55 protein-coding genes and 1 tRNA gene (2 of these 56 cut by a window edge) are annotated in these 55,469 nt (G+C 69.0%); 24 read left to right on the top strand and 32 right to left on the bottom strand.

The features are described from left to right. Positions 1-1,621, bottom strand: the 5' portion of a protein-coding gene (locus VH569_RS11365) for a hypothetical protein (RefSeq protein ID WP_423315434.1). It extends 185 nt beyond the left edge of the window; only the first 1,621 of its 1,806 coding nucleotides appear in the window; it begins with the start codon at positions 1,619-1,621; the stop codon falls past the left edge of the window. A 118-nt stretch (positions 1,622-1,739) separates the two neighbouring features. After that, entirely contained in the window at positions 1,740-1,880 is a 141-nt protein-coding gene (locus VH569_RS11370; RefSeq protein ID WP_167393297.1) for a hypothetical protein, read from the bottom strand. A 308-nt stretch (positions 1,881-2,188) separates the two neighbouring features. Between VH569_RS11370 and VH569_RS11375 the strand changes: the two genes are divergently transcribed. The 5 genes from VH569_RS11375 (at position 2,189) to VH569_RS11395 (ending at position 6,162) form a co-directional block, all read left to right on the top strand. Beyond that, a complete protein-coding gene (locus tag VH569_RS11375; RefSeq protein WP_423315435.1) occupies positions 2,189-2,965 on the top strand; it encodes a shikimate kinase in 777 nt (258 codons plus the stop codon). A gap of 51 nt (positions 2,966-3,016) precedes the next feature. After that, complete coding sequence (gene aroB / locus VH569_RS11380) at positions 3,017-4,162, top strand: 3-dehydroquinate synthase (protein WP_423315436.1); 1,146 nt, start codon at positions 3,017-3,019, stop codon at positions 4,160-4,162. Positions 4,163-4,280: 118 nt separating this feature from the next. Beyond that, complete coding sequence (locus VH569_RS11385; protein ID WP_423315437.1) at positions 4,281-4,772, top strand: SRPBCC family protein; 492 nt, start codon at positions 4,281-4,283, stop codon at positions 4,770-4,772. A gap of 178 nt (positions 4,773-4,950) precedes the next feature. Continuing rightward, positions 4,951-5,412, top strand: coding sequence for a CBS domain-containing protein (locus tag VH569_RS11390; protein WP_423315438.1), 462 nt, complete (start codon positions 4,951-4,953; stop codon positions 5,410-5,412). Positions 5,413-5,526: 114 nt separating this feature from the next. Further along, complete coding sequence (locus tag VH569_RS11395) at positions 5,527-6,162, top strand: DUF2889 domain-containing protein (protein WP_395458818.1); 636 nt, start codon at positions 5,527-5,529, stop codon at positions 6,160-6,162. Positions 6,163-6,222: 60 nt separating this feature from the next. On the opposite strand, the gene VH569_RS11400 is transcribed toward VH569_RS11395, so the two are convergent. Together VH569_RS11400 and VH569_RS11405 are read right to left on the bottom strand one after the other, a co-directional pair. Beyond that, positions 6,223-6,702: a ribbon-helix-helix domain-containing protein gene (locus VH569_RS11400; protein WP_423315439.1), complete on the bottom strand. Its 480-nt coding sequence runs from the start codon at positions 6,700-6,702 to the stop codon at positions 6,223-6,225. A gap of 302 nt (positions 6,703-7,004) precedes the next feature. Further along, positions 7,005-7,280, bottom strand: coding sequence for a BolA family protein (locus VH569_RS11405; RefSeq protein ID WP_423315440.1), 276 nt, complete (start codon positions 7,278-7,280; stop codon positions 7,005-7,007). A 150-nt stretch (positions 7,281-7,430) separates the two neighbouring features. On the opposite strand from VH569_RS11405, the gene VH569_RS11410 reads away from it, so the two are divergent. The 4 genes from VH569_RS11410 (at position 7,431) to cobT (ending at position 11,610) form a co-directional block, all read left to right on the top strand. Then, the gene (locus VH569_RS11410) at positions 7,431-8,075 is read left to right on the top strand and encodes a J domain-containing protein (protein ID WP_423315441.1); all 645 of its coding nucleotides are present in this window, start codon (positions 7,431-7,433) and stop codon (positions 8,073-8,075) included. A 74-nt stretch (positions 8,076-8,149) separates the two neighbouring features. Further along, a complete protein-coding gene (gene cobS / locus VH569_RS11415; RefSeq protein ID WP_109490458.1) occupies positions 8,150-9,154 on the top strand; it encodes a cobaltochelatase subunit CobS in 1,005 nt (334 codons plus the stop codon). A gap of 107 nt (positions 9,155-9,261) precedes the next feature. Beyond that, positions 9,262-9,657: a GxxExxY protein gene (locus tag VH569_RS11420; RefSeq protein WP_423315442.1), complete on the top strand. Its 396-nt coding sequence runs from the start codon at positions 9,262-9,264 to the stop codon at positions 9,655-9,657. A gap of 81 nt (positions 9,658-9,738) precedes the next feature. Then, complete coding sequence (gene cobT / locus VH569_RS11425; RefSeq protein WP_423315443.1) at positions 9,739-11,610, top strand: cobaltochelatase subunit CobT; 1,872 nt, start codon at positions 9,739-9,741, stop codon at positions 11,608-11,610. A 188-nt stretch (positions 11,611-11,798) separates the two neighbouring features. On the opposite strand, the gene VH569_RS11430 is transcribed toward cobT, so the two are convergent. Next, positions 11,799-13,802: an adenylate/guanylate cyclase domain-containing protein gene (locus VH569_RS11430; RefSeq protein WP_423315445.1), complete on the bottom strand. Its 2,004-nt coding sequence runs from the start codon at positions 13,800-13,802 to the stop codon at positions 11,799-11,801. A gap of 165 nt (positions 13,803-13,967) precedes the next feature. Further along, complete coding sequence (locus tag VH569_RS11435) at positions 13,968-15,443, bottom strand: M48 family metalloprotease (protein ID WP_423315446.1); 1,476 nt, start codon at positions 15,441-15,443, stop codon at positions 13,968-13,970. 52 nt (positions 15,444-15,495) lie between these two features. On the opposite strand from VH569_RS11435, the gene VH569_RS11440 reads away from it, so the two are divergent. Next, a complete protein-coding gene (locus VH569_RS11440; protein WP_423315447.1) occupies positions 15,496-16,377 on the top strand; it encodes a thermonuclease family protein in 882 nt (293 codons plus the stop codon). Next, positions 16,374-17,249 carry a c-type cytochrome gene (locus VH569_RS11445; RefSeq protein ID WP_423315449.1) on the top strand — a complete coding sequence of 292 codons (876 nt, stop codon included), beginning with the start codon at positions 16,374-16,376 and terminating at the stop codon, positions 17,247-17,249. Before VH569_RS11440 ends, VH569_RS11445 begins: the two co-directional genes overlap by 4 nt. A 36-nt stretch (positions 17,250-17,285) precedes the next feature. Here VH569_RS11445 and ptsP read toward each other — a convergent pair whose 3' ends face one another. The 8 genes from ptsP to VH569_RS11485 all read right to left on the bottom strand — a co-directional run bounded on the left by ptsP (position 17,286) and on the right by VH569_RS11485 (position 24,687). Further along, entirely contained in the window at positions 17,286-19,169 is a 1,884-nt protein-coding gene (gene ptsP / locus VH569_RS11450) for a phosphoenolpyruvate--protein phosphotransferase (RefSeq protein WP_423315450.1), read from the bottom strand. Continuing rightward, positions 19,159-19,461 (bottom strand): HPr family phosphocarrier protein, encoded by a 303-nt coding sequence (locus VH569_RS11455; RefSeq protein ID WP_109052306.1) that lies wholly within the window; start codon positions 19,459-19,461, stop codon positions 19,159-19,161. Before VH569_RS11455 ends, ptsP begins: the two co-directional genes overlap by 11 nt. 9 nt (positions 19,462-19,470) lie before the next feature. Next, entirely contained in the window at positions 19,471-19,869 is a 399-nt protein-coding gene (locus tag VH569_RS11460) for a PTS sugar transporter subunit IIA (RefSeq protein ID WP_042690507.1), read from the bottom strand. A gap of 122 nt (positions 19,870-19,991) precedes the next feature. Further along, positions 19,992-20,984 carry an RNase adapter RapZ gene (gene rapZ, locus VH569_RS11465; protein ID WP_423315582.1) on the bottom strand — a complete coding sequence of 331 codons (993 nt, stop codon included), beginning with the start codon at positions 20,982-20,984 and terminating at the stop codon, positions 19,992-19,994. A 17-nt stretch (positions 20,985-21,001) separates the two neighbouring features. Next, positions 21,002-21,460, bottom strand: coding sequence for an HPr kinase/phosphorylase (locus tag VH569_RS11470; RefSeq protein WP_109052304.1), 459 nt, complete (start codon positions 21,458-21,460; stop codon positions 21,002-21,004). A gap of 198 nt (positions 21,461-21,658) precedes the next feature. Next, a complete protein-coding gene (locus VH569_RS11475) occupies positions 21,659-22,051 on the bottom strand; it encodes a hypothetical protein (protein ID WP_423315451.1) in 393 nt (130 codons plus the stop codon). Between the two features lie 226 nt (positions 22,052-22,277). Continuing rightward, a complete protein-coding gene (locus tag VH569_RS11480; RefSeq protein ID WP_423315452.1) occupies positions 22,278-23,987 on the bottom strand; it encodes a stimulus-sensing domain-containing protein in 1,710 nt (569 codons plus the stop codon). 4 nt (positions 23,988-23,991) lie between these two features. After that, complete coding sequence (locus VH569_RS11485; RefSeq protein ID WP_423315454.1) at positions 23,992-24,687, bottom strand: response regulator transcription factor; 696 nt, start codon at positions 24,685-24,687, stop codon at positions 23,992-23,994. Positions 24,688-25,017: 330 nt separating this feature from the next. Here VH569_RS11485 and VH569_RS11490 point away from each other — a divergent pair, with 330 nt between their 5' ends. The 3 genes from VH569_RS11490 to VH569_RS11500 all read left to right on the top strand — a co-directional run bounded on the left by VH569_RS11490 (position 25,018) and on the right by VH569_RS11500 (position 29,255). Beyond that, positions 25,018-25,872 (top strand): HugZ family protein, encoded by an 855-nt coding sequence (locus VH569_RS11490; protein ID WP_423315455.1) that lies wholly within the window; start codon positions 25,018-25,020, stop codon positions 25,870-25,872. Between the two features lie 481 nt (positions 25,873-26,353). Continuing rightward, positions 26,354-28,177 carry a phosphoenolpyruvate carboxykinase (GTP) gene (locus VH569_RS11495; RefSeq protein WP_423315456.1) on the top strand — a complete coding sequence of 608 codons (1,824 nt, stop codon included), beginning with the start codon at positions 26,354-26,356 and terminating at the stop codon, positions 28,175-28,177. A 295-nt stretch (positions 28,178-28,472) separates the two neighbouring features. Beyond that, on the top strand, positions 28,473-29,255 hold the full coding sequence (locus VH569_RS11500; protein WP_423315458.1) for a DUF1003 domain-containing protein: 783 nt from the start codon (positions 28,473-28,475) through the stop codon (positions 29,253-29,255). A gap of 30 nt (positions 29,256-29,285) precedes the next feature. On the opposite strand, the gene VH569_RS11505 is transcribed toward VH569_RS11500, so the two are convergent. The 9 genes from VH569_RS11505 to VH569_RS11545 form a co-directional block, all read right to left on the bottom strand. Beyond that, positions 29,286-31,103, bottom strand: coding sequence for a hypothetical protein (locus VH569_RS11505; protein ID WP_423315459.1), 1,818 nt, complete (start codon positions 31,101-31,103; stop codon positions 29,286-29,288). Between the two features lie 168 nt (positions 31,104-31,271). Further along, positions 31,272-31,511, bottom strand: coding sequence for a hypothetical protein (locus VH569_RS11510; RefSeq protein WP_423315460.1), 240 nt, complete (start codon positions 31,509-31,511; stop codon positions 31,272-31,274). Between the two features lie 151 nt (positions 31,512-31,662). Next, the gene (locus VH569_RS11515; RefSeq protein ID WP_377808230.1) at positions 31,663-32,106 is read right to left on the bottom strand and encodes a PA2169 family four-helix-bundle protein; all 444 of its coding nucleotides are present in this window, start codon (positions 32,104-32,106) and stop codon (positions 31,663-31,665) included. Between the two features lie 134 nt (positions 32,107-32,240). Continuing rightward, on the bottom strand, positions 32,241-32,831 hold the full coding sequence (locus VH569_RS11520; RefSeq protein ID WP_423315461.1) for a YgjV family protein: 591 nt from the start codon (positions 32,829-32,831) through the stop codon (positions 32,241-32,243). A gap of 656 nt (positions 32,832-33,487) precedes the next feature. Further along, positions 33,488-33,736, bottom strand: coding sequence for a hypothetical protein (locus tag VH569_RS11525; RefSeq protein WP_109052293.1), 249 nt, complete (start codon positions 33,734-33,736; stop codon positions 33,488-33,490). 201 nt (positions 33,737-33,937) lie between these two features. Continuing rightward, a tRNA-Gly gene (locus VH569_RS11530) sits at positions 33,938-34,011 on the bottom strand. A gap of 47 nt (positions 34,012-34,058) precedes the next feature. After that, positions 34,059-34,922 carry a lysophospholipid acyltransferase family protein gene (locus tag VH569_RS11535; protein ID WP_423315462.1) on the bottom strand — a complete coding sequence of 288 codons (864 nt, stop codon included), beginning with the start codon at positions 34,920-34,922 and terminating at the stop codon, positions 34,059-34,061. Positions 34,923-34,929: 7 nt separating this feature from the next. Next, positions 34,930-35,820, bottom strand: coding sequence for a GNAT family N-acetyltransferase (locus tag VH569_RS11540; protein WP_423315463.1), 891 nt, complete (start codon positions 35,818-35,820; stop codon positions 34,930-34,932). A 435-nt stretch (positions 35,821-36,255) separates the two neighbouring features. Beyond that, the gene (locus VH569_RS11545) at positions 36,256-36,669 is read right to left on the bottom strand and encodes a MucR family transcriptional regulator (protein WP_014249126.1); all 414 of its coding nucleotides are present in this window, start codon (positions 36,667-36,669) and stop codon (positions 36,256-36,258) included. A gap of 89 nt (positions 36,670-36,758) precedes the next feature. On the opposite strand from VH569_RS11545, the gene VH569_RS11550 reads away from it, so the two are divergent. Then, complete coding sequence (locus VH569_RS11550; RefSeq protein WP_098740857.1) at positions 36,759-37,013, top strand: sulfurtransferase TusA family protein; 255 nt, start codon at positions 36,759-36,761, stop codon at positions 37,011-37,013. Positions 37,014-37,016: 3 nt separating this feature from the next. Here VH569_RS11550 and VH569_RS11555 read toward each other — a convergent pair whose 3' ends face one another. Beyond that, the gene (locus VH569_RS11555) at positions 37,017-37,487 is read right to left on the bottom strand and encodes a GNAT family N-acetyltransferase (protein WP_423315464.1); all 471 of its coding nucleotides are present in this window, start codon (positions 37,485-37,487) and stop codon (positions 37,017-37,019) included. Continuing rightward, complete coding sequence (gene tsaB, locus VH569_RS11560; protein WP_423315465.1) at positions 37,484-38,269, bottom strand: tRNA (adenosine(37)-N6)-threonylcarbamoyltransferase complex dimerization subunit type 1 TsaB; 786 nt, start codon at positions 38,267-38,269, stop codon at positions 37,484-37,486. Before tsaB ends, VH569_RS11555 begins: the two co-directional genes overlap by 4 nt. Before the next feature lie 205 nt (positions 38,270-38,474). On the opposite strand from tsaB, the gene ddpX reads away from it, so the two are divergent. The 3 genes from ddpX to VH569_RS11575 all read left to right on the top strand — a co-directional run bounded on the left by ddpX (position 38,475) and on the right by VH569_RS11575 (position 41,012). Then, complete coding sequence (gene ddpX / locus VH569_RS11565) at positions 38,475-39,023, top strand: D-alanyl-D-alanine dipeptidase (protein ID WP_376959786.1); 549 nt, start codon at positions 38,475-38,477, stop codon at positions 39,021-39,023. A gap of 227 nt (positions 39,024-39,250) precedes the next feature. Further along, positions 39,251-40,303, top strand: coding sequence for a polysaccharide deacetylase family protein (locus VH569_RS11570; RefSeq protein ID WP_109096003.1), 1,053 nt, complete (start codon positions 39,251-39,253; stop codon positions 40,301-40,303). A 178-nt stretch (positions 40,304-40,481) separates the two neighbouring features. Then, positions 40,482-41,012 (top strand): hypothetical protein, encoded by a 531-nt coding sequence (locus VH569_RS11575; protein WP_423315466.1) that lies wholly within the window; start codon positions 40,482-40,484, stop codon positions 41,010-41,012. 112 nt (positions 41,013-41,124) lie between these two features. On the opposite strand, the gene VH569_RS11580 is transcribed toward VH569_RS11575, so the two are convergent. Next, on the bottom strand, positions 41,125-41,328 hold the full coding sequence (locus tag VH569_RS11580) for a hypothetical protein (RefSeq protein WP_098740861.1): 204 nt from the start codon (positions 41,326-41,328) through the stop codon (positions 41,125-41,127). A 634-nt stretch (positions 41,329-41,962) separates the two neighbouring features. Here VH569_RS11580 and dnaK point away from each other — a divergent pair. The 3 genes from dnaK (at position 41,963) to VH569_RS11595 (ending at position 46,598) form a co-directional block, all read left to right on the top strand. Next, the gene (gene dnaK / locus VH569_RS11585; RefSeq protein ID WP_109052287.1) at positions 41,963-43,879 is read left to right on the top strand and encodes a molecular chaperone DnaK; all 1,917 of its coding nucleotides are present in this window, start codon (positions 41,963-41,965) and stop codon (positions 43,877-43,879) included. A 151-nt stretch (positions 43,880-44,030) separates the two neighbouring features. After that, positions 44,031-45,179, top strand: coding sequence for a molecular chaperone DnaJ (dnaJ, locus tag VH569_RS11590; protein WP_423315467.1), 1,149 nt, complete (start codon positions 44,031-44,033; stop codon positions 45,177-45,179). Between the two features lie 225 nt (positions 45,180-45,404). Then, positions 45,405-46,598 carry a diguanylate cyclase gene (locus VH569_RS11595; protein WP_423315468.1) on the top strand — a complete coding sequence of 398 codons (1,194 nt, stop codon included), beginning with the start codon at positions 45,405-45,407 and terminating at the stop codon, positions 46,596-46,598. A gap of 6 nt (positions 46,599-46,604) precedes the next feature. On the opposite strand, the gene thpR is transcribed toward VH569_RS11595, so the two are convergent. The 4 genes from thpR to VH569_RS11615 all read right to left on the bottom strand — a co-directional run bounded on the left by thpR (position 46,605) and on the right by VH569_RS11615 (position 50,113). Next, the gene (gene thpR / locus VH569_RS11600) at positions 46,605-47,156 is read right to left on the bottom strand and encodes an RNA 2',3'-cyclic phosphodiesterase (RefSeq protein WP_423315469.1); all 552 of its coding nucleotides are present in this window, start codon (positions 47,154-47,156) and stop codon (positions 46,605-46,607) included. A 79-nt stretch (positions 47,157-47,235) separates the two neighbouring features. Next, positions 47,236-48,291 carry an NADP(H)-dependent aldo-keto reductase gene (locus VH569_RS11605; RefSeq protein ID WP_395458855.1) on the bottom strand — a complete coding sequence of 352 codons (1,056 nt, stop codon included), beginning with the start codon at positions 48,289-48,291 and terminating at the stop codon, positions 47,236-47,238. Between the two features lie 28 nt (positions 48,292-48,319). Next, the gene (locus tag VH569_RS11610; protein ID WP_423315470.1) at positions 48,320-49,486 is read right to left on the bottom strand and encodes an FIST signal transduction protein; all 1,167 of its coding nucleotides are present in this window, start codon (positions 49,484-49,486) and stop codon (positions 48,320-48,322) included. Between the two features lie 6 nt (positions 49,487-49,492). Beyond that, the gene (locus VH569_RS11615; RefSeq protein ID WP_109052282.1) at positions 49,493-50,113 is read right to left on the bottom strand and encodes an arylesterase; all 621 of its coding nucleotides are present in this window, start codon (positions 50,111-50,113) and stop codon (positions 49,493-49,495) included. Between the two features lie 124 nt (positions 50,114-50,237). On the opposite strand from VH569_RS11615, the gene VH569_RS11620 reads away from it, so the two are divergent. From VH569_RS11620 to VH569_RS11630, 3 genes are all read left to right on the top strand, one after another. Beyond that, the gene (locus VH569_RS11620) at positions 50,238-51,005 is read left to right on the top strand and encodes an ABC transporter ATP-binding protein (RefSeq protein ID WP_377808244.1); all 768 of its coding nucleotides are present in this window, start codon (positions 50,238-50,240) and stop codon (positions 51,003-51,005) included. A 5-nt stretch (positions 51,006-51,010) separates the two neighbouring features. Continuing rightward, the gene (locus tag VH569_RS11625) at positions 51,011-53,551 is read left to right on the top strand and encodes an ABC transporter permease (protein WP_423315471.1); all 2,541 of its coding nucleotides are present in this window, start codon (positions 51,011-51,013) and stop codon (positions 53,549-53,551) included. 146 nt (positions 53,552-53,697) lie between these two features. Then, positions 53,698-54,423 (top strand): Bax inhibitor-1/YccA family protein, encoded by a 726-nt coding sequence (locus VH569_RS11630; RefSeq protein ID WP_063635611.1) that lies wholly within the window; start codon positions 53,698-53,700, stop codon positions 54,421-54,423. Between the two features lie 118 nt (positions 54,424-54,541). Here VH569_RS11630 and VH569_RS11635 read toward each other — a convergent pair whose 3' ends face one another. Further along, positions 54,542-55,270 carry an SAM hydrolase/SAM-dependent halogenase family protein gene (locus tag VH569_RS11635; RefSeq protein ID WP_423315584.1) on the bottom strand — a complete coding sequence of 243 codons (729 nt, stop codon included), beginning with the start codon at positions 55,268-55,270 and terminating at the stop codon, positions 54,542-54,544. 87 nt (positions 55,271-55,357) lie between these two features. Next, positions 55,358-55,469: the 3' end of a phosphate regulon transcriptional regulator PhoB gene (gene phoB, locus VH569_RS11640; RefSeq protein ID WP_098741185.1), read on the bottom strand. It continues 593 nt past the right edge of the window; the window shows 112 of its 705 coding nt (coding positions 594-705); its start codon lies off the right edge, out of view — the gene reads right to left on this strand; the stop codon is at positions 55,358-55,360.

Genomic DNA, 55,469 nt, shown 5'->3' on the forward strand with positions numbered 1-55,469 from the left:
CCGTCTCGCCGATGCGCCCGCCGGCCGCGGCGTCGCCCAGCCGCTGCCACAATGCGGGATCGACGCCGGCCTCGCTGCCGCTGGGCGGGCCGGCGCCATCGGTAACGGTCATCCAGGCCTCGTCCGGGATGGCGACCCCAGTGGCCTGGAGCAGCGCCAGCTGGCCGGCGACGCGGTTGCGGGCGGGGGTGTCGGCGCCGCGCAGCGCCTCGTCCAGCCACGCGCCCAGCGCAGCCGGATCGCCGCCGCCCTGGCTGCGTCCTTGGCCCGTCGCCACCACCGCCAGCGGCCACAGCCAGGCGGTGTCGGCGCTCCGGCCGCTGCGCAGCGCCAGATCGTGCCAGCGCCGCGCCTGATCGAGCCGCCCCTGCGCGTAATAGAGCCGGGCCGCCGCCGGGGCCAGCGCCGCGGCGTCGCCGGTCGGCGACACGCCGTCGAGCAGCCCGGCGGCGGCACCGCCGACCGGCCCGGCGCGCAGGCGCGGATCGACCAGCTCCACCGCCAGCGCGGCCAGCGCGACGCGCCGACGCCCGTCCATCGCCGCCGCCATCGCCTGATGGACCAGCGCGCGGGTGCGGGCGCCGCGGTCGCGCCGGGCGATGTCGCGGACCCGCAGCAGCTCATCCCCCACCGCCGGCACCTGGGCGTAGAGATCCTGGAGCTGCCGGGCATCGAGGAACAGGGCGGCTGCCGCCCGTTCGCCGGCGGCGGCGCGGGTGGTGGGATCGGTGGCGGGGTTGGTGGCGATGGCGGCCAGCGCCGGCAGGGTCTCCAGCGGCAGCCGGTCGGGCGGCACGCCGATCCGCGCCGTGCGCATGGCGGCAAGCAGCAGCGCCAGCCCGTCCGCATCGGCTTGCAGCGACAGCGAGCGGGCCGGCGGCGGGGCGGCACCGGCCAGCGCCTCGGCAACCGGCAGGAAGGGGTCGGACCGGCGGCTGTCGCGCAAGACCGCCAGCGCCTCGTCCGTGCCGGCCCGGTCGCCGGAGCGGGCGCGGCAGAACAGGCCCAGCTTGGCCCAATAGGCGGAGGCGAAGCTCTTGCCGCGGGCCAGCGCACGCGGGCAATCCAGCCCGCCGCGCACCAGCTCCGCATCGGTCAGCGCCCTGGCCGCCGGCTCGTCCGCCGCCAGCGCCGCCGGCAGACGCCCGGCCAGTTCGGCTGCCCCGGCGGGATCGCCGAGCCGCGCCAGCTTTTCGATGCGCAGGGCGCCGAGGCGGCGGGGCGGCGGGGCTTCCCCGGTCGCGACAGCCGGAGAGCCGGCGCTCAGCAGCAGGCGGCGTTCCAGCGCCTTGACGGTGGGAGACGGGGTGTCGACCGGCAGGGCGGCGATCAGGGGAAGAAGCTCCGCCCGGCCAAGACCGCGCCAGGGGTCGCCGCCCAGCCCCTGCAAACCGTCGAGGAGGCCGGCGCCGTCCGGATCGGGCGCCCCCAGCGGCTCGCGCGCGACCGGCGCCGGCCGCGCCACCACCGGCGAGACGGCGGGCGGCGGCGCGACCGCGGGCGGATAGGCCGGCACGATGACAGGAGCGGGTGCGGAGGGCCGGGACGGGGCAGGGGTTTCCACCGCGGCGTCGGGCGTCAGCCGGACCGGCGGGCCGAAGGCCTGGGCTGCGGCGGCCATGGACCAGCCAGCCGCCAGCAGCCCGGCCAGAAGCTGAACGGTTGCCCGTCCGACTCCCTGGGACCGGGCATGCTTCTGTAGGACGCTCGGTCGGACGCTTCCGGCCGATGGTCGGGGTTCAGCGCGGGAAGCGCTCATCCGGCAGAACCTTCTCCACCGTTTTCGACGGAGCCGGCAGGTCCCACGAGGCGAGGAACACCATGCCACCGGCGATCACCAGCAACAGCAGGACGAAGAGGATCGAGAGAAACCGGCTCATGGCACCAGGGACGTGTTGTGTCGGAAAGCGGAAGATCGGAGCGGAGCTACCATGTCCTGCATCCGCAGGGCTTGGGACAAGCAAGGGCTTTTCTGCTAAAGCATCCGCGGCTCCGGCCGGCGGCCGAAGGACGGCGCAGTGTAGCCACAGGTTGGACCGCGGCGCAACCCGTCCACCGGGCCATTCGCCGGCTCCGCAGCAGGATGCGGGGCAGGGCAGGGCGGAACCGGAGCGCTTGTGCCGGCCAGCTTTCGGCGGGTATGAGTGTTGTCTGTTGCAGCGGTGTGACGGCCGGCGAAGACGCCGGCATGCTGGGGCCGGGAGTGCGGGTGGCGGATCGGATGGATGTGATGGGACTGCGCAAGGCGATGACGGCCCAAGGTCCGGGGGCAGGTCCGGGCACGGGCCCGGCGGAGGATGCGGTGCCGCTGCTGCCGCGCACCGTGGTGCTGGTCGGGTTGATGGGGGCGGGCAAGAGCGCCATCGGGCGCCGGCTGGCCACGCGCCTGCACCTGCCCTTCCGCGACGCCGACACCGAGATCGAGGCGGCGGCCGGCTGCACCATCGCCGAAATCTTCGCCCGCGACGGCGAACCGGTCTTCCGCTCCGTCGAACGCCGCATCATCACCCGTCTGGTGAAGGACGAGCCGGTGCATATCCTGGCGACCGGCGGTGGCGCCTTCATGGACCCGGAAACCCGCGCCGCCATCCGCCAGCACGGCGTGTCGGTCTGGCTGCGCGCCGAACTGGACGTGCTGGTCGCCCGCACCGCCCGGCGCACCCACCGCCCGATCCTGAACCAGGGCGATCCGCGCACCATCCTGGGCCGGCTGATGGAGCAGCGCTACCCCGTCTATGCCGAGGCCGACCTGACCGTGGTCAGCGACGAGCGCCCGCCCGACGTAACAGTGGAGCTGGTGATCGACGCGCTGGAGGCGCATTTCGGTGTCCAGCTTCCCCACCGCCAGCCCCAGGGCCAGACCCAGGGCCAGGGCAACGCCCAGCGCGGCGGCCGGCCCGGAAAGCCCGACGCCCCAAAGACCGACGCTGCCAAAACCGATACCGCCAAAACCGACGCGCCCTGATCCCCGCCTCCCGCCCCTTGTCATGAACCACCAGCTTCGCGGACTGCCCCGATGACCTCCGTCAACGCCACCACCCCGGCCGCACTCGACACCGTCCGCCTGGAGCTGGGCGCCCGCAGCTACGACATCCTGGTCGGCGACGGGGTGCTGGGCGATGCCGGCGAGCGCATCGCCGCGATCACCCGCGGCCGGGCGCCCATCGTGGTGACCGACGCCAACGTCGCGCCGCTGCATCTGGACACGCTGAACGCGGCGATGCTGGCGGCGGGGATCGCGCCGCAGCCGGCCATCGTCCTGCCGGCCGGCGAGAAGACCAAGGACTTCGCCCATTTCCAGCAGTTGATGGACGACATCCTGGGCCGCGGCATCGAGCGGTCCACCGTCCTGCTGGCGCTGGGCGGCGGGGTGATCGGCGACATCACCGGCTTCGCCGCGGCGTCGGCCCTGCGCGGCATCGACTTCATCCAGGTGCCGACCACGCTGCTGTCCCAGGTCGACAGCTCGGTCGGCGGCAAGACCGGCATCAACAGCCGGCACGGCAAGAACCTGATCGGCGCCTTCCACCAGCCGCGTCTGGTCATCGCCGACACCGCCACGCTGGACACCCTGCCGCGGCGCGAGGTGCTGGCCGGCTATGCCGAGGTGGTGAAATACGGCCTGATCCGCCAGCCCGACTTCTTCGCCTGGCTGGAGCGGAACGGCCGGCGGGTGGTGGACGGCGACAGCGACGCCCGGCGCCACGCGGTGACGGTCAGCTGCCGCGCCAAGGCCGACATCGTCGGCGTCGACGAGCGCGAGAGCGGCGACCGGGCGCTGTTGAACCTGGGCCACACCTTCGGCCATGCGCTGGAGGCGGCGACCGGCTTCGGCCAGACCCTGCTTCATGGCGAAGGGGTGGCGATCGGCATGGTGCTGGCCTTCGACCTGTCGGTCCGGCTCGGGCTGTGCCCGGCCGACGACGCGCGGCGCGCCCGCGCCCATCTGGCCGATGTCGGCCTGCCGGTGCGCCCGGCCGACATCCCCGGCGTCGCCTGGGACGTCGATGGACTGGTGCGGTCGATGGCGAAGGACAAGAAGGTGCAGGACGGCCGCATCACCTTCATCCTGGCCGACCGCATCGGCAACGCCTTCACCCGCCGCGACGTCGATACCGCCGCCGTCCGCGCCGTTCTGGCCGAGTCGGTCCAGCCCGCCTGATCCTCGCCTATCACGGATAATCCGTCTTTCGCACAATAGCAGCGACAGCGGTTGCCCGCCCATACTTCCTCCAAGACCGCGGCCATTCCGTCCGCGGCACCGATGGGGAGGATGGGCGATGAAGAAGACGCTTGGGATGTCGGCGATGGGTGCGGTGCTACTGCTGGCGGCAGCACCGGCCATGGCGCTGGAGGTTCGCGAACAGGCGACGATCAAGGCGCCGGTCGAGCAGGTGTGGAAGCAGATCGCCCCCTTCTGCGCGATCAGCGACTGGCACCCCGCGGTGGAAGGCTGCACCCTGCGCAAGACCGGCGACAGGCAGGAGCGTGACATCGCGCTGAAGGGCGGCGGTGCCCTCCAGGAACGGCTGACCGGCCTTTCCGCCGCCAAGCACCGGCTGCGCTACACGCTGCTGACCGGGCCGCTGCCGGTGAAGAACTACACCTCCACCATCCGGCTGAGCGCGGTGGACGCCCACACCACCCGCATCACCTGGTCCTCGCGTTTCCAGGCCAGCGGCGCCTCCGACGCGGACGCGCGCAAGACCATCGCCGGCATCTACACCAGCGGCTTCGACGGGCTGCGCAAGCGGCTGGAGTCCGGCCAGTAACGGCGCCGCCGCCAGCAGTGACCCGGCAGTGACCCGGCGCATGCGGGAAGTTCCAGACAATCAGTTCTATTGACGATCGGTCCATCAAGCTGACAGGATCGTGTATGCCGCGCTGCGAAATCGCGGTCGAGTGCATCGTTCGTCCACAAAACCTGCAATCACGAGGGAGATGGGACACATGCCGACACGCCGACTGATGCCCGATGTCATCAAGAACCAGGAACTGACCTGCCTGCCGCCGGGCGCCACCGTGCGCGACGCCGCCACGCTGATGGCGCAGAAGCGCATCGCCGCGGTGCTGGTCACCGAAGGGAGGACGCTGAAGGGCATCGTCACCGAGCGCGACATGACCGCCCGCGTGGTCGCGGCCGGGCTCGACCCCGACACCACCCTTCTGTCGTCGGTGATGACCGCCGATCCCGACACGCTGGAGCCCTCGGCGACGGCGCTGGAGGCGCTCGACCTGATGGAGCGGCACCATTACCGCCACCTGCCCATCGCGGTGGGTGGCGAGGCGGTCGGCATGGTGTCGATCCGCGACCTGTTCGCCGTGGTGCGCACCCATCTGGAGGACGAACTGCGCAGCCGCGAGGCCTACATGTTCGGCAGCGGCTATTCGGCGGAGGCCACGCTGGGCTGACGGCAAGCTTGACCCATAGGTAACGCTGCGTTGCGGTGGGGTCGGGTTGACCGGGCGCCCGGCCCCACCGATAGTCGAGGGTGAGCCATCCTCTTTGCTGAACTGGAAAGCCCGATGTCCGCGCCCTCGCTGTCCGCCCCCGCCGCGCGCGAGCCGATCCACACCCGTCGTGTCACCTGCCAGGGCTTTCGGCGCGCCGACGGGCTGTGGGACATCGAAGGCCACCTGACCGACGTCAAAAGCTATGGCTTCCACACGGAGGAGCGTGGGCATCTGGAGCCGGGAACCCCGATCCACCAGATGTGGATGCGCCTGACCGTCGACGACAAGCTGACCGTCCAGGCGGTGGAGGCGGTGACCGAACACAGCCCCTACAAGGCCTGTGGCAGCATCACGCCGCAGTTCCAGCAGCTGGTGGGCCTGCGCGTCGGACCGGGCTGGACCCGGGCGGTGAAGGACCGGCTGGGCGGAGCGAAGGGCTGCACCCATCTGGTCGAGTTGCTGGGGCCGCTGGCGACCACCGCCTTCCAGACCGTCTACCCGATCCTGGCCCGCGAGGCGGCGGACCGCGCGAAGGCGTCCGGCAAGCCGGCCCAGGACGACGGCAAGCGGCCGGTGCTGCTGAACATGTGCCATATCTTCGACAGCAACGGCGAGGTGGTACGCAGGCATTGGCCTGCGCACTACACCGGCCATGATCGCGCCGGCCCTCAAAACGAAGACGCCGCCCGGGAAGAGGCGGCGGAATAGAATAGCCTTCGCCCCGGGCGCCCGCCGGAAATCAGCCGGGCGGGCGCCGGGCGGTGCCGCTCAGGCGTCCAGACCGGGCTGGGCCGGACCTGCGGCCTGGGTCGGGCCGGGGGTAGGACCTGGGGTCGGGCCGGGCGTGGGGAAGCTGCCGCCCGCGGCGACCGCGGCCTTGACACCGTCCTCCTCGTCAGCCATCGGCAGCTCGAACGGCGTGCCGACGAACGGGTCGCTGCCGCCATGGCCGGCACGCATATGACCGTCCTCGGTGCAGGCCCGCCGGTAATAGGACGCAATGAAGACGCGCACGGCCGATGTCAGGGTGACATCGGCGTCTTCCGGCTTGATGCCCTTGCGGCGCGCCTGTTCCTCGATCCGCTCCTTGATCTGGGTGCAGAGGCGGTTGACGGTCAGGCCTTCCCGACGGCCGATCTCCTCCAGAGCATCCCACATCGACGGTTCCAGCCGCATGCTCGTGCGGTGCCCGCCGATCATGATGTTCTGACTCCTCAGCGGTTCCACCCCCGCATGGGAGGTGATCACGCGCTTTTTCTTCGGCCCACGCTTCGCCATCCGCAGCCCCTTCCACGAAGCCGCCGGCGGACATGCGAAGTTTGTGTCCACCACGGCGCGATAAATGGTTGCATATATCATACTTTACTAAACGCAGCGGGAAATGCAACCACGCTAGCGTCTCTCATTCTTACAAGTTTTCCTAAAATCGACTCTTGGTTGCATTCATATGTATGCTGTTTCGGCCGCATCAACCGCTCGTTATTTGAAGCGGACGAACGACCGGTATGAACCTCCTGTGGACGGGATGCGTGCGGGCTTTCCGGCCCCGTTCAGGCCCCGGCTTCACCGGGGGCGTGGGTGGTCAGCCCCAGCGCATGCACCCGCTCGCGCAACTCGTCGGCCAGCAGCGCATAGACCATCCGCTGGCGCTCCACCCGCGACTTGCCGGCGAAGGCGGCGGAGACGACGGTGACGTGGAAGTGGGTTTCCCCGGCGGCATCCGCCCCGGCATGGCCGGCATGGCGGGCGCTGTCGTCGGCGACCTCAAGCCGGTCCGGCGCCAGTCCGGCGGTCAGCTTTTCGCGGATGCGGGTGGCGTATTCCATGGCGGATCCTGATGTCTCGTCGCTGGTCGGGGAGGGATGGGGGAGGCTGCGGCGGGACGTCGTGACCCGGCCGGCGCGCCAACGGTCAGGAGACGGTGCGATCCCTGCCCTGTCAAGCGTCTGTCAAGCCCGGCGACCCGCAGATTGCGGATGACGGAAGCTCGATTCGGCGTGCTTGCCAGAGGCACCGGCTCTTCCCATACTTGCCCGATGACCAGGAACCGTGCCCGCTCCAGTTACGACAGCTACGCCGCCCCGCGCGCGGCCACCCGTGTGTGCGACCATCCCGATTGCGTCGCCGCCGGCGAATTCCGTGCGCCGAAAAGCCGCAGCAGCCTCAACGAGTACTGGTGGTTCTGCCTGGAGCATGTCCGGGAGTACAACCGGGCCTGGGACTATTACGCCGGCATGTCCACCGACCAGATCGAGGCGGAGGTGCGGCAAGACACCACCTGGCAGCGGCCGAGCTGGCCGCTCGGCAAATGGGCGACGCAGGAGCGCTTCATCCGCGACCGCGTGGTCAACGGCTTCAGTTTCGAATTCGGCCAGGACACCGGCAAGACGAAGAACGAGGAAAAGGCGCACCGGCGCCACCACGCCCGCACCGAAGAGGAAAAGGCGCTGGCGGTCCTTGAACTGACTCCGCCGGTGGACTTCGCACGGATCAAAGCACGCTATCGGGAGCTTGCGAAAAAGCATCATCCCGATGCCAACGGCGGCGACAAGGCTGCGGAAGAACGCCTGAAAGAAATCAATCAGGCCTACAATACGCTGAAAGCCTGTTATGCTGCCTGAACCCCCGTTGGCGGGCCGGGTCAATCCCGCGGCCGCTGGACAACCGACACTCGCTGGAACGTAAGAAACCACCCATGGCTTCCCAAGGAGCGACCCAGGCCAGCTCGGCCCTGTTCGACCACAAGCCCGACACGACGGTCTCGGTGCGTGAGGTCTTCGGCATCGACAGCGACATGCAGGTGCCGGCCTTCAGCCAGCGCTCGGAGCATGTGCCCGACCTCGACAGCGCCTACCGCTTCGACCGGGACACGACTCTGTCCATCCTCGCCGGCTTCGCCTACAACCGCCGCGTCATGGTCCAGGGCTATCACGGCACCGGCAAGTCGACCCACATCGAGCAGGTCGCGGCCCGGCTGAACTGGCCCTGCATCCGCGTCAACCTGGACAGCCACATCAGCCGCATCGACCTGATGGGCAAGGACGCCATCGTGCTCCGCGACGGCGTGCAGGTCACCGAATACCGCGAGGGCATCCTGCCCTGGGCCTTGCAGCATGCCTGCGCCCTGGTGTTCGACGAATACGACGCCGGCCGCCCCGACGTGATGTTCGTGATCCAGCGCGTGCTGGAGGTGGAAGGCAAGCTGACGCTGCTCGACCAGAACCGCGTCATCCGCCCGCACCCGGCCTTCCGCCTGTTCGCCACCGCCAACACCGTCGGCCTCGGCGACACCACCGGCCTCTATCACGGCACCCAGCAGATCAACCAGGGCCAGATGGACCGCTGGAACATCGTGGCGACGCTGAACTACCTGCCGGTCGACGCCGAGATGAAGATCGTCCAGGCCAAGGTCGCGTCCTACGACGACGCCCGCGGCCGCGACACGGTGGCGTCGATGGTGCGTCTGGCCGACCTGACCCGCGCCGGCTTCATCAACGGCGACATCTCCACCGTCATGAGCCCGCGCACGGTGATCACCTGGGCCGAGAACGCGAAGATTTTCAGCGACGTGGCGTTCGCCTTCCGCATCACCTTCCTGAACAAGTGCGACGAGGTGGAGCGGCCGACGGTGGCCGAATACTACCAGCGCTGCTTCGGCGTGGAGTTGCCGGAGACGGGGGTCCAGGCGAACCTCGTGTGACGTGTCTGGCCGCGGAACTCCCCAGGGCGGTACCCGCCTTGCCGAAGGTCGCGGCCACGCGCACAAGATCGACACGGATGTCACGGATATAAACACGGATTTCACGGATGAAGGTGAGCCTTGGCGACGCGCTGGACGGCTTGACCAAGCGCATCGTCGGCGCCGCCTTCGCCGTACACAACGGCCTCGGTCATGGCTTCGTCGAAGCAGTCTATAAAAAGGCTTTGCTGCGCGAACTGGCTGACTGCGGTCTGGAAGCCGCCGCCGAGGTACCGTTCCAAGTCCGTTACAAAGGCGACCCGGTGGGCAGCTATTTCGCGGATATCGTTGTGGAAGGACAGGTCATCATCGAGTTGAAAGCATGCGAGACATTGGGTGACTCACATGTAAGGCAGGTCTTGAACTACCTTCATGTCAGCGGCTTGCCCACGGCTCTCCTTTTCAACTTCGCTGAGCCGCGCCTTGCCATCAGGCGTGTACTGCCACGGTCAAGACATCCGTGAAATCCGTGTCTAAATCCGTGACATCCGTGTCAATCTTGTCCACCGCGCCTTAACTTTACCCAAGAACAAAGACGCCCCGCGATGACCACCCAGAACGACACCCCCGTCGAAGCCTTCAAGCGGTCCACCACCGCCACGGTGCGCGCCATGTCCCGGCGGGCGGAGGTGCAGGTGGGCTTTTCGTCCGACCCGCCGGGGCTGTCGGGTCAGCGCGTGCGGGTGCCGCTGCCGGCGCGCGACCTGAACCCGGTCGAGGTCGCCAAACTGCGCGGGGCGGCCGATGCCGTGGCGCTGCGGCTGCGCCATCACGACGCCACGGTGCATGCCCACCGCATGCCGCTGGGCGATGCCGCCCGCCAGGCCTACGACGCGATGGAGCAGGCGCGCTGCGAGGCGCTGGGCAGCCGCGACATGGCCGGCGTCGCCCACAATCTGGAAGCGGCACTGGAGGATCGCTACACCCGCCAGGGCTTCGACCGCTTCGACGACCGCGGGCAGGTGCCCTTGTCGGAAGCGCTGCGGATGATGGCGCGTGAGGCGATGACCGGTGCGGCACCGCCGCCCGCCGCCGCCCACGCCGTCGACCTCTGGCGCCCCTGGATCGAGGAGCGGCTGGGCAAGGACATGAAGGGGCTGGCGAATTACGCCGGCGACCAGGAGGCCTACGCCAAGGCCGTCCGCCGCCTGCTGGCCGACCTCGACATGGAAGTCGGGCAGGAAGCCGACCAGGAAGAGGAGGAGGACCAGCAGACCCAGTCCTCCGAGGACGAGGAGTCGCCCCAGCACGGCCAGACCCGCGGCCAGGACGACGACCAGTCCGACGCCGAATCGATGGCCTCGTCGGAGATGCAGGACTCGTCGGAAGCCGGCGAGAGCGCCGAGGAGGGCGCCGGCGAGGAAGGCGACATGGAGATGGGCGAGGGCGAGGGGGCGGAGGAGCCCGCCGGCCCTGGCCAGCCCTGGCGCAACGACCTCAACCGCCGCAACGAGCCCGATCCCAACGCCTACAAGGCCTTCACCACCCAGTATGACGAGGTGGTCGACGCCGCCGACCTCTGCGACCCGGCGGAGCTGGAACGGCTGCGCCACCTGCTGGACCAGCAGTTGCAGAATCTGCAGGGCGTGATCTCCAAGCTGGCGAACCGGCTGCAGCGCCGGCTGATGGCCAAGCAGCAGCGTTCCTGGAACTTCGACCTGGAGGAAGGCATCCTCGACGCCGCCCGGCTGGCCCGCGTCGTCGCCAACCCGGTCCTGCCGCTCTCCTTCAAGGCGGAGAAGGAGATGGACTTCCGCGACACCGTGGTGTCGCTGCTGATCGACAATTCCGGCTCGATGCGCGGCCGGCCGATCTCCATCGCCGCGATGAGCGCCGACATCCTCGCCCGCACGCTGGAGCGCTGCGCGGTGAAGGTGGAGGTGCTGGGCTTCACCACCCGCGCCTGGAAGGGCGGGCAGGCGCGCGAGGCCTGGGTCGCGGGCGGCAAGCCGCCGCATCCCGGCCGGCTGAACGACCTGCGCCACATCGTCTACAAGGCGGCCGACATGCCGTGGCGCCGCGCCCGCAAGAACCTGGGCCTGATGCTGCGCGAAGGCATCCTGAAGGAGAACATCGACGGCGAGGCGCTGCAATGGGCGCACAACCGGCTGCTCGGCCGGCCGGAACAGCGCCGCATCCTGATGGTGATCTCCGACGGCGCCCCGGTCGACGACTCGACCCTGTCGGTGAATGCCGGCAACTATCTGGAACGCCACCTGCGCCAGACCATCGAGCAGATCGAGACCCGCTCGCCCGTCGAGCTGGTGGCGATCGGCATCGGCCACGACGTGACCCGCTATTACCGCCGCGCCGTGACCATCGTCGATGCGGAGCAGCTGGGCGGCACGATGATGAACAAGCTGGCCGAACTGTTCGACGAGGACGACCGCCGCGGCGGCCGTCGCGGCTGGCGCTGAGGTAAGGAAGCGGGCGGGGGTGTTTCCAGCTTTGTCAGTGACTTAGCTGGGAATACCGGCTTGGATCAGGGTGTATCCTTACCTGCGAAGCCCCAAATACCCTCTCCCGTCCCGGGAGAGGGAGGGACCCGCCGAAGGCGGGAGGGTGAGGGGTGACCCAAGAAACCAATACCACATGGTTCCTTGGATCACCCCTCACCCTTCCCAAGCTCCGCTTGGGCCCCTTCCCTCTCCCGGGGCGGGAGAGGGAGTTGTATCGGTGCCGCTTTCTCCCCAGCTGCCGTCGCCGTCTTCGCCGCGTCCTTCTTCTCCTCCTCCAGCACCAGGCGCCAGAGTTCGGTCATGCCGGTCCGGCCGCGCAGCGACCGGCCGCCCTGGCGGACCAGCGGGACGGCGTCCTTGCCCTTGGCGGCGGTGACGCCGCTGGTCAGGACGATCACCTCGGACTCGCCCTGGAGGGCAGCCGACAGCTCCTCGATCCGGGCGGCGACGTTCACGGTGTCGCCGACGATGGTGTAGTTGATCCGGCTGTCGGAGCCGATGTTGCCGACCACCACCGGTCCGCTGTGCAGCCCGACGCGGACATGGATCGGCGCCCGGCCCTCGGCGACGCGGCGGCGGTTGTCGGCGCGGATGGCGTGGTGGATCGCCAGCGCCGCGCGCAGCCCGCGGACGGCATGGTCCTCCTGCGCCTCCGGCGCGCCCCAGAAGGCCATCAGCGAATCGCCGATGAACTTGTCCACCGTGCCGCCCTCCGCCTCGATGCAGGCGGCGAGCAGGGTGAAATGCTCGTTCAGCAGGGCGGCGGTGTCGGCGGCGGCCATATGCTCGGCCATGCGGGAGAAGCCGCGGATGTCGGTGAACATCACCGTCACCTCGCGCTGCACCGAATCGAGCCCGCCCTCGGTCTCGCGCTGGCGCATCAGGCGCAGGACCAGCGCCTTCGGCACATAGGTCTCGAACCAGCGCAGGCCGGCGACCATGGCGTTGAAGGCGGTGGCGGCGCGCGCCATCTCGCGCAGGCGGGAGTCGGGCAGGTCTGGAATGGCGCGGAATTCGAAGGCGCGGACGCGGTCGGCGGCCTCGGCCAGCCGCGCCACCTGCCGGCTGATCCGCCGCCCGACCAGCAGCGCCACCCCGACCGACACCAGCAGGATGGCGAGGCCGACGGCGCCGGTGATGTAGAGCCGGCGGACCTCGACATTCAGCTCGCCGTCGCGATAGCCGATGCCGATGATCCAGTCCTGCTGGCCGTAGCCGGCCATCTTGCGGGTCAGGAAGATGTAGTCGCTGCCGAGAACCTGGACGGCGCGCGCCTCCACCCGCTTCTTCAGCGACTGGACGGGCACGCCGTTGGACCACAGCGCCGCCAGCGCCGGGTCGTCGACCTGATCGGTGCGCGGCAGCGGCGGACCGTCCAGCTTGCCGGAAAAATCGAAGCTGCGGCCGACCAGCGCCGGATGGGCCAGCACATGGCTCTGGTCGTACAGCACGAAGGCGTTCAGCCCCTGCTCCACATACAGCACCGACAGGAAGCGCGACAGGTCGCCCAGCGACACGCCGACCGCCACCTGCCCCAGATAGCGGCCGTCGCGCCGCACCGGCTGGTAGAGGGTGACGAAGCTGTTCTGCGCCTCCTTCAGCCAGCGCGGATCGGCCCAGGTGGCGGCGCTGCGGTTGGGGCCGTCCAGAATCTCCGGCGGGATGTCGCTGTCGCCCTGCATGTCGAAGGGATCGGCGACCAGCCCGCCGTTCAGCCGGCCGACGCGGACGCCGGTCAGGTCCGGGCGGACGAAGGCGAGGCCGGTGACGTCGGGCGCGCCTGCCAGCGCGCCGCGCAGCGTGTCGATCATCGCCGTGTTGTCGCCGGCACGCAGGTCGCCGCGCTCGATCAGTCCGGCGACGAAGCGCGCCATCTCGCGCGCGGGGTCGAGCTGGTGGCGGACCCGCACCTCCACCCCGGCCAGCGCCAGATCGGCCTTGTCGTTCAGCAGGGCGAAAGTGTTGGTGCTGGCGCTGACCAGACCCAGCACCAGGACGCTGGCGACCGCCGCCAGCATCAGCGAGCCGAACCCCGCCACCAGCACCGCGGCGATGGGCAGCCGCAGGCGCCGGCGCCCGGCGGGCTTCGGGCCGGCTTTTCCCCCGTTTTTCCCAACAGCCTTCGCCGCCGCCTTTCCAGCCGGCTTCACGGCCGTCGCCGGAAGGGGCAGAGCAATCTGGGGGCGCGCTGACGGGGTATCGGACATGCGCGGCAGCCTACCCGCCCATCCGGCCGGCGGCAACCCGCGGGGCTGTATCCTTACGCGGATTTCATGCGGTCATGCTTATGCCAAGGGTTGCCGCTACTCCCCGTCCTATTGCCCGACAATCACCTTCACCCGCTGACCGGGTTGCAGAGCCGTGCCGGGCGGCAGGTCGTTGATGATCCGGAACAACTCTTCGGCATAGGGTTCCTGCGGCATGCGGCGGACGAGGCCGGCGACGCTGTCGCCGGGCTGCACCGCCGTCACCTGCACGCGGCGGGGACGGTAGCCGGCGGCCTCCTCCGCGGTCATGCGGTGGAAGCTGTTGGCCGCCGCCTGGAAATCGTTATCGAAACGAGCCAGCGATCCGGCGGGCGCCAGGAAGGTGAAACGGTACATCTTCCCGTCCGGCGCGCGGATCGCTACCAGACGGATGTCGGCGCTGGTGCCGTCGGACTCGCCGCGCGTGGTGGCGGTCGCCGCCGCCATGCCGCCGATGGTGAGGCGCTGGAGGTTGGACAGGGTCGCGCTCTTGCCCCACACCCCGGTCAGGAAGCTGGCGGGGTCGGACACGCCGGCCGCCGATCCGCCGTCGAAGGCCATGGCGGTGCCGTTCTGTCCCTTGGCGACCACCTGATCGGCGCCGTTCAGCAGCGAGTAGCCCTGCGGCACGGTGAAGGCGATGCCGAGCTGCGGGTGGGCGAAGGTGCGGCCGCGGACATAGCCGTTCTCCGGGCTGTCGCCATAGATCATGCCGTCGACCGCCGCCAGGTAAGGATCGCGCGGACGGGCGCCGCCCGGCGGAATGGCGCGGGCGAGGTCGGCGGCGCGGCGGACGCGCTCCTCGGTGGCCGGATGGCTGGCGAGGAAGTCGAAGCCGTCGCCGCCCTTGTTGCCGGCGCGCAGGCCGTCATACTGGCTGTCGCGGCGCAGCGTCTCCAGGAAGGTCGCCATGGCGAAGGGGTCGTAGCCGGTCCGCCGCAGCGTCTCCACGCCGAGCTGGTCGGCCTCCAGCTCCTGCTCACGCGAATAGCTGGCGACGACGGCGGTGCCGCCCAGCCCGGCCAGCTGCGCCAGCGTGTCGTTGCCAAACACCAGCCCGACCCCGGCGGCGAGCAGCCCGGCAATGGTCTGCCGGGTCTGGCGCTGCGCCGAATGGTGGGCGGTGACGTGGCCGATCTCGTGCGACAGGACACCGGCCACCTCGGCCTCGTCCTTCGCCAGCGCCAGCAGGCCGCGGGTGACATAGACATAGCCGCCGGGCAGGGCGAAGGCGTTGACCACGTCGCTGTCCAGCACGGTGAAGGTCCAGGGATCGCGCGCCAGCGCCGTGGTGGCGGCGAGCTTGCGGCCGAGCTGGTCGATGTAGCCCTGGAGCCGGGCATCCTTCACCGCCCCGCCGAACTGGGCCAGGATCTTCGGGTGTTCCTGCGCGCCCAGCGCCGCCTCGTCGCCGCCGGACAGCACGTTGTCGAGCAGCCCGGCGTGGGCCGGCGCGGGTGCGACCAGGGTGGGCGTCACCGCCGCCAGCAGGAGGGCAGCCAGTGCGACGCGGAGGGGCTTGCGGAAGGGGAGATCGGTCGGCATACCGGTCAAAACCCCGCCCGGCGGCGGATGTTCCGCAAGGACGGCCTTCCCGATGACACTTGTCACGCTCCCGCTTGTGCGCCTGCCGGTTCTGCTGCTCGCTTGCCTGCTGCTGTGCGGCCTGTTGCCGGTCGCCGCCTCGGCGGACGGGCTGCGGGTCACCGCCGTGCTGGATGGCGACACGCTGGAGCTGGAGGACGGCCGCCGGGTCCGGCTGGCCGGGATCGACGCGGCCAAGCCGCCGCGAAACGCCAACCCCGCGGACGGGCGGGTCTGGCCGCTGGCCGAGGCGGCGACCGCGGCGCTGGCCGATCTGGCGCTCGGCCGCCGCGTCGTCCTGCACGGGCCGGCGCCGACCGACCGCCATGGCCGTCTGCTCGCCCATCTGGTGCGGGAGGACGGGCTGTGGCTGCAATCGGCGCTGCTGGTCCGTGGGCTGGCGCGGGTCCACACCCGGCCCGACGCCCGCGCCTATGCGGCGGAGCTGCTGGCCGGCGAGGAGGCCGCGCGCAACGCCGGGCGCGGGCTGTGGCGCAGCCGGGTCTATGCCGTGCGCGACGCCGCCGACCCGGAGGAGCTATCCCGCGACCGCGACAGCTACCAGCTGGTGGAAGGGCTGGTGCTGGCGGTGTCCAAGAGCGGCGGCGAGAGCTGGCTCGATTTCGGCACCGACTGGCGCAGCGACGTCACCGTCCATATCGGCCGCGCCGCGATGCGCGAGGTCATCCGCGCCGGCATCGACCCGCTGTCCTACGAGGGCCGCCGGGTGCGCGTGCGGGGCTGGATCACGCTGCGCAATGGCCCCATGATCGAGATCACCCATCCCGACCAGATCGAGCGGCTGGAGCGGGAGCCGGCCTCCGCCGCCCTGCAACGCTCCGGCGCCGATGACGAATCCTGGGATGACGACGAAGGGGAGGACGATCTGGAATGAAAAAGCCGTCGCTTGGGCCTGTGGCTGGACGCCTGCTTGCCGCCCTGTCTTTGCTGCTCGCCGCCCTGCCGCTGCATCCGGCACTGGCCGGCGGGCCGGCGCTGACGATCGCCGTTGCCGGAACCGAGCGGGTGTTCGACCGCGACGCCCTGCTGGCCCGGCCCGACGCGGTGACCGTCGACATCCCGGCCGACATCTCCTATGGCCGGCCGATGAGCTACCGCGCCGTGCCGCTCGCCAGCCTGCTGGGCACCGCCATAGCGCCGTCTGGAGACTTCCCACCCGGCACGGTGCTGGAGGGGGTGGCGTCGGACGGCTTCACCGCGCAGCTGCCGCCGGAGCTGTGCCTGCGCAGCGGTCCCGACGGCGCCGTCGCCTTCCTGGCGGTGGAGCCGGCCGACCGGCCCTGGCCCAACCTGCCGGGCAAGGCGGTGTCCGCCGGTCCCTTCTATCTGGTCTGGGTGCGGCCGGAGGCGTCGGGGGTGCGCAGCGAACAATGGCCCTATCAGCTGGCCCGCATCGTCGCCTCCGACGATCCGCTGCGCCGCTGGCCGCAGCTGGCGGTCGAGCCGGGCCTGCCCGCCGACTCGGCCATCCGTGCCGGACAGGCGGTGTTCATCACCCAATGCATGGCCTGCCACACGCTGAACGGCGCCGGCAGCGCCACGATGGGGCCGGACCTGAACCGGCCGATGAACCCGACCGACTATCTGACGCCCGCCGGGCTGAAGACGCTGATCCGCGATCCCCGCTCGGTCCGGACATGGCCGGGCCAGCAGATGCCGGGCTTCGACCCGGCGATGCTGAGCGATGCCGATCTGGATCGGGTCGTCGCCTATCTCGGCCATATGGCGGGGCGGAAGGCACCGTGAGAGGGGGGCTTTCGCCCCCATCCCACCGGTCTTACCTCACAGGGTCGCGTTGAAATCGTCCAGCAGCGTGGCGATGCGGCCGCTGTCGCTCTGGTCCATGATGACGCGGGCGCGGCGGCCCGCCTCCACCAGGTCGAGCGAGCGGATGCGCTTCTTCACCGCCGGCACCGCCAGCGGCGCCATCGACAGTTCGCGCACGCCCAACCCCAGCAGCAACGCCGTGTAGCGCGGATCGCCGGCGATCTCGCCGCAGACCGACACCGGGATGCGGGCGCGCAGGGCGGCCTCCACCGTGAACTGGATCAGGCGCAGCACGGCCGGATGCAGCGGGTCGTAGAGGGTGGCGACCTGCTCGTCGGCGCGGTCGATGGCCAGCGTGTACTGGGTCAGGTCGTTGGTGCCGATGGAGAAGAAGTCGGCGGCATAGGCCAGCGCGTCGGCGGCCAGCGCCGCCCCCGGCACCTCCACCATCACGCCCACCGGCGGCAGCGGGTCGGCGATGGCGACGCCGCGGCGGCGCAGCCGGCGGGCGACCTGCCCCATCATCTCGCGCACCTTCTGCACCTCGGTGACCGAGGCGATCATCGGCAGCAGGATGCGCAGCGGACCGTGGACGCCGGCGCGCAGCATGGCGGCGAGCTGCGTCTCCAGCAGCTTCGGCTCGCGCAACCCCAGCCGGATGGCCCGCAGGCCGAGCGCCGGGTTGGCCGGCTCGCCATAGCGCCCGGCCATCCAGCCGGCCAGCTTCTCGCCGCCCAGATCCATGGTGCGGGCGGTGACGGTGCGGCCGCCCATCCCCTCGATCATGGTGCGCAGCACGGCGTACTGCTCATCCTCGTCGGGCAGATGGTCGCGGTTCATGAACATGAACTCGGTCCGCAGCAGCCCGATGCCCTGGGCGCCATGTTCCAGCGCGTGGTCGAGATCGCGCGGCAGCTCCAGATTCGCCATCAGCGTGATGGCGGTGCCGTCGCGGGTGACGGCGGGCAGCTTGCGCAGGCTCTTCAGCCCCTGGCGCTCGCGCTCGCGGGCGGCACGGCGCTCGCTGTAATCGGCCAGCACGTCGGCCGGCGGGTCGATCAGCACGCGGCCCTGCAGCCCGTCGACGATCACCGTCACGCCGTTGCGCACGCCGGCCAGCAGGCCGGGCGCGCCCAGCACCGCCGGCAGGCCGAGCGAGCGGGCGAGGATGGCGGTGTGGCCCTCCGCCCCGCCCAGCACGGTGGCGAAGCCGCCGACGACGGTGGGGTCGAGCAGGGCGGTGTCGGCGGGGGTCAATTCCTCCGCCAGGATGATGCTGCCGGGAGGCAGGCTGCTGAAGGCCCGGTATTCCTGCTTCATCAGGTTACGGGTCAGCCGCCGCCCGACCTCGCGGATGTCGTCGATGCGGGCGGCGAGATAGGCGTCGTCCATGCCGGCGAAGGTGGCGGCGATGGCGGCGATCTCCGCCTGGATGGCGGCCTCGGCGTTGATCCGGTCCTGCTTGATGCGATGCTCCACCCCGCGGGTCAGGCGCGAGTTGGTGACCATCGACAGATGGGCGTCGAGCAGGAAGCCGATCTCCTCCGACGCCGAGTCGGGCAGGACGAGCGCCTTGCTCTTCAGCTTCTTGATCTGCCGGCGCGCCTTGGTCGCAGCCTCGTTGAAGCGGGCGACCTCCGCCTCGACCGCTTGCGGTTCGATGGCGTATTCGGGGATGGCGACGGCGCCGCTTTCCACCACATGGGCCGGGCCGATGGCGATGCCGGGCGACACGCCCAGGCCGCGCAGGGCGCGCGCCGCAGCGCTGGCGGCCGTGCTGGCGGGCGTGTTGGCCGAACCGCTCACCGGCTCGGGCGACGGGGTGCCGCCGGAACCGCCGCGGTCGGGGCCGGACACCGGGCCGCCGGTCTGGCCGGCGGGGGGCAGATCATTCTTCATCGAACTTGCGGTTGATCAGGTCCAGGAGGGCGTCCATCGCGGCATCGGCCTGGGCGCCGCTGGCGCGCAGCTCGACCGTGGTGCCGGGACCGGCGGCCAGCATCATCAGCCCCATGATCGACTCGCCGGACACCACGGACTCGCCGCGGCGCACCGAGATCTCGGCATCGAAGGTGGCGACCAGCTTGACGAACTTGGCCGAGGCGCGCGCGTGCAGGCCACGCTGGTTGGTGATGGTGGCGGTGCGGCGGATTTCGCCGTCGGCGGATGCCGTGTCGTCGGGGGGGCTCATCGCAGGCGGTCAGTCCGACAGGAGGGTGGAGGCGACGTTGATGTATTTCTGTCCGGCATCGCGGGCGGCGATCACCGATTTGTCCAGCGGCTCGGTTTTGCGCACGCTGGCGAGCTTGATCAGCATCGGCAGGTTGACGCCGGCGATCACCTCGACCTTCGCCTTGTCCATGATCGAGATGGCGAGGTTGGACGGCGTGCCGCCGAACATGTCGGTCAGCACCACGACGCCCGACCCGTCGTCGACCTCCGCCACCGAGTTCAGGATGTCCTGGCGCCGCTGTTCCATGTCGTCGTCCGGGCCGATGCACACGGCGCGCACCTGCTGCTGTTCGCCCACCACGTGGAACAGTGCGGCAATGAATTCCTCGGCCAGCCGCCCGTGGGTGACAAGAACCATACCGATCATGGGACATCCTTCAAGGTTGGGTCCTCCCCGGAGACCTGCGCGAGGGCCGCCGCCGCGGGGCGGCAGCGCTCATCGCATCTGGATCGTTGGTTGGACGCATGGTCGTCAAGGCGCAATTTGCATCATCCCTGATGGTTGGCCTGATGGTTGGCCTGCTGGCTGCCGGTCTGCTGGTTGTTGGCCTGCTGGTTGGAGGCAGGGCCGGCCCCCGCGGTCCGCAAGCCCAGCCGTTCCAGTTCGCGGTGGCTGAGATTGACCCGCAGCCCCTGCTCCTTCAGCCAGGCCGCCAGCCGTTCGGCGATGAAGACCGACCGGTGCTTGCCGCCGGTGCAGCCGATGGCGATGGTCAGGTAGCTCTTGCCTTCCTGGTTGTAGCGCGGCAGCAACGGGCGAAGCAGTTCCGTCAGGTTGCCGAAGAAGGCGGGGAAATCGGGATCGCTCTCCACCCGCGCGGCGACGGCCGGGTTCAGGCCGGTCAGCGGCCGAAGCTCCGGGTCGTAATGCGGGTTGGTCAGGAACCGCACGTCGAAGACCAGATCGGCTTCGCGCGGCAGACCCTGGCGGAAGGAGAAGGAGGTCACGAACACCTGCAAGGCTGCCTGGGCGTCACGCCGGAAATGCCCGGACAGGATGCGCCGCAAATCGTGAATGGACAGTTGCGTCGTGTCGATGGTGACGTCGGCTTCCTCCTTCAGCGGGAACAGCAGGGCGCGTTCGCGCTGGATGCCGTCGGGCACCGTGCGGTCCTCCGCCAGCGGATGGCGGCGGCGCGTCTCGGTGAAGCGGCGTTGCAGCACCTCGTCGCCGCATTCCAGGAAGACCAGGCGGACGTCGAGATCGCCGTCGCGCCGCAGTTCCTCAAGCTCGTCGAGGAAGTTCTGCGCGGAAAAGTCGCGGGTGCGGCTGTCGATCACCAGGGCCAGCGGCCGGCGTTTCGGATCGGCCTGCCGGATCAGAGCCGGCACCAGCGACAGACGCAGATTGTCCACCGCCTCGTAGCCCAGATCCTCCAGCGCCTTCAGCGCCACCGACATGCCGGCCCCCGACATGCCGGTGACCAGAACGATGCGCCCGCGGGCGGCAGGGGCGGCAGGGTCGGTCGGCACGTCGGACATCAGAGTGTCGGGAGGTTTCATGATAGAGCCGAAAGGCTGGCGGGCACCCGGTCAAGCCGTCCGCCGCACAGGCTGGCGGCGGCAAGGCGGATCTTCGCGGGGGTGGAGGCATCGAAGGCGTGCAGGCCCAGGCGGGGCAGGGCGACGCCCAGCAGCGTGTCGGTCTCCGCCTCCGGCAGACGGTCCACCTCGTCACGCTCGAGCAGGTCGACGACGAGACCGACGGGGGCCGGCCCGGCCGACGGAACGGGAAGAATGCCGACGCCCCGCACCTCCAGCAGCCCGGCCAGGGCGGGCGGGGGAGAGGCGGTCAGGCGGCCGGATTCGCAATGCAGCGCCACCCGGTCATCCGCGACCAGCAAGGCTCCGCCATCGATCAGTCGCAAGGCCAAATCCGATTTTCCCCGTCCGGACTCCCCACGCAGCAGCACGCCGATGCCGGAGAGCAAGACGCAGGTGCCGTGAATCGTCACCATAGTCTGGCGAAGGTGAGACGTGGCGCAGGTTCTGTCAATGGGAACGGAACGGTGTCCCGCAAGGTCAGGCGGGGAAACCTGTCCGGGATCCCCCATCCGCTTCCAACCGTTCTTTCGGTGCGGATAATGGCCGTGCGAACGGTCGGGCTTAGAACACTGGCGCGGATGGTGCCGATGCTGGCCGGGGTGGGCGCGCCGTCAGGCGCCGGCGGCGCCGCGGGGGGTGCGGCGGATCGCCTCCAGCTCCAGGGCGAGGGCATCGCGGCGGCGGATCATCTCGTCCAGATCCCCCAGCTCCGCCGCCTCCTGGCAGGCGTCGCGGAAATCCTTCTCCCGCTTCAGCCGCACCAGCAGGACCTTGTAGTTGTCGGCGATGCTGGCGAGGTGGCGCTGCGCCCCCTGGAGGGCTTCGGCAAGCTGGGTCCGCTCCTGCGCGGATTGCCGCATCATCCTTGCCAGCTCCCCCTGCTGCCGGCCGGCATCCCGGATCAGGCGGGCCAGACGGTAGCGGCGCAGGTCGACGACGTCGCCCGGCGCGACACCAGCACCCGGGGCGGCGGAACGGCGGCCGGTCGGGGACAGCGTGTGCACGGAGGAGGATTCGGGCGGAACGCACTCAGGCATGGCGACCCCACATCTTTGTCCCGGGGTATGGCCACCCTCCCGTTGCCGTATGGTGCAGGCATATACAACCGGACCGGCATGGTCCGTCCGACCCGGCAGCCGACAAGCGAGAACGACCAGGATCATGATCGATGGTTGGACTGGGCTTGTCTAGCCGAGAGTGGGAAGGATGTATGAAATTCCGCAGAGTTTCTCACAGCAAAGGCAGAGTCACCACGAAGTCGGCACCCTCGATGGTCCCGTCCGATACATAACGATTTTTCGCAAATACAGAACCATTGTGTGCGCTGACTATCTGCTTGGCAATCGATAGGCCGAGACCGGAGTGGGTCCCGAATTTCTCGCCCGCCGGACGTTCGGTGTAGAAGCGGTCGAAGATCGCCTCCTCCTTGCCGTCGGGGATGCCCGGCCCCTGGTCCGACACGACCACCTTGACGCTGGGGCCGCTGCGCCTTGCGGTCAGCCGCACCGTGCCGCCGGGCGGCGAGAAGGACAGGGCGTTGTCGATCAGGTTCTGGAACACCTGGGTCAGGCGCCCTTCCAGCCCCGGCACCACCAGCCGCTCGGCGGCCGGCAGGTCTAGCACGACCCGCGGCGGCCGCAGCCGGGTCCCGCCGTCCTCGCCGTCTCCGGCCGCCACCCGCTCGTCCATGGTTGCGGCAACCGTCTGGCGCAGTTCGGCCAGCATGGTCAGCAACAGGCCGATGTCCACCGGCTCCGGCTCCGCCCGCGACAGTTCGGCATCCAGGCGGGAGGCGTTGGAGATGTCGCTGATCAGCCGGTCCAGCCGCTGCACGTCGTCGGCGATGATCGCCATCAGCCGGTCGCGGTGGCGCGGGTCGCTGACGCGCTCCGCCGTCTCCACGGCACTGCGCAGCGAGGTCAGCGGATTCTTGATCTCGTGGGCGACGTCGGCGGCGAAGCGCTCGATGGCGTCCATCCGCGTCCACAGCGCGTCGGTCATCTCGCGCAGCACGCCGGACAGCTCGCCGATCTCGTCGCCGCGGCGGGTCAGGTCGGGGATCTCGGCATGGCGCCCGTGGCTGGTGCGCAGCCGGTCGGCGGCCTGGGCCAGCCGGCGGATCGGCCGGGCGATGGTGCCGGCCAGATAGAAGGACAGGCCGATGGTCACCAGCAGCGCCACGCCGAACACCCGCAGGATGTCGAAGCGGACGGAGCGGATGGCGCGGTCGATCTCGCCGCCGCCGCGGGTCAGCAGCACCGCCCCCAGCACCTCGCGGTAGCGCTGGACCGGAACCGCCACGGTCAGCAGCAGTTCCGGGTCGCCGCCGGCGCCGTCGACGCGCCAGACGGTGGCCGCCGCCTCGCCGACCAGCGCCCGCTCCACGTCGGGGTTGGGCTGGCCCGGCTGCTCGCGGTAGACCGGCAGCCCTTCGCGGCTGGGCACCACGTCGATCAGGCGGGTGTAGAGGTCATTGATCGCCCGGCTGACCGGATCGCCGGACGGCGGGGTCGGCAGCTCGCGGATTTCGATGCGGCCCTGCGAGCCCACCAGCACCCGGCTGTCGGACAGCATGTGGCCGTCGATGTCGAAGAGGCGGGTGCGGGTCGACGTCGCCTCCGCCAGCCGGCGGATCATCGGCCGGGCCAGTTCGGGCGCCAGTTCGAACCGCTCGCCGCTCTCGTCCCCGGTGGGGGAGGGGGCGGTCAGGATGCGGTTCACCGCCCCTTCGCCGAGCGCCGAGGCGAAGATGCGCGCCTCCGTCGCCAGCGCCTCGGTCTCCGCCTGGATCAGCCGGTCCTGGTAGCGGCCGAGATAGAGCAGCCCCGCCAGCAGCACCAGCAGCGCCAGCACGTTCACCGCGAGGATGCGCAGGGTCAGCGGCGAGACGCCGCCCAGCCTCCGCCGCCTGCCGCCCCCTGCCCCGCCGAGCGTGGACACCGCGTTATTCCTTGTACCGGTAGCCGACGCCATAGAGCGTTTCGATCTGGGAGAAGTCGGCGTCGATGGCCTTGAACTTCTTGCGCAGCCGCTTGATGTGGCTGTCGATGGTGCGGTCGTCGACATAGACATGCTCGCCATAGGCCGCGTCCATCAGCTGGTCGCGGTTCTTCACATGGCCCGGCCGCTGGGCCAGCGCGCGCACCAGCAGGAACTCGGTCACGGTCAGGTCGATCGGCTGGCCCTTCCAGCTGCAGGCATGGCGGGCGCCGTCCAGCAGCAGCGGGCCACGGGTGATGATCTGGCCGGGATCGACCTCCGGGCTCTCGCCGCGCAGGGCCTCGCGCCGCAGCAGCGCCCGGATGCGCTCGATCAGCAGGCGCTGCGAGAAGGGCTTCTTGATGTAGTCGTCGGCGCCCATGCGCAGGCCCATCAGCTCGTCCAGCTCGTCGTCCTTGCTGGTCAGGAAGATGACGGGCATCTGGCTGGTCTGGCGCAGGCGTTGCAGCAACTCCATGCCGTCCATGCGCGGCATCTTGATGTCGAGCACGGCGAGGTCGGGCGGGCGCTGGCTCAATCCGCGCAGCGCCTCGGCGCCGTCGGTGTAGGTGCGCACGTCGAAGCCCTCGGCCTCCAGGGCGATGGAGACCGAGGCCAGGATGTTGCGGTCGTCATCCACCAGGGCGACGGTGTGGGCCATGGTCGTAACTGATCCTATCGAAGCGGGGCAGGGACAGTGGGGAACGGACAGTCGGGAACAGGTTGCAGCGGTCGAACTGCCGGGACCCGGTAATGTTAGCGGAAACATCAGGCATAGGACGAGTGGTCATTCCAATACTTTATGCCAGAGTCCAGGTACCAGCGGCAGTTTTCTCTTTTCCCGCAGCATTTGTATGGGCCAATATGGCGGCAATGCGGCGCCGAACAACGGTGCCGCGCGGGAGAACGCGCTCGTTTTGGAATGAGTTTTTCGAACGCCCTTTCCGCGTCCTCTCCGGCCGGCGCCACTTCGGACGGCCAGGGGGGCGCGATGCCGCCGGGTCCCGACCGGCCCAGCGCGGCTCAAGCCAACCCGGCTCCGGCGACCATGGCTCCGGCCTTGCGTGCCCGACGCCTGATGCGCGCCTGCGACCGCGCCGCGCTGGCGACCGTGCAACGGGCGCCCGACGAGGGCGCCGGGGCGATGGCGGATGCCGCCGGCTGGCCCTATCCCTCGCTGGTGCTGGTTGCGTTCGACCATGACGGCAGCCCGTTGCTTCTCCTGTCCACGCTCGCCGACCACACGCGCAACCTGCTGGCCGACGGCCGGGTCGGGCTGCTGTTCGACGGCACCGCCGGGCTGGCGCAGCCGCTGACCGGCGCGCGCCTGTCGGTTCAGGGCCGGGCCGGGCGGTCGGACGATCCGGAGCACCGCGCGCGCTACCTGCGCCGCCATCCCGACGCCGCCCTCTATGCCGGTTTCGGCGACTTCGCGATCTACCGCGTGGCGGTGGAGCGCGCCCATCTGGTCGCCGGCTTCGGCCGCATCCACTGGCTGTCCGCCGCGGAGCTGGACCTCCCCGCTGCCGACCCCGCATTGGCGGCGAGCGAAGCGGCGCTGCTCGACCGTCTGAACGGCGAGGGGTACGGCCCCCGGCTGGCGCCCGCCACCGATGGTGAAAAGGACGGCTGGAGCTTGACCGGGATCGACCCGGAGGGATGCGACCTGCGACGCGGGGGGTACGTCGCCCGCGTCGATTTTGAGCAGAGAATCCATGACCCCGAATCGGCTAAACTGATGCTGGACACGCTGGTCCGGCCGCCGGACGGGTCGGGACAACCCGGAGGATCGACATCCGGGACAGGACCGGCTGGAACCCCACCGGACGGCGGCGGAGGCACCTGACAGCCGTACCGCTGCGCAAAAACAAGAAAAGATCGAAAAAAACAAAAGAACGGTCAGCGAAAAACGAAGCCGAGAGAGACGAGAAGCCAACCGTTAGCCTTGAACGACCAGCCGAGAGGTCGCTTCGACACCACCGGGCGCCGCACCAAAAACAAAAACGCGGCGCGCGGGCACGCGCAACCAGGAGAACACTTCAGTGGACCATAACGGATCGACCCGTTTCCCGTCCGGGCCATTGGCCCCCAGACCTGTCGCCTCAGGACCGCCTTTTGCACCGTATCGTCGCCGCACCCTGCCGGTGCCGCGCATCGCGGCGGGTTCGCAGCCCGGCCGCCCGTTCGGACCGGCACGCCGCTGATGCGGCGGATGCCATCCATCTGACACGACAACGGACGAAAGAACGGCCGGACCGGCCGCGGGATCCCCGGACAAGGGGCATGCCCGGCGCGGCAACACCGGCCCAGCCTTCGAGAGGGACGATATGACTGGTAACACACGGACGCGGAACAAGAAGCTCCTGGCCTGGGTCGAGGAGATCGCCCTGAAATGCAAGCCGGAGCGCGTTCACTGGTGCGACGGGTCGCAGGAGGAATATGACCGTCTCTGCAACGAGATGGTCGAGGCCGGCACCTTCATCCGCCTGAACGAGGCCAAGCGCCAGAACTCCTTCCTCTGCCGCTCCGATCCGGGCGACGTCGCCCGTGTCGAGGACAGCACCTACATCTGCTCGAAGACGCGCGAGGAAGCCGGTCCGACCAACAACTGGATGGACCCGGCCGAGATGAAGGCCAAGCTGGACGGCCTGTTCGAAGGCTGCATGCGCGGCCGCACCCTGTATGTGGTGCCGTTCAGCATGGGTCCGCTGGGCTCCGACATCGCCCACATCGGCGTGCAGATCTCCGACAGCCCCTATGTGGCGGTCAACATGCGCCTGATGACCCGCATGGGCCAGAAGGTGCTGGACATCCTAGGCGACGGCGATTTCGTTCCCTGCCTGCACTCCATCGGCGCCCCGCTGGAGCCCGGCCAGCCGGACGTGGCCTGGCCCTGCAACGCCGACAACAAGTACATCGTCCATTTCCCCGACGAGCACCGCATCGTCTCCTACGGCTCCGGCTACGGCGGCAACGCGCTGCTCGGCAAGAAGTGCTTCGCGCTGCGCATCGCCTCGGCGATGGGCCGCGAGCAGGGCTGGCTGGCCGAGCACATGCTGATCCTCGGCGTGGAAAGCCCGGCCGGCGAGAAGACCTATGTCGGCGCCGCCTTCCCGTCGGCCTGCGGCAAGACCAACTTCGCCATGCTGGTCCCGCCGAAGGAGTTCGAGGGCTGGAAGGTCCGCACCATCGGTGACGACATCGCCTGGATCAAGCCGCAGCCCGACGGCACGCTGCGCGCCATCAACCCGGAGGCCGGCTTCTTCGGCGTCGCCCCCGGCACCAGCGTGAAGTCGAACCCGAACGCGCTGAAGACGCTGGACCACAACGTCATCTTCACCAACGTCGCGCTGACCGACGACGGCGACGTGTGGTGGGAAGGCCTGACCGACGAGGCGCCGGCGCACCTGATCGACTGGCAGGGCAAGGACTGGACCCCGGGCTGCGGCCGCGTCGCCGCCCACCCGAACAGCCGCTTCACCGCGCCGGCCGCCCAGTGCCCGTCGATCGACCCGGCCTGGGAGGATCCGGCCGGCGTCCCGATCAGCGCCTTCATCTTCGGCGGCCGCCTGTCGAAGACCTTCCCGCTGGTGTTCGAGGCCTACAACTGGCGCGAGGGCGTCTATTGGGCGGCGACCATGGGCTCGGAGGCCACCGCCGCCGCTGTCGGCCAGGCCGCCATCCGCCGCGACCCGTTCGCCATGCTGCCCTTCTGCGGCTACAACATGGCCGACTACTGGAACCACTGGCTGTCGATGGAAGGCAAGGTCGAGAGCCTGCCGCGCATCTACCGCGTCAACTGGTTCCGCAAGGACGAGAACGGCAAGTTCGTCTGGCCGGGCTTCGGCGACAACATGCGCGTGCTGAAGTGGATCGTCGACCGCGTCCGCGGCCGCGCCACCGACGTGGCGGAATCGCCCTTCGGCTATTCCCCGCGCTACCAGGATCTGAACTGGTCCGGCCTGACCTTCCCGGCCGACAAGTTCGCCAAGATCATGGACATCGACCGCAAGGAGGCCGAGGCCGAGGCGAAGGACCAGGAGGAGCTGTTCAACCGCTTCGGCGACCGTCTGCCCGAGGAGATCGAGCAGCAGCGCGTCGCCGTCCTGAAGCGGCTGGAGAACAGCCCGGACGTCTGGCACATCGGCTGACCGTCCAGGACACGGGGTCGCAGGTAAGGCCCATCGGTCAAGTAAGGATAGGGGCTGCCGCAAGGCGGCCCCTTTTCCGTTGGCGCTGTCCGTTCGGGGCGAAGATGAACCGGAATTCATCTAGAATTGCCCGATGGACAGCCAATGCGACGGGCATCGCCGGTCATGTCCAGTCTTAGCAAGGCGACCGCTTCCTTACCCGCGGTCTTCGCCTTTCGGTGATTTAACCGGATTGTCAAAATAATCAGGCATAAAGTCGCCCGCGCCGGAGTGTGCATGCAGGGAGGGCGAGGTCTTGACCGATCATCAGTTTCCACCGGAGGACGGTGACGAGTCCGCCGAACCGACCTCTCCGTCCGGCGAGGAGGAGGCCGGCGGCCCGCTGGCGTCCAAGCGGCAGCCCTGCGCCATCAGCGGCAAGCGCCGGCCGAAGCGCGACCTGATCGCGCTCGACGCGCTGCGCCCCAGCCTGGCCGACCGCATCCGCCACGACCACCCGCATCTGGAGGCGGACGCGCAGATCAGCCGGCAGGAGCTGGCGCGCTACCGTTCGCTCTATGTCGCCGAGCTGCTGAAGGAGGAGCATGGCGAACTCAGCGAGCTGGACCGCGAGGTCGCCGAAAGCCTCGCCCGGCACGAGACACTGGCCGAGAACCCGGAGGAGGAATACGACGACCACCGCACGCTGGGCGAACGGCTGTCGGACGGCCTCGCCACCTTCGGCGGCAGCTGGGCCTTCCTGCTCTCCTTCGCCTTCTTCCTCGGCGTGTGGATGCTGATCAACATCATCGAGGGCGATGCGCGCGCCTTCGATCCCTATCCCTTCATCCTGCTGAACCTGCTGCTGTCCTGTCTGGCGGCCATCCAGGCGCCGGTCATCATGATGAGCCAGAAGCGGCAGGAGGCGAAGGACCGCCTGCGTTCGGAAAACGACTATCGCGTCAACCTGAAGGCCGAGCTGGAAATCCGGCACCTGCACGAGAAGATGGATTATCTGATCCAGCGCCAGTGGCAGCGGCTGACCGAGATCCAGCAGTTGCAGCTGGAAATCATGCAGGAAAAGCGCCTGCGGCGATAAGCGCCCTCCGGCCGGAGGGGACGGGGCGCGTCAGCGCTTGCGCCGGCCGTCCAGCTCCAGCATGCCGCGCAGCGCGGCGATGGTCTTGCTGAGCGGCGTCGGCTCACCGGCAGGCTTGCCGGACATGTCCTCTTCCGGCGGCGCCACATCCGGTGCCTGGACGCTTTGCGGACGGACGGCATCCGGCGCGGCCGGTCCGCCGCGGGCCGGGCGCGGCTTGCCGGCGCGGGGCTTCGGTTGGGTCGGCGGAGGCGCCGGGGGAGATGCCAGGGGGGATGCCGGCGGGTCGGCGTTCACCTCGTCCTCGATCAGCCCGCGCAGGGCCTTCATCGCCTCCTCGATCTCGCGTTCCTGGGCCGAGCGGCGCCCGGCGGGGGCCGTGTCGGGGGAGGCGGGATCCGGTGCGGGCGGCTCCGGCGCCGGGTCGGGATCGCCCCAGCCGGCCGGCAGCGACCAGCCATCGTCATTGTCCCGCCCGGCCGGCGGCTCATCCTCCTCTTCCTCGCGGGGGAGAGGCTTGTCCACCGGCTTCGCCGCGGACCTGTCGGCCGTCTGGCCAGCGCCGCGCGACGTCCTGCGCGGCGGGGGCGGAGCCTCTTCCTCCTCCGTCCCGCTCGCCGCATCCTCGATCATCGACCGCAGGGCGGCCAGAGTACGGTCGAAGCCTTCCTCGTCCTCCGGCGGCGACGGGCGCAGGGCACGGCGTTCGGCGCGGTGCTGATCGAAGTCGAGCGGCTCGGCGGCCGGCGGCGGCACAGCTTTGGCGGGACGGGAGGCTTTGACGGGCTTTTCCGGGTCGCGGATGGCGAAGGACAGGATGTCCTCCTCCGACGGTTCCTCGCCGTCCGGCTCCCCGTCGTCGAACCCGTCCTCGCGGTCGTCGTCCTCCGCGTCCGCCGCCCAGGGGTCGGTATCGGTGTCGGTATCGCTATCGGCCCACTCGTCCTCGAAATCCCGGCGCACCAGAACCTTGTGCGAGAAGACCGGCGGTTCGTCATCGTCAGGACCGGAGGCAGGCCTTCCGCCACTCGAATCGCCGCTGAAACCGTCGCGGCCGAAATCGTCGGCAGGCCGGCGGTCAGCGGGGTTCGCGGCGCGACCGGCGGGAGACTGCGGCATGGCGCCGTCCCGCTCGTCCTCCCGATCGTCCCCCTGATCGTCATCGAACTCGTCATCCGATCCATAGGCCTGTGCCAGCAGCTGGCGCATCGCCATCAGCGTCTCGTCGTCGCCATCCTCATCATCATCATCGTCCGGAGCGCCCGCAGGACCCGGTTCCGGCAACGTGTCGTTGGCCGGGAGCTTGGCCGGAAACCTGGGATCGCCCGCAGTCGGTTCCTCGTCCGGATCGTCGTCCCACTCGTCGGGCGGCGAGTTGCGGCCAAGCCGGGCCGCCATGTCGGCGAGGGAGACCGGCTCCCACAACGGTTCGGCCTCGCCATCGCCCGGGCCGTCGGCCACGAGGTCGGACAGCGGAAGCTCCGACAGGGGCTTGACGCGAGTGGGGGCGGGGGGAGGCGGGAGGGGCGGATCCCTGTCCCCGGCCGTGTCCGGCCCATCATTTCCCCGCAGCGAGGCGAGCAGCCCGTTCAGCGCCGCCAGCGGCGCATCGAAGGACGGCTCGTCATCGGCGGGGGCGGCGGTGGGGAGTGCCGGAACGGCCAGGATCGGCCGGCTTTCGATATCGCGGGAGTCGCAGCGCGAGCAGCGATAATGCGGCGCAATCGACAGAACCGGGTAATTGGGGCCGAAGCGCCGCTCCAGCATGGCACGGGGCAGCACGCCGCCATGTCCGCAGGCGCGGCAGCGCAGTTGCACGTCGGCGTCGATGTCGCGGAGGAACAGCATACGGGCCATGCCGCGCAGTATAGCGGCGGCACCGCAGCTTTCCCATTCGTTTCAAGCCGCGATCCGTCGGTGCGGACGGCTTGCCGCGGCGGCGGAGTTTGAAGACGGAAAGCGGGGTGGACGACGCCCGGACGGCAGTCGCCGTGCCGGGCGTCGTCCATGGGACGCTCAGACCGCGCGGGTGACGGTCAGCCCCTGTTGGGACAGGCTTTCGAAGACGTCCTTGAACTTCCGCAGGTAACGGGTGCGGTAGGCGTCGAAATCGGCGGCGATGGCCGCCTCGGCATTCTGGGACTTCTCGAATTCGGACACACGGTGGGCATTCTCGGCGCGATACAGGGCGAAAGCGCCAATCGTCACCAGATCGTTGCCGACCAGATCCGCGGTCTTCGGTTTGTCGCTGTTCATCAATCCATGTCCAGGTGGAGTGGACATCCGGCCACCGGAGCCGGATGATCGGCAATGGCTGCGGCACAACCCTGCGGCCGTACCGGTTCGTTGCAGCCATTGGAAAAAGCCTACGCCCGCTTTTCCACACCCGCAATGCTGCGACGCACCATCAAGCCACCACCCCACGCAGGGCCGCCATGCGGTCCCGGTCGACGCGGATGCGGTCGAGATGCTGGGCGATCACCGCGGTGATCGGCAGCGGAAGCTCCTTCGCCATCGCCTCGTCATAGCGGCGCAGGCATTCGCTTTCGCCGCGCTCGACCTCGGTGATGATGGCGGCCCGGTCATGGCCGAGCACGGTGGATTTCAGTTCCAGGAAGAAGCGGTGGGCGCCGCCCAGCATGGTGCCGCCCATGTCCGGCGCCCCGCCCTGTTCGGCGACCAGCCGCTGAATCTCGCGCACGATGGCGCCGCGCTGGGCGGCGAGATCGTTGAACAGGGCCTTCAGATCCTCGTCCCCGGCGGATTCGGCGGCCTGCCGGTAGCCTTCGTGGCTGTCCTCGACGATCCGGATCAGCTCGTTCAGCGTATCGACGATCTCGTCCTTTTCCATGACGGCAAGCCCTCCCATGCGTCCCCTACGGTGCCACAACCAATGCGCAGGGCTGAATGTTCCCACCAGCCACCGGGAGCACTCCGGGAGAGACAGGGCGGGAGAGACAGGGCGGGCAGGCGGACGAGGACGCCTTATGCCGCCACTTCCGGGGCGATGCGTGCGGGGAAGGGGCGGCTGCGGAAGATCCCCGCCCGCCACAGGCCGATGCAATGACCGGACAGGCCCATCGCGTCCGACACCAGTCCGAAGACCGAGCCGGCCAGCAGATTGTGTCCCGACCCGACCAGGGTCGCCAGGATGAAGAACAGGCGCATCCGCCCAACCCCGCTCTGCCAGCGGCCGAGCGTGGCCAGCAGGAAACCGGTTGCCGACAGCGCCGACATCGGCCCCTGCCAGCTCAGCGCCGCCACCGCCAGGGCCGCCGGAACGGTCAGCCCATAGAGAAGGCCGAGCACCCGGCCGGGATGCCGGCGGATACGCACCGCCATCTGGATCAACCCCAGCCCGCACATCAGCATGCCGGTCTGGGCGCCCAGCAACAGGAAGTGAAGCAGGAAGAGGGAAGAGGCGGTCGCCTGCGCCAGCAGGATCGCCCGCCGGCCGCCGAGCAGCGTAGACAGGGTGGCCGCCGACAGTCCGGCGATGCCGGTTGCCGCAACCGGCGACAGCGTGACGGAGTGGGAGGTCAGGGTCGGAAGATAATCCAGCAGAAATGCCGTCATGGAACGCCTTCGCACGAAGAACATGCCGCAGTGCAGCGAAGGCGGCGGACGCTAGTCCCGGACGGTTAACCAGATATGAACATCGATGTGACCGGAAACAGACCAAAAGACGACCGGCTGGCAACCACCGAAAGTTGGGAAGCGCAATCATGTGTCTCCCATCGTCAAAGCCGGTGATTATTGTGTGTTCTCTGCTCCGGTGCCCTGTGACGGAAATGGTTTTGAAAGACTGCACAGGTGCGAGCCCGGCGATTTCGGGTTGGATCCTGTCCATCCTTGTCGTTGGCAAAGCGGAGTGAGGACGGCATTCTCGCCCCGTCACGGCGGCATCGTTATCGACAGCCTCGTTTTCGGAGGATTCGTTGCGAGGGTCGCCGGACCGGGATCGGGGGATCATCCGCAATCAGGGCGAACGCAATCAGAGCGAACCGGGGGAACCACCATGGCGCTGTATGGACGGCATCCCGCCTCACTGGGCTGGGAAGCGAAGCCGAAGTCGACCAAGACCGGCGCATCGCGCGCGCATGCTGGCCGTGCCGGCCGCAACGGGCCGCTGTGTTGTTCCTGTGGCCGGCCGATCCGTGCCGGCGACCCCCATTGGGCCGGGCATGGCGACCAGAGCCCCTGGCATTATGCCTGCGCCGAGCGCGCCGGCCTTACATGGTCATGGGCGGGCCGTCCGGCCGAACCGCCGCTTCCGGCCGCTGAACTGGACTGACCGCACCGGCGGCCAGCCCCGCCTGTGCCTCTTCACGCCCGCGCCGATAGGCGTCGCGTTCGGCCTCCACGATGGCGTCGGCCAGACGCCGTTCGAACTCGCGCTCCACGAGGGCGGAGAACAGGTCGATGCGGAAACGTGCCTGCAACGAGCGGCTCAGCCTGCGGGCTCTTTCGATCGGCGGCATCGGCGGTTCCCCTCTCTGCTGAACGGCATCGCCCAGCTTCAGAGATCGGGGCTCTTCGAGCAATTGCGCCATCGGCGAACCGCCCACGCAAAAGAGAGCGCCCATCCGCACCCATCGGTGCGAACCGCCCGTCTTTGAAATTTCAAATTTTCAGGAAGGAAAGCGGCCCAAGGCCGGATGCCATGCAGCCGGCATGCGGTTTGGAGCGGGTGAAGGGAATCGAACCCTCGTCGTAAGCTTGGGAAGCTTCTGCTCTACCATTGAGCTACACCCGCGCGCCCGCTGTTTATAGGCGAGTGCTGCATCGGATACAAGAGCGGAATCAAGTACTCGCGGCGGTGGGAGCGGAGGCTGGAGAGGTGGCTTCTGTCGCCGGGACGGGGACGGACGGACGGCCGGAGATGGCGCAGGCGACGCCGTCGGAAATCACCCGATGGCAATGCTCGGCCAGCGCCTTGCGGCTGCTGAAGCCGTCGATGGTCACCGGCGGATGGAACTCCACCTCGACCGTCATGCCGCCCAGGCGGAAGGCCTGCCACAGGTGCGGCGCCAGATCCATGTCGCCGTACCAGGCATAGAAGGGACGGAAGGCGAAGCCCATCGGGATGCCGTCCAGGCGGGTGGCGGCGACGCTGACCGGCTGCACCGTCAGCGGACGGCCGTCGATGCGGCGGGCGGCGACGGCGAACAGGGCGGTCTTGAAGGGCAGGGTGCGGTTGCCGTCGCTGGAGGTGCCCTCCGGGAACAGGATCAGGCTGTCGCCGCCATCCAGACGGCTGCCGATGTCGTCGCGCTGCTTGTCGACCGAGGCGCGGGCCTTGCGTTCCACGAACACCGTGCGCTGAAGCCGGGCCAGCAGGCCGAAGAAGGGCCAGGACCCGACCTCCGACTTGGCGACGAAGGAGCCGGGGATCTGCGACCCCAGCACAATGATGTCCAGGTAGGAGGAGTGGTTGGACACGAACAGCACCGGCCCGTCGGCCCGCTGGCCGCGCACCACCACATCCAGCCCGATCAGCCGGGCACAGGCGCCGTGATAGAAGGCGGGCAGGGTGCGGCACAGACGCCAGTTCCGCGCCACCGCCAGGGCCTGCAGCGGGATCAGCAGCAGAGTCCACAGCAGATAGACCGTCAGGCGCAGGGCGCCGCGGCCGGAGGAGCCCAAGGCGCGCGCGGTGCGGTTCATGGTCGCCTCAGCCGGCTTGGCTGTCGCGGCTGCGACGCTCGTAATGCTTGGCATACTTGTCGGTGATCAGATCGCTCTTCACCACGATGCAGACGTCGGTGGTGTTGAACTGATGGTCGATCACGGCACCGTCGCCGATGAAGCCGCCCAGCCGCAGATAGCCCTTGATCAGCGGCGGCAGGATGTTCAGCGCGCGGCGCGGATCGATCTGGTCCTTGGGCATGCGGTTCAGCGACACGAAGCGTTCCGGCAAGGCCGTCGCCCGCAGCTCCGGAGGGGCCAGATGATGGTGGTAGAGGTAGGACAGCGGCTCCGCCAGCGCATCCGGATCGGTACCGGGCAGGCTGGCGCAGCCGAACATCAGGGCGATGTCGTGCTGGAACACATAGGCGGCGATGCCCTGCCACAGCAGCTGCATGCTGCCGCGGGACCGATAGCCGGCATCGACACAGGAGCGCCCCAGCTCCAGCACCTCGCCGGGATAGCTGGCGAGGCGGTCGATGTCGTATTCGTCGCTGGAATAGAAACGGCCGACCTTCTCGGCGGCGGGGCGGCGGATCAGCCGGTAGGTTCCGACCACCATGTCGGGGCCGTTGCCGCGGGCATGGTCGATGACCAGCAGATGATCGGCCACACCGTCGTAATCGTCGAAATCACGGGACCGGGCCTGCATCGCCGGCGAGGGAACCGCCGCCATCTCTTCATAGAAGACGCGGTAGCGCAGCGCCTGCGCCCAATCGATCTCTTCCGCCGAGCGGGCCAGCCGCACCTCCAGGGTGCCCAGGCGAATGCCGTCCGTCAGCTTCTCGCCACCGACACCGGGGTCGGGTGCGGACGCCTCGCGCCGCTCCGGGCTAGTCCGGGTCATGCCCGGCTGGTCCAAGCTTGCATCAGCCATGTCGAGGGTCCGCTGCGATGATGGTTCGGGACTATGCGCTGCGCCTCCCTGCCTGCCACCGCCGGGCCACGGCGGCCGGGCCGCAGCGGCTGGGTCGGGACGACAGAGTCGCACGCACCACAAGGCATAACACGATCCGCCGGTTGCCGGTCAACCGACATCGTAGCCGACGGCGCGGCACGCGGTCAGCCGACACCCTTGGCCGGAGCCATGGCCGACGCCCTGGCCCGACACCCTATGAGCGGCAGCGGATCGGCCTGCGTGATTTTGCAGTTATGGAGTCTGGAGCGCCGGGCGTGCGGCGGCGCCTATGCCCTGCCGGACGGGCCACCCGCAGCGAAGGCGGGATGGTCGGGCGCGGGTAAGGAAGGGAAGGGGGCGGAAAGGGCGGCGGCGCCGGCACGGCACCGGTCCGCCCTGCGGGACCCCCAATCCTCAGGCGCCGCGGCGGGCGCGGGTACCGAGACCGATCTGCTTGGCCAGCGAGCTGCGCTGGCGGGCGTAGTTCGGCGCGACCATCGGGTAGTCGGCCGGCAGGCCCCAGCGGTCACGGTATTCTTCTGGGGTCATATTGTACGCCGTCTTGAGATGGCGCTTCAGCATCTTCAGCTTCTTGCCGTCTTCCAGGCACACAATATAGTCCGGCGTGACCGACTTCTTGATCGGCACGGCAGGCTGCGGACGCTCTTCCGCCACCACCGGTTCGGTGCCGACATTGGCCAGCGACTTGTACACCTGCTCGATCAGAGTCGGAAGATCGGTCAGTGCGACTGTATTGTTGGAGACATGCGCCGCCACGATCTCCGTGGTCAGAGACAACAGCGCGTTGGAAGGGGACCCGTTGCTCATGTAAGCTTGCTCCGCGGCATTCGTACCTCACCATATAAAGAGGTTTCCTGCATCGTGCAATATCCATCCTTTGGAACAAAGAGGAATCGGTGACCGAAAAAATCTCCACAGACTTGTTTCTCGACATCACCTCGCAGGTTTGTCCGTTAACCTTCGTCAAGACCAAGTTGATGGTGGAGCGGATGGACGCGGGGCAGACCCTCGAAGTCCGGCTGAATGCCGGTGAACCCTTGGAAAACGTTCCACGATCCTTGATCGAGTTGGGTCACAGCATTCTGTCTGTCCACCCCGAACGAATGGATGAGCCGGATGGAGTCCATCGCCTGATCGTGCAGAAAAATTAACCCCTATGCCCCGTCAAGATTGCGGCGCAGAACAAGTGCCGCGACCCGTCCATCCGGTCGTTTGTAGTATCCAGGGCGGCGTCCGACGGAAAAAAAGCCGCTGGCCTTGTATAGACTCGAAGCTGCCGGGTTATCCTCGGCGACTTCAAGAAACAATGCAGTCGCACCCAGGTCCTGCGATCCGCCGACCGCAGCCTCCACCAGCAGGCGGCCGATGCCGCGGCGGCGGGCCTGCGGCAGCACGCCGATGGCGAGGATTTCCGCATCCTCCGCCGCGACCCGGGCCATCACGAAACCGAGCGGCCGGTCCCGGTCATCGAGGGCGAGGGCGGCGAAGCCGGCAGGCGGGACGATCAGGGTGGCGACCGACGCCTCATCCCAGGGATCGTCCGGGAAGCAGGCCTGCTGCAGGGCCGCCACCACACCGGCCTCCAGCAGGCCGGCGGGGTGGAGGCGGACGGCGGCGGCGGTCATGCCGCGGCTCCTTCGCCCGGTACGGCTTTGCTCCCTGGCCCGGCAGCCGCGGTCTTCGGCTCCGTGGTCTTCGGCAACCCCGTTTTCGGCCCCCCCGTTTTCGGCAGGGTGACGTCGGGCGGACGGAGATAGAAGGGTTCGGCCGGCAGGCCGGTGGGGCGGACGGCCCCGAGCGCCGCCACCACGGCGGCATCCGGCAGCCCGTCGCCGGACGCCAGCGCCAGATCGGCACGCCCGGCCAGCAGCGGCGCCACCGCCGCCGCCGCGTCGCCGGCCAGCAGCAGCGGCCCGGACGGGTACAGCCCGTCGAGCCAGCCGGGGATCGCCGCCGGATCGGGCATCGCCGGATCGCCGACGGGGGCCAGCGCCGCGTCGTAGAGTTGAAGGAAGGGTTCCGCCCGCCGGCTGTCGACGGCAACCAGCAGGAACCGGCCGGCACGCTCGGCGGCCGGCACGCCATGGGCGATGGCGTCGAAGCTGGTGATGCCGATCACCGGCAGGTCCTGGGCGACGGCGATGCCGCGCGCGGCAGCCAGCGCGATGCGCAGCCCGGTGAAGGCGCCCGGCCCGACGGTGACGGCGATGCGGTCAAGCCCGGCGAAGCCGGCGCCGGCGTCGGCCAGCACCTCCTGCGCCAGCGGCACCAGCACTTCGGCCTGCCCGCGCGCCATCGGCGGGCTGCGCCGGACGGTCACGCGCGCGCCGTCATCCTGACCGGCCGTTCCATCCCACAGTGCCGCCGAACAGCCGGACGTGGCCGTATCCAGACCCAGAACCTTCATCACCCCACCTTCCCTGCCGCCGCGACCCGCGGACGGCCCGTTCATAATACGCAGGCCCAGCCGCCACGGATTTCCATCCTGCCCGGTATCGTCCCGAAACGTGACCTGCCCGCATGGGAATGGCAGACCCGCGACCATGGCAGACGGCGCCGCAGCCATGCTACAGGACGATCGTCTTCCCCATACGCCGACGGTTGCCCTGTTCATGCTGACCGAGATCACGCCTCCGGCCTTCGACATCGACCTGGAGCTTCTCTACGCCACCGCCGACAACCTGTCGGGCGTGCCGATCTACCGCTCGGCGGTGTGCATGCTGCACCCCGACGCGGCCCGCCGGCTCGCCGACGCCATCCGGCTGGCCCGCGGCATCGGCTGCCGGCTGCGGGTGTACGATGCCTTCCGCCCGGCGGAGGCGCAATGGAGGCTTTGGCACGCCTTCCCCGACCCCACCTATATCGCCGACCCGCGGCTGGGGTCCAACCACACCCGCGGCGTGGCGATCGACCTGACGCTGGTGGATGCCGCCGGCGTGCCCCTGGACATGGGCACCGGGTTCGACGCGATGACCGAGCGGTCGCACCATGGCCGCAGCGACCTGACCGCCGAACAGCAGCGCAACCGCGCCCTGCTGCTGGGCGTGATGGTGGGGGCGGGCTGGGAGCATTACCCCTCCGAATGGTGGCACTACCAGCTGCCGGATGCCGAACGCTACCCGCTGCTGACCGACGCTGCGGCCGGCGGCCGGCTGATGTAGGGACATGGGCTGCTGGTAGCGGCCCGAACCCGTCTGCGCAAACTCAACTGCCCAAGCTCATTTCTACGTGTGCTACGCCGGAGGCGTTCCATTGTTGCACGCGCGCACCGCATCTCTGCTCTCCGCAGGAAAGCGGCGGACAGCGCTTGTTCGCAGGACGGGGACTGTGGCACATCATTTGCGTTGGGGCGGAGGTCGCCCCAATCAGCCTTTTCCGCAAGGGCGCCATGCCGTTCCGTCGTGCCGTCTCGGTAGTCGCCGCCGCCGCGCTGTCCATCTGGACCGCGTTCGTGCCGGTGTCCCGGCCCGCCGCCGCCGAAGCCGCCTCTCCGCAGGGCGCCAGCGCGGTGGTGTTCGCCTATGACCGCTTCGGCGAGGACCAGAACCCGTCGATCAGCATCCGCATCGACCAGTTCGAAGCGCATCTGGACGAGCTGACCGACGGCGATTACACCGTCCTGCCCCTGCCGAAGATCCTGGACGCCCTGCGCACCGGCAAGCCGCTGCCCGACCGCACCGTGGCGATCACCATCGACGAGGCCAGCCGCTCCGCCTTCACCGAGGCGTGGCCGCGGCTGAAAGCGGCCAATCTGCCCTTCACCCTGTTCGTCGCCACCGACGCGGTGGACCGCGGCTCCCCCGCCCACATGACCTGGGGCGAAATCCGCCAGCTGGCGGCGGCAGGCGTCACCATCGGGGCGCTCGGCACCTCCACCCAGTCGATGCTGGCGCGCAGTCCGGACCAGCTCGCCGCCGACCTGCGCCGGATGTCCGACCGCTTCCAGGCGGAGCTGGGGCGGCGCCCGGCGGTCCTGGCCTATCCGCAGGGCGAATATTCGCTGGCGGTGCGGCAGATGGTGATCGACCAGGGCTTCACCGCCGCCTTCGGCCAGCAGTCGGGGGTTCTGCATCCGCAGGCCGATCCCTGGAGCCTGCCGCGCTTCGTCATGAACGAGACCTACGGCAGCGCCGACCGGTTCGAGCTGGCGGCCAACGCGCTGCCGCTGCCGGTGTCGGACCTGACGCCCGACGACCCGCTGGTCACCGTCAACCCGCCGCCGCTGGGCTTCACCATCGCCGACGGGGTGGGCGACAGCTCCAAGCTGGCCTGCTTCGCCACCGGCCAGGGCCGCACCGCGCTGGAACGCATCGCCGAGGACCGGGTGGAGGTCCGCATCCGCGATCCCTTCCCGCCGGGCCGTGCCCGCGTCAACTGCACGCTGCCGGCCGCCGACGGCCGCTGGCGCTGGCTGGGCGTGCAGTTCCTGATCCCGGAATAACCGGCCGCAACAGGCAGTTCCCAGATAGGTTTCCGGGGCATTTCCGGCCGCATCAATCGGGCATTGGCGGCCGGTTCCGCCGCGCCTATGGTGCCGCTTCCGGCGTGCCGTCGCGAGGCGCGCCGCGGTTTCCAGAAGTGGGCGTTTTCACAAGCGGGCGATTTTTCGGGAGCGGGCCATGGCCGACGACACCTATTCAGCAAGCGGGCAAGACAGCGCGCAGGGCTCCGACATCGGCTGGGCCGACACGGTGCGGTTCCGTCTGCCGGCCGGCTGGGCCGTCGATGTGGAGGAGCATGAGGGGCAGCCGGTGGGCACCTTCCGGCCGCCGCCGCCGGCCGCGGGCGTTCTGCGGCTGGTGACCGACCGGGTGGTGCCGCAACCGGACTCCGGCGGCACCGCCGCAACCTTGCAGGAGATGGCTCTGCGCTTTGTCCGGCCGCAGGACCAGCGGGCGGGGGACCGGACCGTGGACGGCCGGGCCGACGGCGCCGTGATCGCCCAGGCGATGATGCGGACGGAAGAGGACGGCCGGGCGGAGACGCATTATCTGTGGCTGGTCGGTGCGGAGCGCGCCGATGCGGCGGGGTCCGTTGCCGCGGTCGCCATGTTCAGCTTCGCGCTGCCCGACCTGATGGATGGCGACGAATCCTGCGCCGAGATGCTGGGCCGGATCGACGACGCCATCCGCAATGCGGAGATTTTGTGAGGCGGCAGGTTTTGTGAGGCGGCAGGTTTTGTGAGGCGGAAAGCCATCCGCCTCTTCGGGCAGGGTTACTGCAACACGGTCTACTGCAACACGGTCACGGGGGGAGCGCCGGTCAGCAGTGGCCGGCGCCGGTGGCCATCAGCGCCTTCATGCGGAGCGCATGCGGGTCGTGGGCGACGGCGGCCTCTTCGGCCGCAAGAGCGGCGAGGCTGAGGAAGCGCACCAGATCGTCCAGATCGCATCGCGTGGCGTCGCTCATCAGGCTGTCGAGGCAGGACTTGATGGCCAGGGCCACGTCGCGTCGTTCGTCCATCATCGCGCTTCCCTTTCACACCTGTGTGACCAGCATCGCAATTGAACCGCATGGCTCGGCGGCGGCAGCGGCAGCATTGCCGGCCCCTTCCCTTGCGGTCATCCCCAATGGACAAACGAGATAGCATATTCCTTTTGAGTTTTCACTATTAGATTCTCCAAAACTTTAATAATCATAGCAACTGAGAATTGATTGCGCAGAGCTTTGCACGCGGTTGCTTGTTAATGAAAGGTTAACTTCCTTGACTAGTTCATGAGCTAAGCATTTATCTCTTGTAACACCTGTGACGATTTGAATCATCGCGCTTGAATATCGGGATACTCGTCCTTGCGTACTTGAATACGCAGGTATTCTATTGCCAGGAGCAACAGGACGGCGGCGGTGTGGCAAAGGGTGTCGGGGACGCGTTTTTTCCCCGCTTTTGCAGGCCGAAAGGCGCGCCACCCTGTTGCAGCCCGAAACGGCTCCGCCTATATCTCCGCCAGCACGGGCCGGACCCGGGGGCATCGCTTTCATGTGTCGCCCCCGGACACCAGGACCCCAAGCGCTCCACCGACGTTTCACCGACCCTATGGGGATCGCGGCGGTGCCGGACCAGACGGGCCGCCACGCATCTGCCGAACGAAAGAGGCTGAACATGAGCAAAGTGATTGGTATCGACCTCGGCACCACGAACTCGTGCGTCGCCGTGATGGAAGGCGGCAGCGCCAAGGTGATCGAGAACGCCGAGGGCGCGCGGACGACGCCGTCCATGGTCGCCTTCAGCCAGGGCGGCGAGCGGCTGATCGGCCAGCCCGCCAAGCGCCAGGCGGTCACCAATCCGGAAAACACCCTCTTCGCCATCAAGCGTCTGATCGGCCGCCGCTTCGACGATCCGCTGACGAAGAAGGACCAGGGCCTGGTTCCCTACCGCATCATCTCCGGCGACAACGGCGACGCCTGGGTCGAGGCGCACTCCAAGAAGTACAGCCCCAGCCAGATCAGCGCCTTCATCCTCACCAAGATGAAGGAAACCGCCGAGAACTATCTGGGCGAGAAGGTCACGCAGGCGGTCATCACCGTCCCGGCCTACTTCAACGACAGCCAGCGCCAGGCCACCAAGGACGCCGGCAAGATCGCCGGGCTGGAAGTCCTGCGCATCATCAACGAGCCGACGGCCGCGGCGCTGGCCTACGGCATGGAGAAGAAGGGCTCCGGCACCGTCGCGGTCTATGACCTGGGCGGCGGCACCTTCGACATCTCCGTGCTGGAGATCGGCGACGGCGTGTTTGAGGTGAAGTCGACCAACGGCGACACCTTCCTGGGCGGCGAGGACTTCGACAGCCGGATCATCGAGTATCTCGCGGACGAGTTCAGCAAGGAGCAGGGCATCGACCTGCGCAAGGACAAGCTCGCGCTGCAGCGTCTGAAGGAAGCTGCCGAAAAGGCGAAGATCGAGCTGTCGTCCACCACGCAGACCGAAGTCAACCTGCCCTTCATCACCGCCGACCAGACCGGTCCGAAGCACCTGAACATCAAGCTGACCCGCGCCAAGCTGGAAGCCCTGGTGGACGAGCTGGTGCAGCGCACGATCGAGCCCTGCAAGGCGGCCCTGAAGGACGCCGGCCTGAAGGCCAGCGAGATCGACGAGGTGATCCTGGTCGGCGGCATGACCCGCATGCCCAAGGTCATCGACGCGGTGAAGCAGTTCTTCGGCCGTGAGCCGCACCGCGGCGTGAACCCGGACGAGGTGGTCGCCATCGGCGCCGCCATCCAGGGCGGCGTGCTGAAGGGCGAGGTCAAGGACGTCCTGCTGCTCGACGTCACCCCGCTGTCGCTGGGCATCGAGACGCTGGGCGGTGTCTTCACCCGCCTGATCGACCGCAACACCACGGTGCCGACGAAGAAGAGCCAGACCTTCTCGACCGCCGAGGACAACCAGAACGCCGTCACCATCCGCGTCTTCCAGGGCGAGCGCGAAATGGCGGCCGACAACAAGATGCTGGGCCAGTTCGATCTGGTCGGCATCCCGCCGGCCCCGCGCGGCGTGCCGCAGGTCGAGGTGACCTTCGACATCGACGCCAACGGCATCGTCAGCGTCACCGCGAAGGACAAGGCGACCGGCAAGGAGCAGCAGATCCGCATCCAGGCCTCGGGCGGCCTGTCGGACGCCGACATCCAGAAAATGGTCAAGGACGCCGAGGCCCACTCGGCCGACGACAAGAAGCGCCGCGAGCTGGTCGACGCCCGCAACCATGCCGACGCCCTGATCCACACCACCGAGCGGACCATCAAGGAGAACGGCGACAAGATCCCGGCCTCCGACAAGACCGCCGCGGAGGCTGCCGTCGCCGAGCTGAAGTCGGTGCTGGACAGCGAGGATCTGGACGGCATCAAGGCGAAGACCGAGGCCCTGGCCCAGGTCTCCATGAAGCTGGGCGAGGCGATGTACAAGGCCGGCCAGGGCGAGGCCCCGGCTGCGGGCGGCGAGGCGCCGGGCGCCCAGCCGAACGAGCCGGGCGTCGTCGACGCCGACTTCGAAGAGGTCCAGGACGACAAGAAGAAGTCGGCGTAAGCCCGACGCCAGCTTCTTTTTGATACGGACCTGACGCGAGCATCGATGGCCCGCCGCCTTTCCCCGGCGGCGGGCCTTCGGTATGCTGGGGTCAGGCTCCGACGCGACGCGGACAGTTTGGACCAGAACGACTCAAAGGCGGTCGGCCCCCATGGCGAAACAGGATTATTACGAGCTGCTCGGTGTGGCGAAGAACGCCAGCGCGGATGAGCTGAAAAAGGCTTATCGCAAGATGGCGATGCAGTACCACCCGGACCGCAACCAGGGTGACAAGGACGCCGAGCAGAAGTTCAAGGAAATCAGCGAGGCCTATGAAGTCCTGAAGGACGATCAGAAGCGCGCGGCCTACGACCGGTTCGGCCACGCCGCCTTCGAGAATGGCCGTGGTCCGGGCGCCGGAGCCGGCGCCGGCGGCTTCAACTTCGACTTCGGCGGCGGCGGCGGCTTCGCCGACATCTTCGACGAGATGTTCGGCGAGTTCATGGGCGGGCGCCGCGGCGGCGGCACGTCCGGCCGCGGCCAGGACCTGCGCTACAATCTGGAGATCGGGCTGGAGGACGCCTTCAAGGGCACCCAGACCACCATCCGCGTGCCCACCACCGTGCAGTGCGACGGCTGCAACGGGTCGGGCGCCGCGGCGGGGACCCAGCCGATCACCTGCCCGACCTGCCAGGGCCACGGCAAGGTGCGGGCGCAGCAGGGCTTCTTCACCATCGAGCGGACCTGCCCCGGCTGCCACGGCGCCGGCAAGGTCATCAAGGACGCCTGCAAGAACTGCGGCGGCTCCGGCCGGCTGCGCAAGGAGAAGACCCTTCAGGTCAACATCCCCGCCGGCGTCGAGGACGGCACCCGCATCCGTCTGGCGGGCGAGGGCGAAGCGGGCCTGCGCGGGGCGCCGGCCGGCGACCTCTACATCTTCCTGGCGCTCGCCCCGCACCCGATCTTCCAGCGCGACGGCGCCAACATCCACTGCCGGGTGCCGATCCCGATGACCACGGCGGCGCTCGGCGGGGCGGTGGAGGTGCCGACCATCGATGGCAGCCGCACCAAGGTGACGGTGCCGCCGGGCACCCAGTCGGGCCATCAGTTCCGCATCAAGGGCAAGGGCATGTCGGTGCTGCGCAGCGCCCAGCGCGGCGACATGTACATCCAGGCGGTGGTGGAAACCCCGGTGAACCTGACCAAGCGCCAGCAGGAACTGCTGCGCGAGTTCGAAGGTGCCGCCAAGGAAGGGTCGAACCCACAGTCGGAAGGCTTCTTCGCCAAGGTGAAGGAGCTTTGGGAAGACCTGAAGGACTGATCCCGGCCAGCGCCGGGGACAAATCGGACCTGTCTGGACGGGCGGCGCGTCGGTGATGCGCCGCCCGTTACTTTTTGTCGCATGCTGGGATCTTTGCGTGTTTTCCACGGCTGCCGAGCGGTTTTTTCGCAAAAGCCGTTGAAGGGGCGGTCATGCACGTGTAATCACCCAGCATGGCTAATCCATTGGCGACACGTCCGGCCGGTGCCGGGGGCAGGCTGCCGCATGCGGGTTGAGAGGCTTCTCGCCGCGCTGGTCGACGCCTTCGTCCGCAGCGACGAACTGCCCGATCTGATCCTGCCGGCGGGCCACTCGCCGATCCTGCAACGCCGCCGCGCCGCGATGATCCAGTCGCGCGTGCGCATGGTGGCGCTGATCTTCGGCATCCTGACGCCGCTGTGGATCGCCATCGACGTCACCGTCTTCGAATGGTCGCTGGCGATCTGGCTGATCCTGCTGCGCCTGACCGCCAGCGCCGCCTTCCTGGCGCTCGCCTTCGACCGCCGGTCCTGCGAGGACATGACCTGCGCCTGGTGGCGGCTGGCGGCGCTGCTGGCGATCCCGACCGTATTCTTCGCCGTCTCGCACCCGCTGCTCTACAACCAGGGGGTGGACGACCTGCGCATCGCCGTCAGCGCCGGCTACGGCTATCTGCCCTTCGTGATGGTGGCGGGGCTCAGCGTCTTTCCGCTGACCGCGCTGGAAGGCGCGCTGTTCGCGGCACCGATGCTGGGCGCCCATCTGGCCGCCGGCTTCTACGGCTCGCTGGTGATGCCGTTCCCGTCCTACATCAGCGCGCTGTGGCTGCTGGCGCTGATCGCGGTGGTGGCGACGCTGGCGGCGATCAGCCAGCTGCATTTCATGATCGCGCTGCTGGAACAGGCGGCGCACGACGCGCTGACCGGCGCCTTCTCCCGCCGGATCGGGGAGGAGTTGCTGAAACTCCAGGTCGCCCATGCCGAGCGGGCGGCACAGCCGCTGACGGCGATCTTCGTCGATCTCGACGACTTCAAGGCGGTCAACGACCGCTATGGCCATGAGGAGGGCGACCGCGTCCTGCGCCATGCCGCCAACACCATCCGCAGCCTGCTGCGCCAGTCCGACGCCCTGATCCGCTGGGGCGGCGAGGAGTTCCTGGTCGTCATGCCCGACACCCCGCTGGACGGCGCGATGATCGCGGTGGAGCGCATGCGCCGCGCCGGCTTCGGCAAGCGGCCGGACGGCAGTTTGCAGACCGCCAGCATCGGCATCGCCGAACAGACGGCCGACCGTCCCGCCGATTGGGAAGCGCTGGTGGAGCTGGCGGATCAGCGCATGTACCGCGCCAAGCAGGACGGCAAGGACCGGGTCGTCGTCACCGGCACCGGCGGCGTCAAGCCCGACGCCGAGACCGATCCCTGGGACAGCATCACCGCCTGAGCGCGGTCAGCCGTCCACAGCGCCGTCCAGCGGATAGTCCCGCAACGCTTCATAGACGGCGCCGCCGTTGCCGGGATGGCTGCGGTAGAGGGTGAGGCGGTCTACCGGCATCGGGCCAGCGCGGAACAGGCCGCGGTCGGACAGGAAGCGGCCGATGCGGTCGGCCGGCGCATCCTTCAGCCGGGCGAGCGTGATGTGGGGGGAGAATTTCCGCTCCTCCGCCGGCAGGCCGCAGCGGACGATGGTGGACTCGACCTTGGCCTGGAGATGGGCCAGCGCCTCGTTGCGCTCCACCCCGGCCCACAGCACCCGCGCCTTGCGGCCGGCGCCGAACACGCCGACCCCGTCGAAGGTGAGCGCAAAGGCCGGCGCCCGCAGCTCCGCCAGGGCGGCGTCGATGTCCATCGCCTGATCCTCCGGCACTTCGCCGATGAAGCGCAGGGTCAGGTGCATATTTTCAGGTTCGGTCCAGCGCGCGCCGGGCACCCCGCCGCCCAGACCGGCCAGCCGGCGGCGAACCTCCTCCGTCAGGTCGAGCGCGACGAACAGGCGGAGCATGGGGCACCTCCAGACTTACAGGGCCGGTTGCTGCAACCACCCGCCCCCATTCGATAAAGGGGGCGGGTCCTGCGACAGCTTACGGGCACGGATCCGGCATGCGGTTGTGCACGGCATCGATCTCCGCCATCACCTCGGGCGACAGGGTCAGGGAGAGGGAGTCGATGTTGGAGATCAGCGTCTCCATCGTCGTCGCCCCGATCAGCGACGAGGTGACGAAGGGCTGCTGCAGCGTGAAGGCGATGGCCATCTGGTTGGGCGCCAGCCCATGGCGGCGGGCGATGTCCAGATAGGCCTCCGTCGCCGCGTCGGCATTGACCGTGTTGTAGCGCGACGGCCGGTGGTCGAGCGAGCGGCGGCTGCCCGGCGGGACGGCGCCGTTCAGGTACTTGCCGGTCAGCGTGCCGGCGGCGAGCGGCGAATAGGCCAGCAGCCCGACATCCTCGCGAAGAGCCACCTCTGACAAGCCGTTCTCGAAGGTCCGGTTCAGCAGATTGTAGGCATTCTGGATCGAGGCGACGCGCGGCAGGCCAGCGACCTCCCCTGCGGTCTCGGCGGCGCGCAGGTAGCGCATGACGCCCCACGGGCTTTCGTTCGACAGGCCGACATGGCGGATCTTGCCGGCCTGCACCAGCTCGGCCAGCGCCGCCAGCGTCTCCTCGATCGGAACGGCGTCCTGCTCGGGCTTGTGGCGGTAGGTGCGGACGCCGAAGCGGTTGGTGACGCGGTCGGGCCAGTGGATCTGGTAGAGGTCGATGTAGTCGGTCTTCAGCCGCGACAGGCTGGCCTCCACCGCCGCGAAGAGGTTGGCGCGGTCGAGCCGCGACTTGCCCTCGCGGATCCAGCCGAAGCCGCCGGCCGGCAGGCCGATGATCTTGCTGGCGAGGATCACCTTGTCGCGCTTGCCGCGCGACTGGAACCAGCTGCCGATCACCTCCTCGGTCTTGCCATAGGTGTCGGCGGTGGGCGGGATGGCGTACATCTCCGCCGTGTCCCAGAAATTGATGCCGCGGTCGAGCGCCGCATCCATCTGGGCATGGCCTTCGGCCTCGGTGTTCTGGCGGCCCCAGGTCATGGTGCCCAGGCCGATGGCGCTGACCGACAGGCCGGTGCGGCCAAGCGGACGATACTGCATCCGGAACGTTCCTTATTCGAAATGATCTTTACAGAAACAGCGTCAGCACGCCGGTGTAGCCATAGAGCCGGTTGTGCGACACCTCGCCCGAGGCGAAGAAGCCGGTCAGCGGGATGTCGCCGAAGACCTCGCGGATCATCGACAGCTCGGTATTGGCGGCACCGAACAGGCTGGGGCCGCGGGCGATGCAGCTGACATACACCGCCCCCTTCGGCGTCGCCTTCACCCGTTTCTTGAGGCTGTCCAGCATCCGGCGCATGTCGGCGGCGGCGGTCTCCGCGTCGCGGCGGGTGAACATCACCGTCTGGCCGGTGGTGACCCGTTCGGCGATGGAGAGCCAGCCGGCGCGCGGGTCGATGGCGATCAGGTCGCGCACCAGATAATCCTGGGTGTCGGAGCCGGCGATGGGCAGCCCGGCGCAGATCAGCCCGGCGACCTGCCGCAGGTCGGCGGCAAGCTCCGGCCCGATGTCCTCCTTGAACACGTCGAGCGCCGGGCGGCCGTCGATCTCCAGGATCACGTTGTCGTCGCTGGCGGTGACGGTGCGCGTCGGTCCGATGGGGCGGCAGCCCTGGGTCAGGGCGGTGGCGACCGGCAGCTGCGGCGCGAACAGCACGCCGGACACGCCGCCCTCGGTGACCGGGTCGGCATCCTCCGCCCCGGCGGCGATCTGCGGGAATTCCCCGCGCGAGGCGGTCAGGCCGCCGACCAGGAAGACGCCGGCCTCCTCCGACAAACGGGCGATCAGCCCGGCCATGTCGGCATGGTGCGGATCGACATGGATCAGCGCCAGCGCCGCGCCATGCTTGTCCAGCCAGCCGCCGGCACTGCCGCGCAGCGGCTCCAGCCCGTCGGTCAGGGTGGGGAACAGGCGGAAGCTGTCCTCCGGCAGGCGGGCGGCCATGATCGCCAGCCCCGGCTCGTCGAACAGGGCGGCGCCGTTCGCCATCACGCCGATGCCGGCGGTGCCGACCCAATGGCGGATGCCGGTGACGCCGCGCAGCAGGGTGACGATGCTGGTGGCATGCTCCGCCAGCCCGTCGGTCAGATAGAGGAAGCCCAGGTTGCAGCCGGCGACTGGCCCCAGCCGGTCCAGGCAGGCCTTGACCGTCGGTCCCCACTCCGCCCCGGCGGCGCAGGCGGCGTGAAAGCGGGTGTCGCTGTCCAGGATCGCGTTCATGGGGGTCACGGTCATGGCGGGTCAGCCTCCGGTCTTTTCTGTAGTCTTCTGGATTTGCGGCAGGCTGTCGAGCAGGGCGGTGACGGAGGGCAGGATGCGCTCGACGATCACCGCCACGCCCTGGGCGTTGGGGTGCAGCCCGTCCGGCTGGATCAGCGCCTGCTGCAACGCCACCCCGTCGAGGAAGAAGGGATAGAGCGGCACATCGTAGCTCTTCGCCAGATCCGGGTAGATGGCGTTGAAGCTGTCGGTGTAGGGCTTGCCCAGGCTGGGCGAGGCGAACATGCCGGCCAGCAGGGTCGGCACCTTGCGCTCCTTCAGCGTCTTCAGGATGGCGTCGAGGTTGGCCCTGGCCTGACCGGGGTCGAGCCCGCGCAGCATGTCGTTGGCGCCCAACTCCACAATGGCGGCGTCCGGCTTGTCGGCCAGCGCCCAGTCCAGCCGCGCCCGCCCGCCGGCGGTGGTGTCGCCCGACACGCCGGCGTTGACGACGGTGACGCTGTAGCCTTTCGCCGCCAGCGCCTTTTCCAGCTGGCGGGTGAAGCCCTGCGGTTCCGGCAAGCCGTAGCCGGCGGTCAGGCTGTCGCCCAGCGCCAGCAGCTTCACCGGTTGCGCGGCGACCGCGCGGGTCGGAACGGTCATCGATGCCCCTGCGGCGAAAAGAAAGGCGAGTATGACCGCTGGCGCCACGCCAAAGGCGCCCGTGTTGAAAGCCCGGCGGGTCGTGCCATATGGCGATGGTCCATTCCGCTTGTGCGAGTGTCGCATGTCCAAGGCTCAGTCCCCTGCAACGTCGTCAAATTCCATCGCCCGCTCTTCAAACGAAATCATCGTTGAACTCGACGACGTCCACCTGAAATTGGACAGCGGCGCCGGACCCGTCAACATCCTGCGCGGCGTGAATCTTCAGGTGGCGGCCGGCGAGCGGGTCGGCGTCGTCGGCCCCAGCGGCTCCGGCAAGTCCACCATGATGATGGTGATGGCCGGGCTGGAACGCCCCAGCGGCGGCATCGTCCGCGTCGCCGGCCAGGATCTCCGGAAGCTGGACGAGGACGGCTTGGCGCGCTTCCGCCGCCAGCATGTAGGCATCGTCTTCCAGGCTTTCCATCTGGTGCCGACCATGACGGCGCTGGAGAATGTCGCCATCCCGCTGGAGTTCGCCGGCGTCGCCGACGCCTTCGACCGCGCCCGCGTCGGGCTGGAGCAGGTGGGGCTGGGCCACCGCATCCACCATTATCCCGGCCAGCTGTCGGGCGGCGAGCAGCAGCGCACGGCGCTGGCGCGCGCCTTCGTCACCGAGCCGTCGCTTCTGCTCGCCGACGAGCCGACCGGCAACCTCGACATCGACACCGGCGCCACCATCGTCAAGCTGCTGTTCGATCTGGCCGAGCGGCGCGGCACGACGCTGGTGCTGATCACCCACGACCAGAGCCTCGCCGCGCGCTGCGACCGCACGGTGCGGCTGGCGGACGGGCGGATCGCCGACGACGGGCAGGCGGCCCGGCGCGCGAAGCTTCAGGCGGCGGGGGAGTGAGGGGGATGACCGACCTCCGCCTCGCGCTCCGGCTTGCCCGGCGGGAGCTGCGCACCGGCCTGAAAGGGTTCTGGGTCTTTCTCGCCTGCCTCGCCCTGGGCGTCGCCGCCATCGCCGCGGTGCAGTCGGTGTCGAGCGGGCTGCTCGACGGGCTGGCAAGCGACGGGCGCTCCATCCTCGGCGGCGACGTCGCGTTGCGGCAACTCTACAATCCGCCGGCCGACGAGCAGATGGCGGCGCTGAAGACCGGCGGCCGAGTGTCGACCTCCGCCGAGATGCGGGCGATGGCCCGCGCGGATGACGACGTCCGCTCCTCGCTGGTCGAGCTGAAGGCGGTCGACGATGTCTATCCGCTCTACGGTGCCGTGACGCTGGACGGCGGCGGTGACCTGCGCGACGCGCTGGCGCAGAAGGACGGCCGCTGGGGTGCCGTGGTCGAGGCCAGTCTGGTCGACCGGCTGGGCATCAAGCCCGGCGACACCATCCATGTCGGCGAAGGCGCCTACCGCGTCGCCGCCGTGCTCGACCGCGAGCCGGACCGCGCCTCCTCCAACGCCTTCTCGCTCGGGCCGCGCCTGCTGGTGGCGCTGCCGTCGCTGGCGAACACCGGGTTGCTGCAACCCGGCAGTCTCACCTGGTGGAGCACCAAGGTGGCGCTGCCGCCGGACACCGACCTAAAGGCATGGCAGGAGGGGCTGCGCGCCCGCTTCCCCGACGCGCCGTGGCGAATGCGCGACTACACCAACGCCTCGCCGCAGATCGAACGCTTTATCGACCGCATGACGCTGTTCCTGACGCTGGTCGGGCTGACCGCGCTGCTGGTCGGCGGCGTCGGGGTCGGCAACGCCGTGCGCAGCCATCTCGATTCGCGCGCCCGCACCATCGCCATGATGAAGTGCATCGGCGCGCCCGGCGCCCTGGTCTTCCAGCTCTATCTGGCGCAGATCCTGGCGCTGGCCCTGCTGGGCATCGTCATCGGGCTGGCGCTGGGCGCGGTGGCGCCGCTGGCGCTGGGCCGGCTGCTCGACGGCGTGCTGCCGGTGTCGGCCCACATCGGCGTCTATCCCGGCGCCCTGGCGCTGGCCGCGCTCTATGGCGTGCTGACGGCGCTGACCTTCTCGCTGTGGCCGCTGGGCCGGGCGCGCGAGGTGCCGGCGGGCGCGCTGTTCCGCGACGTGATCGCGCCGGCCGGCGGACGGCCGCGCACGCCCTACACGGTGGCGATGATCGTCTCCGCCCTGGCGCTCGCCGGGCTGGCGGTGCTGACCGCCCACAACAAGATCTTCGCCCTGTGGTTCGTCGGCGGTTCCATCGCCACCTTCCTCGCCTTCCGCGCCGCCGCCGCCCTGGTCACCTGGGGCGCGGCGCGGGTGGGCCAAGGGAAATTTGGTCGAGTCAGGCGTCCGGGCCTGCGGCTGGCGCTCGCCAACCTGCACCGGCCGGGCAACCCGACGGCGGCGGTGGTGCTGTCGCTGGGCCTCGGCCTGACGGTGCTGGTCGCCATCGCGCTGATCCAGGGCAACTTCTCCCGCCGGGTGTCGGAAACCATCCCGCAGGACGCCCCCGCCTTCTTCTTCGTCGACATCCAGCGCGACCAGTTCGATCCCTTGCGCGACCTCGTCACCGCCATCCCCGGCGCCAGCGCCTTCGAGGCGGTGCCGAGCCTGCGCGGCCGGATCGAGCGGGTGAATGGCCAGGATGCCGAAAAGGCGCTGGTCAACCCGGAGCAGGCCTGGATCCTGGCCGGCGACCGCGGCATCACCTATTCGGCGACGCTGCCGAAACACTCTACCGTCACCGCCGGCAGCTGGTGGCCGACCGACTATGCCGGACCGCCGCTGATCTCCATCCACCAGAGCGTCGCCGAGGCCTTCGGCATCGGTCCCGGCGCCACCATGACCGTCAACATCCTGGGCCGCAGCTTCGATGCGAAGGTCGCCAATGTGCGCTCGGCCGATTTCAGCAGCATGGCGATCAACTTCACCATGGTCTTCGCCCCCGGCACGCTGGAAGGGGCGCCGCAGACCTGGGTCGCCACCGTCCGCGCCACGCCGGACGCCGAAACCCAGGTGCAGCGCGCCGTCCTGCAACGCTTCCCCAACATCACCATGGTGCGGGTGAAGGACGCGCTCGACACGGTGGCGGAGATGCTGGGCCACATCGGCACCGCGGTGCGCATCGTCGCCGGCATCACGCTGGCCGCCGGCACGCTGGTGCTGGCCGGTGCGGTCGCCGCCGGCCACCGCCGCCGGGTCTACGACGCGGTGGTGCTGAAGGTGCTGGGGGCCACGCGCGGCGACGTGCTGCGCGCCTTCCTGCTGGAATACGGGCTGCTCGGCCTGCTGACCGCGGTGATCGCCGGCATCATCGGCACGCTGACCGCCTGGGCGGTGCTGAAGTTCCTGATGCATTGGGAATGGAGCTTCCTGCCGTCGGCGGTCATAACCACCGCTTTGCTGAGCACGGCGATCACGCTGGCTTTCGGGTTCTATGGTACTTGGCGGGCTTTGGGCCAGCCTTCGGCGCCATTGCTTCGGAACGAGTGATTCCCGCGTCATGAAGCCGCAGGAAAAACGAATCGTGAAAGCTATTTCATCTGGAAAAACCGCTGCCGATTCCTATTGAACCGCATGGCGGACTCGCCAATATGTCCTGGCACGGGATCACCCTATTCCATCGAGGAAACCAAACCATGGCAGACCCGACCTATAACCGCTTCGCGACCGCAGGCCGCGCGACAGATCGGGGATACTTCGACGAAGGCCTGCGCCAGCACATGCTGCGCGTCTACAACTACATGGGCGCCGGCCTGATCCTGACGGGTCTGGTCGCGGCACTCGTGTCGTCCAGCCCGGCCATGATGGCCACCATCTTCGGCACCCCGCTGAAGTGGGTGGTGATGCTGGCCCCGCTGGCCTTCGTCATGGTGCTGTCCTTCGGCATCCAGCGCCTGTCCTTCGCATCGGCACAGATGATCTTCTGGGCCTATTGCGGCGCGATGGGCCTGTCGATGTCGGCCATCTTCCTGGTCTTCACCGGGGCGTCGATCGCGCTGACCTTCTTCGTCACCGCCGCGACCTTCCTGGCGATGAGCCTCTACGGCTACACCACGAAGGCCGACCTGTCGAAGATGGGCTCGTTCCTGATGATGGGCGTCATCGGTCTGGTGATCGCCGGTCTGGCGAACATCTTCTTCCAGTCGCCGGCCCTGCACTTCGCGATCTCCGCCATCGGCGTGCTGATCTTCACCGGCCTGACCGCCTATGACACCCAGGCGATCAAGGAAAGCTACGCCGAGGGCTACGATCACGAGAGCACCGGCAAGCTGGCCCTGATGGGCGCCCTGACGCTCTATCTCGACTTCATCAACCTGTTCCAGTTCCTGCTGCAGTTCCTGGGCCAGCGCAACAACGACTGAGCCTAAAGACATCCGACCCGAGACGCCTGATCGGACAAGCATCGGATCATGCGCCAGCCGCCCGGAAGCACCCGCTTCCGGGCGGTTTTCTTTTGGACGCGGTCAGTTTTGGGCCCGCTCAGGGCTCGACGGTCAGCGGGTCGCCGACCTTGAGACCCAGCACGCGGTCGGCCCGCCCGCGGTTGACGGCGATCTCCGCCAGCCCGTTGGAGTTCTCGTACCACAGCGGCTCTCCCGGCCCAACGGCGCCGAAGGTACGGGCACGGGCGATGCGGGCGCCACCGGCGGTCAGCACCGCATCGGCGGGCAGGGCGGAGGCCCGCATCCCGGTCATGGCGTTGCCGTAGACATCGACATAGACGATGCGCGGCAGTTCGTCCGGCCAGTCCGGACGGTCGATGGCGGTGGGATCGAGCAGGCTGCGCGCGACGGTCCGGCCGGTCGCGAGGCTGGCGGCGACCGGGGCGAACAGGTCGCGGCCGTGGAAGCTGGCGGACAGCCGGTCCGGGATCCAGTCGATTTTCCAGGCGTTTAACGACGTTGCGCGGCGGGCGGTCATGGCGAAGAGACCGTTGTCGGGACCGACGAACCAGCGCCCGTCGGCCTCCACCATCACTGGCCGCCGGTCGGTGCCGACGCCGGGATCGACGACAGAGAGGAAGACGCTGCCGGCCGGGAAGGCCGGGGCGTAGGCCGCCAGCAGATAGGCGGACAGCTGCGGGTCGAAGGCGGGGGCGTCGGCGAACAGGTCGATGGCCGGCACGCCGGGCGCCTGTTGCGCCAACACCGCCTTCATCTGGCCGGTGTAGGGGCCGGAAAGCCCGAAATCGGTGAAGAGCAGGATCATCGGCGGATATGAGGGCGGCATGGGGGGCAGTCTCACCAATGCTGCGGTGGTCTTGGCCCCCATCCTACCCCCATCCCAACCCTGGGCTTACATCGACTTGGTATCGAGCGCGTAGCCGGCCGACCGCACGGTGCGGATCAGGTCCAGCTCGTCCTCTTCGTTCATCGCCTTGCGCAGGCGGCGGATGTGTACGTCGACC

This window comes from Azospirillum sp. 11R-A, assembly GCF_049472615.1.
GTDB lineage: Bacteria > Pseudomonadota > Alphaproteobacteria > Azospirillales > Azospirillaceae > Azospirillum > Azospirillum palustre.

What these genes read in the sequence shown, in the direction of transcription:
- VH569_RS11605 (WP_395458855.1), bottom strand. Translation starts at nt 48,291, where the DNA reads ATGCAGTATCGTCCGCTTGGCCGCACCGGCCTGTCGGTCAGCGCCATC.
- VH569_RS11545 (WP_014249126.1), bottom strand. Translation starts at nt 36,669, where the DNA reads ATGAGCAACGGGTCCCCTTCCAACGCGCTGTTGTCTCTGACCACGGAG.
- VH569_RS11390 (WP_423315438.1), top strand. Translation starts at nt 4,951, where the DNA reads ATGCCGACACGCCGACTGATGCCCGATGTCATCAAGAACCAGGAACTG.
- VH569_RS11460 (WP_042690507.1), bottom strand. Translation starts at nt 19,869, where the DNA reads ATGATCGGTATGGTTCTTGTCACCCACGGGCGGCTGGCCGAGGAATTC.
- dnaK (WP_109052287.1), top strand. Translation starts at nt 41,963, where the DNA reads ATGAGCAAAGTGATTGGTATCGACCTCGGCACCACGAACTCGTGCGTC.
- ptsP (WP_423315450.1), bottom strand. Translation starts at nt 19,169, where the DNA reads ATGAAGAATGATCTGCCCCCCGCCGGCCAGACCGGCGGCCCGGTGTCC.
- VH569_RS11615 (WP_109052282.1), bottom strand. Translation starts at nt 50,113, where the DNA reads ATGACCGTTCCGACCCGCGCGGTCGCCGCGCAACCGGTGAAGCTGCTG.
- VH569_RS11580 (WP_098740861.1), bottom strand. Translation starts at nt 41,328, where the DNA reads ATGATGGACGAACGACGCGACGTGGCCCTGGCCATCAAGTCCTGCCTC.
- VH569_RS11420 (WP_423315442.1), top strand. Translation starts at nt 9,262, where the DNA reads ATGAAGGTGAGCCTTGGCGACGCGCTGGACGGCTTGACCAAGCGCATC.
- VH569_RS11630 (WP_063635611.1), top strand. Translation starts at nt 53,698, where the DNA reads ATGGCAGACCCGACCTATAACCGCTTCGCGACCGCAGGCCGCGCGACA.
- VH569_RS11620 (WP_377808244.1), top strand. Translation starts at nt 50,238, where the DNA reads ATGTCCAAGGCTCAGTCCCCTGCAACGTCGTCAAATTCCATCGCCCGC.
- ddpX (WP_376959786.1), top strand. Translation starts at nt 38,475, where the DNA reads ATGCTGACCGAGATCACGCCTCCGGCCTTCGACATCGACCTGGAGCTT.
- tsaB (WP_423315465.1), bottom strand. Translation starts at nt 38,269, where the DNA reads ATGAAGGTTCTGGGTCTGGATACGGCCACGTCCGGCTGTTCGGCGGCA.
- VH569_RS11510 (WP_423315460.1), bottom strand. Translation starts at nt 31,511, where the DNA reads ATGAACAGCGACAAACCGAAGACCGCGGATCTGGTCGGCAACGATCTG.
- VH569_RS11395 (WP_395458818.1), top strand. Translation starts at nt 5,527, where the DNA reads ATGTCCGCGCCCTCGCTGTCCGCCCCCGCCGCGCGCGAGCCGATCCAC.
- VH569_RS11635 (WP_423315584.1), bottom strand. Translation starts at nt 55,270, where the DNA reads ATGATCCTGCTCTTCACCGATTTCGGGCTTTCCGGCCCCTACACCGGC.
- VH569_RS11490 (WP_423315455.1), top strand. Translation starts at nt 25,018, where the DNA reads ATGCCGCCGGGTCCCGACCGGCCCAGCGCGGCTCAAGCCAACCCGGCT.
- VH569_RS11535 (WP_423315462.1), bottom strand. Translation starts at nt 34,922, where the DNA reads ATGAACCGCACCGCGCGCGCCTTGGGCTCCTCCGGCCGCGGCGCCCTG.
- VH569_RS11570 (WP_109096003.1), top strand. Translation starts at nt 39,251, where the DNA reads ATGCCGTTCCGTCGTGCCGTCTCGGTAGTCGCCGCCGCCGCGCTGTCC.
- VH569_RS11435 (WP_423315446.1), bottom strand. Translation starts at nt 15,443, where the DNA reads ATGCCGACCGATCTCCCCTTCCGCAAGCCCCTCCGCGTCGCACTGGCT.
- VH569_RS11485 (WP_423315454.1), bottom strand. Translation starts at nt 24,687, where the DNA reads ATGGCCCACACCGTCGCCCTGGTGGATGACGACCGCAACATCCTGGCC.
- VH569_RS11455 (WP_109052306.1), bottom strand. Translation starts at nt 19,461, where the DNA reads ATGAGCCCCCCCGACGACACGGCATCCGCCGACGGCGAAATCCGCCGC.
- VH569_RS11495 (WP_423315456.1), top strand. Translation starts at nt 26,354, where the DNA reads ATGACTGGTAACACACGGACGCGGAACAAGAAGCTCCTGGCCTGGGTC.
- VH569_RS11610 (WP_423315470.1), bottom strand. Translation starts at nt 49,486, where the DNA reads ATGACCGTGACCCCCATGAACGCGATCCTGGACAGCGACACCCGCTTT.
- dnaJ (WP_423315467.1), top strand. Translation starts at nt 44,031, where the DNA reads ATGGCGAAACAGGATTATTACGAGCTGCTCGGTGTGGCGAAGAACGCC.
- VH569_RS11575 (WP_423315466.1), top strand. Translation starts at nt 40,482, where the DNA reads ATGGCCGACGACACCTATTCAGCAAGCGGGCAAGACAGCGCGCAGGGC.
- VH569_RS11540 (WP_423315463.1), bottom strand. Translation starts at nt 35,820, where the DNA reads ATGGCTGATGCAAGCTTGGACCAGCCGGGCATGACCCGGACTAGCCCG.
- rapZ (WP_423315582.1), bottom strand. Translation starts at nt 20,984, where the DNA reads ATGTCCGACGTGCCGACCGACCCTGCCGCCCCTGCCGCCCGCGGGCGC.
- VH569_RS11625 (WP_423315471.1), top strand. Translation starts at nt 51,011, where the DNA reads ATGACCGACCTCCGCCTCGCGCTCCGGCTTGCCCGGCGGGAGCTGCGC.
- cobT (WP_423315443.1), top strand. Translation starts at nt 9,739, where the DNA reads ATGACCACCCAGAACGACACCCCCGTCGAAGCCTTCAAGCGGTCCACC.
- aroB (WP_423315436.1), top strand. Translation starts at nt 3,017, where the DNA reads ATGACCTCCGTCAACGCCACCACCCCGGCCGCACTCGACACCGTCCGC.
- VH569_RS11505 (WP_423315459.1), bottom strand. Translation starts at nt 31,103, where the DNA reads ATGCTGTTCCTCCGCGACATCGACGCCGACGTGCAACTGCGCTGCCGC.
- VH569_RS11375 (WP_423315435.1), top strand. Translation starts at nt 2,189, where the DNA reads ATGCTGGGGCCGGGAGTGCGGGTGGCGGATCGGATGGATGTGATGGGA.
- VH569_RS11410 (WP_423315441.1), top strand. Translation starts at nt 7,431, where the DNA reads ATGACGGAAGCTCGATTCGGCGTGCTTGCCAGAGGCACCGGCTCTTCC.
- VH569_RS11595 (WP_423315468.1), top strand. Translation starts at nt 45,405, where the DNA reads ATGCGGGTTGAGAGGCTTCTCGCCGCGCTGGTCGACGCCTTCGTCCGC.
- VH569_RS11555 (WP_423315464.1), bottom strand. Translation starts at nt 37,487, where the DNA reads ATGACCGCCGCCGCCGTCCGCCTCCACCCCGCCGGCCTGCTGGAGGCC.
- VH569_RS11445 (WP_423315449.1), top strand. Translation starts at nt 16,374, where the DNA reads ATGAAAAAGCCGTCGCTTGGGCCTGTGGCTGGACGCCTGCTTGCCGCC.
- VH569_RS11385 (WP_423315437.1), top strand. Translation starts at nt 4,281, where the DNA reads ATGAAGAAGACGCTTGGGATGTCGGCGATGGGTGCGGTGCTACTGCTG.
- cobS (WP_109490458.1), top strand. Translation starts at nt 8,150, where the DNA reads ATGGCTTCCCAAGGAGCGACCCAGGCCAGCTCGGCCCTGTTCGACCAC.
- VH569_RS11405 (WP_423315440.1), bottom strand. Translation starts at nt 7,280, where the DNA reads ATGGAATACGCCACCCGCATCCGCGAAAAGCTGACCGCCGGACTGGCG.
- VH569_RS11520 (WP_423315461.1), bottom strand. Translation starts at nt 32,831, where the DNA reads ATGACGGCATTTCTGCTGGATTATCTTCCGACCCTGACCTCCCACTCC.
- VH569_RS11525 (WP_109052293.1), bottom strand. Translation starts at nt 33,736, where the DNA reads ATGCCGCCGATCGAAAGAGCCCGCAGGCTGAGCCGCTCGTTGCAGGCA.
- thpR (WP_423315469.1), bottom strand. Translation starts at nt 47,156, where the DNA reads ATGCTCCGCCTGTTCGTCGCGCTCGACCTGACGGAGGAGGTTCGCCGC.
- VH569_RS11370 (WP_167393297.1), bottom strand. Translation starts at nt 1,880, where the DNA reads ATGAGCCGGTTTCTCTCGATCCTCTTCGTCCTGCTGTTGCTGGTGATC.
- VH569_RS11470 (WP_109052304.1), bottom strand. Translation starts at nt 21,460, where the DNA reads ATGGTGACGATTCACGGCACCTGCGTCTTGCTCTCCGGCATCGGCGTG.
- VH569_RS11440 (WP_423315447.1), top strand. Translation starts at nt 15,496, where the DNA reads ATGACACTTGTCACGCTCCCGCTTGTGCGCCTGCCGGTTCTGCTGCTC.
- VH569_RS11515 (WP_377808230.1), bottom strand. Translation starts at nt 32,106, where the DNA reads ATGGAAAAGGACGAGATCGTCGATACGCTGAACGAGCTGATCCGGATC.